The 56,736-nt window shown below is 58.1% G+C and carries 58 protein-coding genes and 1 pseudogene (1 of these 59 only partly in view); 4 read left to right on the plus strand and 55 right to left on the minus strand.

Annotated elements, in window-relative coordinates:
• Positions 1 to 129: 129 nt before the first annotated feature.
• From B5E67_RS08415 to B5E67_RS08445, 7 genes are all read right to left on the minus strand, one after another.
• Positions 130 to 669, minus strand: a complete 540-nt coding sequence (locus B5E67_RS08415; protein ID WP_087384653.1) for a hypothetical protein — start codon at positions 667 to 669, stop codon at positions 130 to 132.
• A 12-nt stretch (positions 670 to 681) separates the two neighbouring features.
• Positions 682 to 906: an Imm17 family immunity protein gene (locus B5E67_RS08420; RefSeq protein WP_087349001.1), complete on the minus strand. Its 225-nt coding sequence runs from the start codon at positions 904 to 906 to the stop codon at positions 682 to 684.
• An 18-nt stretch (positions 907 to 924) separates the two neighbouring features.
• On the minus strand, positions 925 to 1,767 hold the full coding sequence (locus B5E67_RS08425) for a DUF2262 domain-containing protein (RefSeq protein ID WP_087384655.1): 843 nt from the start codon (positions 1,765 to 1,767) through the stop codon (positions 925 to 927).
• Between the two features lie 10 nt (positions 1,768 to 1,777).
• Complete coding sequence (locus B5E67_RS08430) at positions 1,778 to 3,160, minus strand: DUF6138 family protein (RefSeq protein ID WP_087384656.1); 1,383 nt, start codon at positions 3,158 to 3,160, stop codon at positions 1,778 to 1,780.
• 14 nt (positions 3,161 to 3,174) lie between these two features.
• Positions 3,175 to 4,290: a hypothetical protein gene (locus tag B5E67_RS08435; protein WP_087384658.1), complete on the minus strand. Its 1,116-nt coding sequence runs from the start codon at positions 4,288 to 4,290 to the stop codon at positions 3,175 to 3,177.
• Between the two features lie 349 nt (positions 4,291 to 4,639).
• A complete protein-coding gene (locus B5E67_RS08440; protein WP_143405405.1) occupies positions 4,640 to 5,107 on the minus strand; it encodes a hypothetical protein in 468 nt (155 codons plus the stop codon).
• 149 nt (positions 5,108 to 5,256) lie between these two features.
• Complete coding sequence (locus B5E67_RS08445) at positions 5,257 to 5,673, minus strand: hypothetical protein (RefSeq protein WP_242956890.1); 417 nt, start codon at positions 5,671 to 5,673, stop codon at positions 5,257 to 5,259.
• Positions 5,674 to 5,885: 212 nt separating this feature from the next.
• Between B5E67_RS08445 and B5E67_RS08450 the strand changes: the two genes are divergently transcribed.
• Positions 5,886 to 6,209 (plus strand): helix-turn-helix transcriptional regulator, encoded by a 324-nt coding sequence (locus tag B5E67_RS08450; RefSeq protein ID WP_087384663.1) that lies wholly within the window; start codon positions 5,886 to 5,888, stop codon positions 6,207 to 6,209.
• Between the two features lie 133 nt (positions 6,210 to 6,342).
• Here B5E67_RS08450 and B5E67_RS08455 read toward each other — a convergent pair whose 3' ends face one another.
• From B5E67_RS08455 to B5E67_RS08495, 9 genes are all read right to left on the minus strand, one after another.
• On the minus strand, positions 6,343 to 6,597 hold the full coding sequence (locus tag B5E67_RS08455; protein WP_087384665.1) for a helix-turn-helix domain-containing protein: 255 nt from the start codon (positions 6,595 to 6,597) through the stop codon (positions 6,343 to 6,345).
• 13 nt (positions 6,598 to 6,610) lie between these two features.
• Positions 6,611 to 8,425: a type IV secretory system conjugative DNA transfer family protein gene (locus B5E67_RS08460; RefSeq protein ID WP_087384666.1), complete on the minus strand. Its 1,815-nt coding sequence runs from the start codon at positions 8,423 to 8,425 to the stop codon at positions 6,611 to 6,613.
• 10 nt (positions 8,426 to 8,435) lie between these two features.
• Positions 8,436 to 9,869, minus strand: a complete 1,434-nt coding sequence (locus B5E67_RS08465) for a toprim domain-containing protein (protein ID WP_087384668.1) — start codon at positions 9,867 to 9,869, stop codon at positions 8,436 to 8,438.
• Between the two features lie 208 nt (positions 9,870 to 10,077).
• Positions 10,078 to 12,006: a MobP3 family relaxase gene (mobP3, locus tag B5E67_RS08470; protein WP_087384670.1), complete on the minus strand. Its 1,929-nt coding sequence runs from the start codon at positions 12,004 to 12,006 to the stop codon at positions 10,078 to 10,080.
• Between the two features lie 14 nt (positions 12,007 to 12,020).
• Positions 12,021 to 12,437, minus strand: a complete 417-nt coding sequence (locus tag B5E67_RS08475) for a hypothetical protein (protein WP_087384672.1) — start codon at positions 12,435 to 12,437, stop codon at positions 12,021 to 12,023.
• 527 nt (positions 12,438 to 12,964) lie between these two features.
• Positions 12,965 to 14,404, minus strand: coding sequence for a hypothetical protein (locus tag B5E67_RS08480; RefSeq protein WP_087384674.1), 1,440 nt, complete (start codon positions 14,402 to 14,404; stop codon positions 12,965 to 12,967).
• A complete protein-coding gene (locus B5E67_RS08485) occupies positions 14,404 to 14,655 on the minus strand; it encodes a DUF6103 family protein (protein WP_087384676.1) in 252 nt (83 codons plus the stop codon). The genes B5E67_RS08480 and B5E67_RS08485 overlap by 1 nt, the downstream gene beginning before the upstream one ends.
• A gap of 4 nt (positions 14,656 to 14,659) precedes the next feature.
• A complete protein-coding gene (locus B5E67_RS08490; protein WP_087384678.1) occupies positions 14,660 to 15,742 on the minus strand; it encodes a M23 family metallopeptidase in 1,083 nt (360 codons plus the stop codon).
• The gene (locus B5E67_RS08495; protein WP_087384680.1) at positions 15,739 to 17,133 is read right to left on the minus strand and encodes an ankyrin repeat domain-containing protein; all 1,395 of its coding nucleotides are present in this window, start codon (positions 17,131 to 17,133) and stop codon (positions 15,739 to 15,741) included. The genes B5E67_RS08490 and B5E67_RS08495 overlap by 4 nt, the downstream gene beginning before the upstream one ends.
• Positions 17,134 to 17,288: 155 nt before the next feature.
• Between B5E67_RS08495 and B5E67_RS08500 the strand changes: the two genes are divergently transcribed.
• A complete protein-coding gene (locus B5E67_RS08500; protein ID WP_087384682.1) occupies positions 17,289 to 17,486 on the plus strand; it encodes a hypothetical protein in 198 nt (65 codons plus the stop codon).
• A 74-nt stretch (positions 17,487 to 17,560) separates the two neighbouring features.
• Here the strand turns inward: B5E67_RS08500 and B5E67_RS08505 are convergent, their stop codons facing one another.
• The 4 genes from B5E67_RS08505 to B5E67_RS08520 form a co-directional block, all read right to left on the minus strand.
• Positions 17,561 to 19,408 carry a DUF87 domain-containing protein gene (locus tag B5E67_RS08505; RefSeq protein ID WP_087384683.1) on the minus strand — a complete coding sequence of 616 codons (1,848 nt, stop codon included), beginning with the start codon at positions 19,406 to 19,408 and terminating at the stop codon, positions 17,561 to 17,563.
• Positions 19,401 to 19,988, minus strand: coding sequence for a hypothetical protein (locus B5E67_RS08510; RefSeq protein WP_087384685.1), 588 nt, complete (start codon positions 19,986 to 19,988; stop codon positions 19,401 to 19,403). The genes B5E67_RS08505 and B5E67_RS08510 overlap by 8 nt, the downstream gene beginning before the upstream one ends.
• Positions 19,981 to 20,247 (minus strand): hypothetical protein, encoded by a 267-nt coding sequence (locus tag B5E67_RS08515; protein ID WP_087289497.1) that lies wholly within the window; start codon positions 20,245 to 20,247, stop codon positions 19,981 to 19,983. Before B5E67_RS08515 ends, B5E67_RS08510 begins: the two co-directional genes overlap by 8 nt.
• Positions 20,248 to 20,313: 66 nt before the next feature.
• The gene (locus tag B5E67_RS08520) at positions 20,314 to 20,667 is read right to left on the minus strand and encodes a hypothetical protein (RefSeq protein WP_087384686.1); all 354 of its coding nucleotides are present in this window, start codon (positions 20,665 to 20,667) and stop codon (positions 20,314 to 20,316) included.
• 189 nt (positions 20,668 to 20,856) lie between these two features.
• Here B5E67_RS08520 and B5E67_RS08525 point away from each other — a divergent pair, with 189 nt between their 5' ends.
• A complete protein-coding gene (locus B5E67_RS08525) occupies positions 20,857 to 21,414 on the plus strand; it encodes a DNA-3-methyladenine glycosylase I (RefSeq protein ID WP_087384688.1) in 558 nt (185 codons plus the stop codon).
• On the opposite strand, the gene B5E67_RS15920 is transcribed toward B5E67_RS08525, so the two are convergent.
• The 32 genes and pseudogenes from B5E67_RS15920 to B5E67_RS08690 form a co-directional block, all read right to left on the minus strand.
• Complete coding sequence (locus B5E67_RS15920; RefSeq protein WP_242956892.1) at positions 21,402 to 22,799, minus strand: DNA cytosine methyltransferase; 1,398 nt, start codon at positions 22,797 to 22,799, stop codon at positions 21,402 to 21,404. The genes B5E67_RS08525 and B5E67_RS15920 overlap by 13 nt on opposite strands.
• A gap of 62 nt (positions 22,800 to 22,861) precedes the next feature.
• A pseudogene (locus tag B5E67_RS08535) lies at positions 22,862 to 23,500 on the minus strand (DNA cytosine methyltransferase); the annotation flags it as partial.
• Positions 23,501 to 23,523: 23 nt separating this feature from the next.
• Positions 23,524 to 24,429 carry a conjugal transfer protein TrbL family protein gene (locus B5E67_RS08540; protein WP_087384690.1) on the minus strand — a complete coding sequence of 302 codons (906 nt, stop codon included), beginning with the start codon at positions 24,427 to 24,429 and terminating at the stop codon, positions 23,524 to 23,526.
• A gap of 6 nt (positions 24,430 to 24,435) precedes the next feature.
• A complete protein-coding gene (locus B5E67_RS08545) occupies positions 24,436 to 24,864 on the minus strand; it encodes a hypothetical protein (protein WP_087384692.1) in 429 nt (142 codons plus the stop codon).
• An 11-nt stretch (positions 24,865 to 24,875) separates the two neighbouring features.
• Positions 24,876 to 25,211 (minus strand): DUF3852 domain-containing protein, encoded by a 336-nt coding sequence (locus tag B5E67_RS08550; protein ID WP_087384694.1) that lies wholly within the window; start codon positions 25,209 to 25,211, stop codon positions 24,876 to 24,878.
• Positions 25,212 to 25,289: 78 nt separating this feature from the next.
• Complete coding sequence (locus B5E67_RS08555) at positions 25,290 to 30,878, minus strand: SpaA isopeptide-forming pilin-related protein (protein ID WP_087384696.1); 5,589 nt, start codon at positions 30,876 to 30,878, stop codon at positions 25,290 to 25,292.
• Positions 30,879 to 31,149: 271 nt separating this feature from the next.
• Entirely contained in the window at positions 31,150 to 31,839 is a 690-nt protein-coding gene (locus B5E67_RS08560) for a CAP domain-containing protein (protein ID WP_087384698.1), read from the minus strand.
• Positions 31,840 to 32,012: 173 nt separating this feature from the next.
• Positions 32,013 to 32,324, minus strand: a complete 312-nt coding sequence (locus B5E67_RS08570) for a type II toxin-antitoxin system RelE/ParE family toxin (protein WP_087384702.1) — start codon at positions 32,322 to 32,324, stop codon at positions 32,013 to 32,015.
• Positions 32,305 to 32,583 (minus strand): type II toxin-antitoxin system Phd/YefM family antitoxin, encoded by a 279-nt coding sequence (locus B5E67_RS08575; protein WP_087384704.1) that lies wholly within the window; start codon positions 32,581 to 32,583, stop codon positions 32,305 to 32,307. Before B5E67_RS08575 ends, B5E67_RS08570 begins: the two co-directional genes overlap by 20 nt.
• A 78-nt stretch (positions 32,584 to 32,661) precedes the next feature.
• The gene (locus B5E67_RS08580; RefSeq protein WP_087384706.1) at positions 32,662 to 33,471 is read right to left on the minus strand and encodes a class D sortase; all 810 of its coding nucleotides are present in this window, start codon (positions 33,469 to 33,471) and stop codon (positions 32,662 to 32,664) included.
• Positions 33,468 to 34,391 carry a cell wall anchor protein gene (locus B5E67_RS08585; RefSeq protein WP_087384708.1) on the minus strand — a complete coding sequence of 308 codons (924 nt, stop codon included), beginning with the start codon at positions 34,389 to 34,391 and terminating at the stop codon, positions 33,468 to 33,470. The genes B5E67_RS08580 and B5E67_RS08585 overlap by 4 nt, the downstream gene beginning before the upstream one ends.
• Positions 34,392 to 34,410: 19 nt before the next feature.
• The gene (locus B5E67_RS08590) at positions 34,411 to 34,779 is read right to left on the minus strand and encodes a SpoVG family protein (RefSeq protein ID WP_087384710.1); all 369 of its coding nucleotides are present in this window, start codon (positions 34,777 to 34,779) and stop codon (positions 34,411 to 34,413) included.
• Positions 34,776 to 35,423: a hypothetical protein gene (locus B5E67_RS08595; protein WP_087384712.1), complete on the minus strand. Its 648-nt coding sequence runs from the start codon at positions 35,421 to 35,423 to the stop codon at positions 34,776 to 34,778. The genes B5E67_RS08590 and B5E67_RS08595 overlap by 4 nt, the downstream gene beginning before the upstream one ends.
• Before the next feature lie 14 nt (positions 35,424 to 35,437).
• Entirely contained in the window at positions 35,438 to 36,175 is a 738-nt protein-coding gene (locus B5E67_RS08600) for a DUF3849 domain-containing protein (protein ID WP_225123464.1), read from the minus strand.
• Positions 36,168 to 36,710 (minus strand): hypothetical protein, encoded by a 543-nt coding sequence (locus B5E67_RS08605; protein ID WP_143405406.1) that lies wholly within the window; start codon positions 36,708 to 36,710, stop codon positions 36,168 to 36,170. Before B5E67_RS08605 ends, B5E67_RS08600 begins: the two co-directional genes overlap by 8 nt.
• Positions 36,691 to 37,533, minus strand: coding sequence for a DNA adenine methylase (locus tag B5E67_RS08610; RefSeq protein WP_087384715.1), 843 nt, complete (start codon positions 37,531 to 37,533; stop codon positions 36,691 to 36,693). Before B5E67_RS08610 ends, B5E67_RS08605 begins: the two co-directional genes overlap by 20 nt.
• A gap of 8 nt (positions 37,534 to 37,541) precedes the next feature.
• Positions 37,542 to 37,874, minus strand: coding sequence for a hypothetical protein (locus B5E67_RS08615; RefSeq protein ID WP_087384717.1), 333 nt, complete (start codon positions 37,872 to 37,874; stop codon positions 37,542 to 37,544).
• A gap of 110 nt (positions 37,875 to 37,984) precedes the next feature.
• On the minus strand, positions 37,985 to 38,269 hold the full coding sequence (locus tag B5E67_RS08620) for a hypothetical protein (RefSeq protein ID WP_087384719.1): 285 nt from the start codon (positions 38,267 to 38,269) through the stop codon (positions 37,985 to 37,987).
• A gap of 79 nt (positions 38,270 to 38,348) precedes the next feature.
• On the minus strand, positions 38,349 to 39,389 hold the full coding sequence (locus B5E67_RS08625; protein ID WP_225123463.1) for a hypothetical protein: 1,041 nt from the start codon (positions 39,387 to 39,389) through the stop codon (positions 38,349 to 38,351).
• Positions 39,383 to 39,991 carry a hypothetical protein gene (locus B5E67_RS08630; RefSeq protein WP_204246540.1) on the minus strand — a complete coding sequence of 203 codons (609 nt, stop codon included), beginning with the start codon at positions 39,989 to 39,991 and terminating at the stop codon, positions 39,383 to 39,385. Before B5E67_RS08630 ends, B5E67_RS08625 begins: the two co-directional genes overlap by 7 nt.
• A 2-nt stretch (positions 39,992 to 39,993) precedes the next feature.
• Positions 39,994 to 41,241: a hypothetical protein gene (locus tag B5E67_RS08635; RefSeq protein ID WP_180956686.1), complete on the minus strand. Its 1,248-nt coding sequence runs from the start codon at positions 41,239 to 41,241 to the stop codon at positions 39,994 to 39,996.
• Positions 41,234 to 42,223: a DUF4314 domain-containing protein gene (locus B5E67_RS08640; RefSeq protein ID WP_087384721.1), complete on the minus strand. Its 990-nt coding sequence runs from the start codon at positions 42,221 to 42,223 to the stop codon at positions 41,234 to 41,236. Before B5E67_RS08640 ends, B5E67_RS08635 begins: the two co-directional genes overlap by 8 nt.
• A gap of 1 nt (position 42,224) precedes the next feature.
• A complete protein-coding gene (locus tag B5E67_RS08645; RefSeq protein WP_087384723.1) occupies positions 42,225 to 43,265 on the minus strand; it encodes a hypothetical protein in 1,041 nt (346 codons plus the stop codon).
• Between the two features lie 82 nt (positions 43,266 to 43,347).
• Complete coding sequence (locus B5E67_RS08650) at positions 43,348 to 44,085, minus strand: hypothetical protein (protein ID WP_087384725.1); 738 nt, start codon at positions 44,083 to 44,085, stop codon at positions 43,348 to 43,350.
• Positions 44,085 to 45,296 (minus strand): hypothetical protein, encoded by a 1,212-nt coding sequence (locus tag B5E67_RS08655; protein WP_087384727.1) that lies wholly within the window; start codon positions 45,294 to 45,296, stop codon positions 44,085 to 44,087. The genes B5E67_RS08650 and B5E67_RS08655 overlap by 1 nt, the downstream gene beginning before the upstream one ends.
• Positions 45,271 to 45,552 (minus strand): hypothetical protein, encoded by a 282-nt coding sequence (locus B5E67_RS08660; protein ID WP_140394184.1) that lies wholly within the window; start codon positions 45,550 to 45,552, stop codon positions 45,271 to 45,273. Before B5E67_RS08660 ends, B5E67_RS08655 begins: the two co-directional genes overlap by 26 nt.
• A 103-nt stretch (positions 45,553 to 45,655) precedes the next feature.
• Positions 45,656 to 46,318, minus strand: coding sequence for a hypothetical protein (locus B5E67_RS08665; RefSeq protein WP_087384728.1), 663 nt, complete (start codon positions 46,316 to 46,318; stop codon positions 45,656 to 45,658).
• A 72-nt stretch (positions 46,319 to 46,390) separates the two neighbouring features.
• Positions 46,391 to 46,951, minus strand: coding sequence for a hypothetical protein (locus tag B5E67_RS08670; protein ID WP_087384730.1), 561 nt, complete (start codon positions 46,949 to 46,951; stop codon positions 46,391 to 46,393).
• Between the two features lie 683 nt (positions 46,952 to 47,634).
• A complete protein-coding gene (locus B5E67_RS08675) occupies positions 47,635 to 48,330 on the minus strand; it encodes a VanZ family protein (RefSeq protein WP_087384731.1) in 696 nt (231 codons plus the stop codon).
• Between the two features lie 102 nt (positions 48,331 to 48,432).
• Positions 48,433 to 49,887 carry a polysaccharide biosynthesis tyrosine autokinase gene (locus B5E67_RS08680; RefSeq protein WP_087384733.1) on the minus strand — a complete coding sequence of 485 codons (1,455 nt, stop codon included), beginning with the start codon at positions 49,885 to 49,887 and terminating at the stop codon, positions 48,433 to 48,435.
• A 15-nt stretch (positions 49,888 to 49,902) separates the two neighbouring features.
• A complete protein-coding gene (locus B5E67_RS08685) occupies positions 49,903 to 52,116 on the minus strand; it encodes a SpaA isopeptide-forming pilin-related protein (protein WP_087384734.1) in 2,214 nt (737 codons plus the stop codon).
• Positions 52,113 to 53,672: an EAL domain-containing protein gene (locus tag B5E67_RS08690; RefSeq protein ID WP_087384736.1), complete on the minus strand. Its 1,560-nt coding sequence runs from the start codon at positions 53,670 to 53,672 to the stop codon at positions 52,113 to 52,115. Before B5E67_RS08690 ends, B5E67_RS08685 begins: the two co-directional genes overlap by 4 nt.
• A 504-nt stretch (positions 53,673 to 54,176) precedes the next feature.
• Here B5E67_RS08690 and B5E67_RS08695 point away from each other — a divergent pair.
• Entirely contained in the window at positions 54,177 to 55,877 is a 1,701-nt protein-coding gene (locus B5E67_RS08695) for an ABC transporter ATP-binding protein (protein ID WP_158098862.1), read from the plus strand.
• A gap of 86 nt (positions 55,878 to 55,963) precedes the next feature.
• Here B5E67_RS08695 and B5E67_RS08700 read toward each other — a convergent pair whose 3' ends face one another.
• The 3 genes in view from B5E67_RS08700 to B5E67_RS08710 are tightly spaced (at most 18 nt apart) and all read right to left on the minus strand, a layout consistent with a single transcriptional unit that may run on beyond the window.
• Entirely contained in the window at positions 55,964 to 56,371 is a 408-nt protein-coding gene (locus tag B5E67_RS08700; protein ID WP_087384779.1) for an arsenate reductase ArsC, read from the minus strand.
• A 5-nt stretch (positions 56,372 to 56,376) separates the two neighbouring features.
• Positions 56,377 to 56,700, minus strand: a complete 324-nt coding sequence (locus B5E67_RS08705; protein WP_087384739.1) for a thioredoxin family protein — start codon at positions 56,698 to 56,700, stop codon at positions 56,377 to 56,379.
• A gap of 18 nt (positions 56,701 to 56,718) precedes the next feature.
• Positions 56,719 to 56,736: the 3' portion of a permease gene (locus B5E67_RS08710; protein WP_087384741.1), read on the minus strand. The gene runs 984 nt beyond the window's last position; only the last 18 of its 1,002 coding nucleotides appear in the window; the start codon falls outside the window, past its right edge; the stop codon is at positions 56,719 to 56,721.

Consider the following 56,736-nt stretch of genomic DNA (forward strand, 5'->3'; position numbering starts at 1 on the left):
CCCGATCCAGGTAGTGCATCTCTTGGTGGAAAAACCAGTTGAGCTTTTCCATCAGCCGATAGAGGCGGATCTGTTCTTCTTGGGTCATGGGACACCTCCTCGGATTAGCAAAGGATAGAGTAGCTGTACTTACGCCAGCTCTGCGTCCAAAATCTGGACTTGTTTTCCTTCCTCGTTCACATAGTAAAGGGCGATATAGTCGATGCCGTCCCGCTTGACCTGTTCCCAAGGCATACGCTCGCCGCTGATCAGTTCCACAGTATCCGCCTCATCCGGTTCGAAGTCTTCTATTTCGTCCTCGTAGTCCACGCTGTACCCCAGCTCCAGCACTAACTTGGAGGCGGGGATCTCATACCGCTTGAGGGGACGGTGTTCCAGCTCGGATGGATCATGTTCATCGCAGAACATATTGTCGTAGCCATGCCGCCCGCCGTCGAAGATGACGAACTCCTCGCCACTCTCCGGGTCACGAGCTGTCACAAGTTCGGGAGCGAAATAACTGGGGACAATATATAGCTGTGGTTCTGCGTTTAAGGTCAACAGGTCACCGTAGTACCAAACCTCCAGCAGTTCATTGCCAGTGGTAGAACACAATGTCACGGTGGGCAGGCGTTTCTGTGCCCACTCCTTCACATGGCCGGTGAGCCAGGTAGGATATTTTTCGCTCATCGTTCGTCCTCCTTACAGCACCCAGGACATGATGCTGGTCACAATCAGCACGATTCCCAGTAGGAAGAAGATCACCCGCCTGGAGCCGCGGCCATAGCGGTGAGAGTCCGGCTTACCGGTGGGGTCGCACATCCAGTTCCAATTCAGAATTGAGCCAGCCACGGACACAATGCCCATGATTAAAGTTACCCACTCCCAGTGTGCCTGTAAAAAAGCTGTGATCTGCTCACCGTTCATTTAAGTTTCCTCCTCTCCTTATCCCTGTATATCAGCGTCAACGGGGCCTTTTTTCAGCGTTCCAACCACAGTGATCACATGGCCCCAGAACATATCGTCGTCCTCGTACCAGGCGGTAAAACGGCCGCCGGGAGATACTGTAAACTCGGTGAGGAGGATGCGCCGGGCAAACTCATCCTCGGTGATGGGGTCTTTCTCCGGGTCACGGTCGGTCTGGTCATTGTCCGCCAGCCACTCGTTGGCCTGAGCGGTGAGCTTTTGGGCAGCCATCGCTCGAAGGGACTTGTCCCAGACTTCCTGATCTGCCACCAGTTTCTTCATCACATTGGTGACACGGGTCCAGGACGCTTTCTTTTCAATCTCCACATCCAACGAGATCCGGACTTCTTTTCCCATCCATTTACAGGTCCCCTCGAATATGCTCATCTCACGATCCAGCGTGAGGGTTCCCAGCACTTCGTCCTCCAGAAGAATGGGCTTTGTGTATTCCGCCCAAATCTCCTCCAGTGCCGGACAGGGTACACCTTCCTCCAGTACCTCCGTGACATACCACTGAGGTTCGTAGAGGGCATCACCTTTCCAGCCGCGGGCTTTGATCCGGTAGATCTGGCCCTTGGTAAACCGCTTGGAATAGTCGCCGGCATCCCGCTCCTTGTCCGTCAGCGGCCAGCTCAGGTAGCATCGACCGGAGATGACCTCTCCGGTCTGGACATCCGCCATGGCGAGGGCATGGGTATGCGCCGCCCAGAAGGTATCCAGAAAGGTTTTGTCCGCGCTGATACCGTCCTGGATCAGTACCAGCTTTTCCTCATCTTCCGGGGCGTACAGGGCAATAAAGTCCTTGACCGTTCTCTTTTTCATGGTGTTCTCCTTACGCAAATACTTGCTGGTATTTCTCTTTCAGTTCCTTCGGTGCGGCCTTGAGGACCTTGCCGCCGCCGTTTTCGGAGGCTTGCCCCCAGATGGCCCAGAGCACCTCCTGCCACAGGTAGTCCCTGGCCCGCAGGTCATGCGCTCCTTCTTCGGGCAGATAGTCCTCCAGATGCCCCTTGATCTCCAGTAGCGCATCCAGGCTCTCCTCATTGGCGATCAGAGTGCGGAACTCCTTTGCGGGCTTCAGATTTTGCATGGACTGGACACCGTGGACCAGCACCGGCAGGGACTGAGCAGTAAACCCGTACTTCTTAAAAAAGGCGTGAATAAACTTTTCCTGTAAAGAGGAGTGCTCGTCATCACAGCGATCCAGGTAATCGCACACCAGCCGCCACCACTTCGGCCCTTCCAGTCCCAGGGCGAACACGGCAAAGGTGCCAGGCATAGCGCAGGACTCATCAGAGAGGTTGTTGTACCACTCGTCCTCCTGCATGGCCAGCCGAGCATAATTCTCCATTCGGACATGGAGTCGGGGGTACCGCACTGCACAGGCAAAGAGCTGATGGACGCCCTTCTTTGGCAGCCCTGGGATGGGCAGGTAGATCTTCTCCGGTCCGCGAAACTCGATGGAGTAGCTGCGGGGGAACTCCGGCTGCTCCAGCACCTCCACCAGGTAGCTCAGCGCCTCATCACAGCACCCCTCGGTGCAGTCCCTCGCGGTGATACGGATGGTGGCGAAAGCGTCGTTGGCCGAGGCGGTCAGGTGCTTTGTTTTCCGCTTTTGGATATTAGGTGGCAATTTGCCGCTGCCATTGGTTTTCAGTTCCTTTACCATGTCAGGACGAATCTGGGAAACCAGGCCGAGGATGTGTTCGGTGGTGAGGGATTCAAAACTCTGCCCGTACACGGTATGGCAGATCGCCACATAGCAGGCAAAGCGCAGCAGACCTTCGTCCATATCCTCCGCTCGCAATTCCGGCAGTACTGTGCAGGGTGGAAAGACGGTAAACCCATCATCCCGCTCTCCCACAAGGAAGTAGCGTTCCTGCACCTGCTTTTCTATGTACTTCTCCAATGTATAGCGGATTTCTTCCCAGCCCACCAACCGCCGCAGGGCATCGCAGAATATAACAGCTTCCTCATAGGGAAATCCCTTCAAAGGCAGTTTGGACAGATACCGATCCAACAGCTGGCTGGGAAGAAAGGGTGTTCCATTATGATTTCGCACCACAGTCGGGTAGGCGGAGTGATTTTCACGGGCGGTGCTGCTGAGCACATCCAGAATGCAAAGATCCGCCTCCGCCAGCACCTCTGGAGAAGTGTCCGGCTTGTGGATCAGATAGTAGCGGTCATGTACGCCGTCACGCTTTGGCAAACTCATGGCAAGGTCTCCTCTCAGGTCTGCTGGTGCTGCATGGATACGATCTGGCAGTCCGGACAGAACTCCACATAGAGCGTGCCCTCCGCACAATCAAACACCGTATCCCACTGGATCTGAGCCAGATACTTCATGGGTTTGCCGCAGTGGGGGCAGGTGGTATATTCCGCGTCCTGCACCCAGTTGGCAAAGCCGCCGATGGTGTTCACATCCTGGCAGGCCGCTCCGTAAAACAGGGGCACCGGCGCTTTGCCCAGCACAAAGGGATTTTCGGTGAGGGCCTTGTAGTCCTCGGGACTGACATAGCAATCCGTCTTCTCCGCCCCGTCAAAGAGTTCGGAGGTGAAGATCTCCACGCCGCCATCCAGGGTGAACCGGTTGAAGGCGGGGCCTTTGAGGAATCCCACGCAGCTGGGGCAGCAGGCGGCGGTCAGGATGCCGTCCAGCCCCAGGAAACGGAGCCGCTCATCCCGTCCGTCCAGCACCAGCATGTCCACCATACGCCCGCCGCAGTGGGGGCATGTGTCCTCCCGTGCCCGGCCAATGCGGACGGGAGATTTCTCGCCGGCGGTTCCTTTGACCATTGGATAGCAGCTGTCAAAGTTGAGCTGTATCCGACGGTCCTCCTTGTCAAAAGTCCAGCCTCCGATCTGTGCATAGCTGGATGGGTCCACATAGAGACCCTTGCGCCAGGGCCGGGGATTTCGCTCCAGCTCCAGCAGCGTCTCCATTGCCTTGTCATCTCCCTGCATAGCAAGGCAACTCATCAGGTTGGAGGCCGCGCTGGAATACTCCGCGGACAACAGCGCATGAATCAGGCCATCCCGCACATCGGCGGGAGCGTGATAATAAATCTCACAGGGCCAGAACACCTCTGCGGCCAGTGCCGCCCGCTGGATCTCCGGGGTGATGGCATCATGGTAACCCAGCAGCTGCCAGAAGTCGGTGAACTCCGGGTCCTCCATCTCCGCCAGCCGCTGGATGTTCTGAATCAGGTTTCTCTGCTTCTCTATGATTTGTTCCGGGGTCCAAGCAAGAGCAGCCTTCCGCTCCTGTTCAGATTTGCATTTCCAGCACAATCCCTCATAGCCTAAAGGTGTCCCACAGCCGGGGCAGGTGTATTTCAGACTCATGATTTCACACTCCTCCAGAAGATAGAAAAACGCCCCGCGTCACCCTGTCACATAGACGGATGGGGGCGCAGGACGCGAAAGGACGCAAGGAATTACCACATCCTTTTACGGATGTAGATTTTTCTGCAATCATTGCTTTTTCTCTCCATTTTAACTGGGCAGCAATGGACCACCCATATTGGCTGTGCATCGTAGACCTCTTTCCATGCAAAACATTTTATTGGTTTTGCTGTTAAAGTTTATTATATCATACTCCTGAGCAGATGTGGAGAGTCCAAAACTGATTTTGTTATGGTTCAGACCATGTTCGAATGAAATCTTTCCTCAATTCGGGAAGAGCTTTAGTCGGTCAACTCTCAAACAGATGGCCTATATTTGTCACCACAAGATGGCCCTGATCCTCATCGTGGGCCATGGTCACAGTATAAATACGAATGGGATACTCCGCACTATCCTCCACAGGATAGACCTGGATCGCATCTAAGTCATATAGGTCCAGCAACACATAGCCCTGAGTAGCTACTTTCGTCAGCTTGGCCCGGCAGTCCCGGCAATAGTAAAAGGGTTCTATCTCTCCGCCTGCCTTCTCTGGGAGATAGGCAACGCACCGCTGGATCTCCTCCATCCGATCAATGAACAGGGGCAGGCCGCTCCCGCCGAAAGTCATCACATTATAGTCCATATCCTGGTCCGGGGCCAGTTCACCGGAATATCGGTGACAGGGCTCGTAAATCTCCAGCTCTGTCAATTCTCCGGTAGAGAGTTCCAGCAAACAGGGCGCATGAAAGCGGGGTCCTTGTAGATTGTCACAGGCCACACACTCCTCCGGCTCCGGGGCAATCAGGATATTCTCCCAAAAGGCTGTTTCTGTTTGCCTGCACCTAATCCAGCCGAGTCCTATCCCGGCAAGAAAAAGGAAAACGCCTCCGATGCATAAAAGAACGTTCTGGAGCCATTTGCTTTTTCTCATATCGGATACCACCCCGCAAGATTTGTCACGTGAATCAGGCCGTGTTTTTGCCGCCGCAGGGCCGCCTCCAGCACTTCTCGGGAGCCGCTGGACGGATGGCTGACATAGGCAATCAGGTAGGAGCTGTGTTCGAGCATATATCGGTTTGCCCGGACAATGGCCGCCCGCTTGGGTACGGTCTCCATGCCCGGCGGATAAAAGGTGCCGTCAAAGCCCTCTGGGACAGGAATGAACTGGTCGTGTGGATGATAGGGCAGGAGCAGGGTCAACGTGATCTCCGGGTGACGCTTTTTCGCCTCCCTGACCGCACTGGCAGCCAGACGGTCAAAGCCGCCGTAGTGTCCCACCACAAATTCAGTGACACCGTGCTCAGTGATATGGCGCTCTACCTCTTGGGCCAGCACTGGCAACATCCTTTCTCCGCACTCCCGGTGTCCGATGAAAAAGCAGGCTGACACAAAGCCTCACCCCATTCTGCGAGTTAATAGTCCTAAAATTCATTCGGCCCCATTTTTAATGATTATATCATCAATCTATTGATTTATAAAGAGAAAACTAATGGTAAGAATACGAACTCTGCCCGTCCGCTAATATTAAAATATTAACTGACGAGAGGAGTGGTCGAATGGAGGAGTCACAGCGGTACGAAACTTTTCTGCGTAGCCGGATCACGGAACTGCGGGTGCGGAAGGATGTATCGGAGCACCGCATGAGCCTTGATCTGGGCAAGAGCGGCTCTTACATCCGCAGCATCACAAACGGGATGAGTCTCCCATCCTTGCGGGAACTGTTCAACATCATCAGCTATTTTGACCTGACTCCCACAGAGTTTTTCGCTGGAGCGGATGCTGAGAATTCCTTGCGGGCTCAACTTCATGAGGAAATTACGAGACTAAGTGAAGAGGATCTGGAGAAAGTATCTACCTTCATCGACTGGATCAAGAAATAGATTTGTAAAATTTGTTTCTTTCTCTGTCTTAGAAAAATCTTAGAGTGGGCACTTCTGGTTGGCTCACCATGAACCAGACCCCAGTTCACTAAATTGGCAGACTCTCCCCCTGGCGGGGGAGGGCCTGTTTTTGTCAGGAGAGCCGGTAGAGATTCGAGGTACGCCCGCCGTTCTCCCGCCATCTGCTCTCTTTGGTCAGCAGACCGGCCTGACACAGCTCGTCCAGCGCCCGCTTGACAGTGGAGCTTGAGAGGCCCAGCTCCTTTGCTATGGTCTTGATGGCCGGCCAGCACTTGTCGTCCTTGTCGGCCCGGTCTTTCAGGTACATATAGACCGATCTGGCCCGGTGGCTCAGGTCGGAGGAGTAGATGTTACGGAAATTTGTCACAGATATCACCCCCTCAGCGCCGGATCCTGGGCCTGCGCCCATCTTTGGGCGAGTCATCCGCCTGCACGACTTGGACCTCGCCGCCTGATGCTGGCGGCTCCGCCTGGGGGATCTCTCCATCCTCAACGGCAGGCGCGTAGTGCTTGCGGAGGATCGCTGCCTCCAATTCCTGCTTGCTGGCGTAGGCCACCGGCCGCTGGGCGCGCTCGGGTACCTCGTAGGACTTGTCGAACTTGATGCCCCAATCCAGGAACAGGCGAAGCCGCACCTGCATAGGATGGACGCCGGTCTTGGCCACGATAAAGCTGCCCTTTGGCATGGACTTCAGCTCGTCGGGAGTCATGAGGGGCCGCTCGATCATCTGCAGGCTCTGGGATGGGTCGTTCTTTCCCCGGCTGATGGAGCCGCTCATCACCGTGCGGCTCCCCAAGGCTTTAGACAGTTCCACCGCCGTCTGGCTGGCTGGGGCAAATCCTCCGGAAATCAGCACCTGGCAGTTGTCCACAATGACCTCCGAACCCTCCCTGCCGTAGTTCTTCTGGAGCTGGCCCGTGATGCTCTGCACGATAGGCACCAGCATCAGGCCGCGGGAGCGGGAGGCGGAGAACATCAGCTCCAGGGACTGGATGGGCGGGCAGGTACCCAGCTCGTCCGCGAAAAAAACCACTCGGTTTTTCAGCCGCCCACCGTTCTCATCCGCCACGGTGAGAATCTCCCGGTACAAGTTTTGGAGGATCAGGCTGACCATGAAATACTTGGTCTGGTCCTCTTCCGGAAGTACGATGAAAATGGCGGACTTCTTATTGCAGAAGGTCTCCGCGTCGATAGCGGTGTCGAAACACAGGATCTGCTCCATCTCGCTGTCCAGGAACGCGTTCAGCCGGGACAGCACTGTGGAGATCACCGACATCATGGCCTGCTCTGAGGTATTCAAAGCGGCGCCGGCGAACCACTTGGCTTTATGGTCTGGCGGAAGTTTCGTCAGCAGGAGCTGAAACTGGTTCTTGCCCTTCACGCCGCTGGGTGCCAGGAGCTCCTGCACCAGCTTGAAGACCGAGACGATGTGGCGCTCCTCGATAGGCTTGCCTTCCGAATCCTCGGTGGGCAGGTATTCCGCCACCAGCAGGAGCATGGAGGTCAGCAGGCCCTCGGCCGCGTCGTAGAAGTAGGCGTTCTGCCCGTATTGGGAGCTGTCCCCGGTGGTGTTGATCAGGGTCTTGGAGAGGATCTTGGCATACTTCTCCGCCTTGGCCTTGGCCGGCAGATTTTTGGGGTCAGCCTTGTAGATGTCCATGTACTTGTTGATCAGGTGGAGCAGATTATTGCCGTCCGAGCGGGTAGGGTTGCGCAGATCCAGCACGGCGATTTGAAAGCCGTAGCACTCCTTGGCGATCCCCGCGTAATTGCGAAACAGGTCGCCCTTGGTGTCCGTGCAGAGGAAGGACATCCCAGTGGCCAGAGCGTATTCGATATTGGGATAAAGAAAATAGGCCGTCTTGCCCGCGCCGCTGGCGGCGGTGACCAGGGCGTGGATATCGTCTGTGTCCACGATGGCGATGACATGGTCCTTGCGCCCCTCACACCCCAAGACCAGCCCCTGCTTTTTGGGGAGGCGCTCACCTTTTCGCCACTCCTCCGGTCGGAAGGGGACGTGAGCATAGGTCTGCTGGATCTCTTTCTTGGTGGCCCAGCGTGCGGTTCCATGCTGGCCGTCTCCTACAGTCTTGGACTTGATGTTGTTCAGGGAGCCTTGTCCGGAAAAGTGGGTCACCGCGGCAAGGAGAAGAAGGGCGCCTCCTGCCAGTGCCAGCAGGAGGATCGTCTGCATATCCACGCACTCACCCCATCTCCATTCCCAGCGCCTGTTTCTGCTTTTCCATCGCTTTCAGTTCATCCGCATCATTCTTAACAGAGACCTTGGCGCAGGAGAGGGCCAGTTCCAGCCACGCACTGGCGATCTCCCGTTTCTCCGCCTCACCGCGCACGCCCGGAGCACCGCTCTTAGCCAGCGCGGTTTGGAGCTGGGCAGAGATCTCCTCCGTCCGGTTCCGGATGGCCATCCGATTCTGATGGGGCAGGATGTGGCTTTGCAGATACTGACTTCCCTGGGTGGGCGTCAGGGCAGTCCCCAGCTGGCGGCATTCCCGCAGGGTCACCAGCAGAGACAGGGCGGCCATCTCCTCCATGCAGTCCATGGCCGTTTCCAGTTTCTTTTCTTTCAGGCATTTGCGGTAACATTGAAACAGGTGCGGCACCTGCTGCATCGCCCCGTCCGGCTTCAAATCCATGCATTTCACCGCGATGCGGGCGCAGACAAGCTCCGCCGCCTGGAGTTGAGGATGCTGCTCCGCGGGCTGGGCAGGCAGGCCGTGGAGGGCCTTCAGATCCTCGTCCCAGTCCTTGTATTCCGGCCGCTGCACGGAGACCCGCGTGTGTCCGTGCTCCCGCAGGAGATCCGTGAGACGGCCCGTGGCCTCGATCCCCGCGGCATCGTGATCCAGGCAGAGCACGACTCTCTGGATCCTGGGATCTTTCTCCAGCATCCAGAGCATGGCCTGCTCCGAAGTGCCGCAGAGGGCTACATAGCTGTGTTCCCGCCAAGCCTCCGGATAGAGGGTCAGGAAGGCCAGCAGGTCAATGGGTGCCTCGAACACATAGAGTCGGCCGCTGTTTCCGAACCAGTGAAAACTGCACCGGGGATCGCCGCCCTCCACATTCCTGCGGAAGCTGTTTCCCTGGGTGTAGAGGCCCCGCTTATGGGCGTGGCGGGCAGCGCCGTATTCGTCACTCCCAACGAATACGGCGTTGTGATATTCCTTCGTCCCATCCCTGGACTTCTCACAGCTTTCGTAGATCATTCCGCGTTTTGTGAAGACGTCAAGGACGTCCCGGTCAATGAACCTCTGCTGGAGCAGGTAGGCATAGAGCCACCGCATAGTCGGGCTGGCCGGTGGGAGGGAGAACTCCTTCGGTTTCTCCGGCTCAGACGGCTCCACCTGGGGATATGCGATCCCCTCGCCGTCCAGCAGGCGCTTCACCGCCTCCTGGTAAGTCAAGCCGTAATACGTTTGGACAAAGGAAATCGCGTGGCCTCCCTCTTTCGACTCATGATCGTACCACTCGTTGCCCCGCACGGTGATGCTGTGGTCTGAGGCCATGCGCTTGTCCTGGCCAGAGGGGATGAGTTTCTCTCCCTGACGGCGCAGGAACTCCACCAGATTCACATTGTTGGCTCGGAGCTTTTGCTCCTCCGTAAAAGGGATATAGGGCATTTCACACCTCCTGGTAAAAAGCCGGGGGGCCGCGTCCTGCGGCCCCCGAATGAGAGATCATCTTCGACGCTGCCGGGTCTTCCGGTGATAGGGGACCTGCCGCACGGTGGCGCATCTCCGCCACGATTCAAGGCGGCGTGCAGACCGGCCCGCTTTGCTGGGAGCTGTAGCTGTGCTGTTATATTTTTTCTTCACATTAAAACCTCCGTTACATCGTGATGGTCGGTTCTTCATGATCGTCGGGCTTATGCCCCATAGCGATCTTCTTTTCCCGGATCTTCCGCCAGAGCTTTTTGTCCACGGTCAGCCTCAAACCTCTGGGGTGGGAAGGCTGGCTCTGCTCCCGGAAGATGCCGGCCAGGTGGTGGAGCAGCCGGGCGGCTGACTGCACAACGGGAAAAAGATCCCGGTGATCCATACGCTCCACAAAATACTGGGCGTACTGATCTCCCTGCTCCGCTGCTTTCTGGAACCACTGCCAGGCGGCCTTCCGATCCTCTGGAACATCCTTTCCCAGCAGGAAGAGCTTTCCAAGGGCATACTGGGCATATCGGCTTCCCTGCTCCGCGGACGCGGTCAGCCAGCGGACGGCCCCGTCTGCATCCTTGGGAACCTCATCTCCCTGGAGGAGCAATTTCCCAAGGCGATATTGAGCGTGCTGATCTCCACCCAGGGCCGCACGTTCCAGCCATCGGACAGCGGCGGCGGGATCGTGGGGCAGTGTTGTCCCCGAGAGATACAACCTTCCCAACGTAAAAGCGGCGGAGCAACTTCCATGCTCCGCCGCCTTGGTCAGCAGCTCCACCGCCTGGGCCGTCTGTTCCGGCGGTGCTTTCGAATCTTCGAGGATGGCCCTCGCACGCCGGTATATCTGCTCCCATGAGTTGTGCGGTTCTCCGCTGTCATTAGAACGTTCATCCCAAACGGACTCTGGCCCCGGCTGGGGGCCGTCTGCTCCTTTCTGTTCTGGTAGTGTGTCCTCTGCCTGATCCTCCGGATGGAACACTTGCCGCAGTTCTCCCAGCCGTATCGCCTCCTGAATGACCATGTTTTTGATCCGCTTGAATTCCTTCTGCCGGGAGAGGGGCAGGCGTTCCGGCAGATCGTTTTTGTAGGTGCGCAGCACCTCCTCCCGCATCTCATACCACAGGTCGTAGGCTTTGGCCACACGGGGATCCCTGGCCAGCTCGTCCACGATCTCGTCCACCACGGCCTTCAGCGGCGCTTTCAGATAGCCGTATTGCTTTTTCCCGGAGAGGAACTGCAGGCGATCCGCCAGATGGGTCATAAGCTCCTCGATACGTGGATTGTCAACCGTTCCCTCCTCCATGCGGAGGAGCAGCTCCCGCATCACCTCTTGGGCGTCCCGGTTCAGCGTATCCCGCCGCTGGGTCTGCTGCTGATAAAGTTCGGTCAGGTCGTTCTGGAAGATTTCTTTGGCCAGACCGGACTTGATGTCCGCGATCCCCTGCTTGGTGAGGTAGCCGGACGTTCCATCCGCGCTGTAGCAGACCATATGGACGTGAGGATGGTGGGACTCGTCGTGGAAGGCGGCATACCAGCGGAACTGATCCCAGGGGATCTTCATGGCCTGGGCAATCTCCATGGCGTATCCGGTGAGCAGGCTTTTCCACCGCTCCGCGTCGTCGTAGCCCAGCCGGGAGGCGTCCTCCCGGCGAAGAGAAATGATTGGGAGCCACACATTGCCGGGGTGGTGTGCGATCTCCTCCGCCACCTTGGACAGGGGCGGTGCCTCATCCGAGCCGGTGAAAAGGGCATGGGAGCCCGTGCGCTGGGCGCGGGGACGGCTGGCGATGTAACTGATGTAGTTTTCTTTTTTCGCCGCCGCATCGTAGTTGTCCTCCAGCGCCCGTGTGATGAAGTCTGCGGCGTTGCCCCGAGTGGGTGCGGCGGCGTAGTCCTCGTACTCGAAGGTTCCACGGCTGAGAGGAAAATCCCGGAGGAGCTGCTCCACCATCTGCTGCTGTTTTTTTGTAGCGGGCAGTTGGGCTTTGTCAGCGGCGATTCGCTGAGCGCCCTCCCGAGTCGCCATGTATCGGACATAGTTGCTCAGATGGGCGGCAACTTTTTTCGAGCCGCCCCGAATGTAGGGACACTTGAAAATCAGGCGGGGCAAGGATCATCGCCTCCCTATGGGGTTTCTCGGCCGCCCTTCTGATACTCCCAGGCGTCCTCGAAGGAGATCCTGCCTCGGGTCTCCTTGACCTCGCGGACGCACCTCCCCCGGAGTTCCCGGAGATCCTCGTCCGTGAGCTCCATGCCTGCCGCCAGGATATTCATCATCATATCCATCTCCACCGCCAGTTTGAACAGCAGGCGGCAGATCCGATCCTCACTGGCTTTCACGGTAGCGCGGATAGCGGAGAGCAGTACAGGCGGCAGGGCGGAGAAGGTATCCTGGGCGGTCAGGTGCTCGCAGTAGAACTGGAGCGCCTTTTCCACGAATTCATTTTGACTTCTGCAATTGGAGAGGGGCATAGCCGCGGTGATCTTCTGTTCCGTCTCCGGTGAGATCCGGGTGTGGATTCGTGTCTTTTCTTCTGTCATAGTCAAACCTCCAAAAATCTCGATTTCAGGGTAAAGGAGCCACATCTGAGCCAGCCAAAACGCCGGAACAACGGTGGATTCCGGCTGGATTGGAGCCGGAACAGGAGCCTTCTCCCCAAAAGAGGAGCCACGTCGTATTTTGAAAACGTGCTGAAAAGTGGTGGCCTTTGCTTGAAAACCGTATCCCCGGCCCGCATTGCGGGACGGTGTGAAAGGCGGTGGAGCCACCGCTTTATCCCGCACTTTTTTCGTCCCCCCGGTTCACGTCGTTGTAGGCTCCATATCTCCCACTTCGCCGCAGGCGGCAAAGCTCGTTCCTTCCGCCGCACCGTCTCTCCACCCCTGAGCACTTCGCTGGGTCAGAGGGCGGTTTTGCGAAACAGCGGGCGCACGGCCTCAACACGCCTCTGCAGAGGGCGGGGAGGGGGACGGATGCCACCCCGCCATCAAAAGGGCGACACGGGGCGGCACAGGGGCAACAACGGGGAGAAACGCAGGAGCCGCCCATCGAGGGCGACTCCCACCAGCTACATCTGAGGCCCCTGTTCCATGGACGACTCCTCTGAGCACAGCTCCTGTCGGTAGTTATCCAGGGACATCCCGGCCTGCGATTGGCAGTAGCCCTCCATCTTCTCCCGGAGCTGTTCCCGATCCGAGGCGGTCAAGGGATAGGAAAACTCGAACTCGTTCCCGTCACCGCAGACAAGCACGACGGTCAGTGACTGCTCCGGCCCGCCCGTCTCCAGGTCATAGTTGGCGTAGACGTTGAGCCAGTCGCCATTGGAATCTGAGGTCACATTGGTCCCAAACACTGCGTCCGGGTCGAAGGTGACCGGCAGGTAGAAGGACAGCGTTCCGTCGTACTCGGAGATGTCGCCTTCGAAGGAGACCTGCCGCAGATCCAACCGCTGGCTCCCGCCATCCAGCTTGGGCGGCGTCCCGGCCTCCTGCCGATACCGTTCCGCATAGAGATCGTTCAGCGTTTTCCTGTACTGTTTCTGGCAATGTTCCTCCAGCTCGGTCCTCAAAAGTTCCCGCTCCGACGGAGAAAGAACGTAGGTGAAAGACTTCTCCCATGCGCCGTCTTTTCGGTGCAGCGTGAGATCCAAGTGATCCCGCACCTCCTGCCGGGCCACGTCGTAGCTGACGTAGATGTCGAGCCAGCTGCCGGTCTTGGCGCATTTTACCTCTGGACCGAACACCTCCATCTGCACCATGTCGCTGGAGCAGTCCACCTGAAAATCCAGCAGCCGCCCCATACGGTTGGCTGGCTCTGTGAACAGAAGGTCTCCCGGCTGGAGGTCCCGCAGAGCCTTCAGAGGGACGCCGAGATCCCGGTCAGTCAGCTCTTTTCCCTCCAGCCGGGACACAAATTTCCGCCAACGCTCCTCCTGAGAGCTGTGCTCCTTGCGGAACGCTTGGTAGGCAGCGGCGCTCACATCCTGGAACCGATAGCTTTTCCAGCCGTCCAGAATGTGAACGGCTGAGAACACTTTTTTGTCAAAGTCCAGCTCGAATACGCCGGCGACACGCCCTGTGTTCTCCAGCCGTTCCTGTGTCAGCTCATTAAACCGCTCCAGAGAAATGTCATAACCTCCATAGATTTTTCGGGCAAAGGCGTCGGTGCCACCATCTCCCTCCTGCAGGCACTTACGCAGGAGCCGGGCCACATCCAGAAACTCTTTCGGATATTCGGTTGCCAGACAGCGGCTTTTCCCTCCATCCCATAGGCGGAATACAGAGAAAACTTTCCGTGCCTCGGCCTCTCGCAGCTCCTCCTGCCGCTCCTGTTTGATGCAGGACTCGATCTCCCGAACTTGGTCTGCTGGCACCATCTCCCGGTACAAATCTACCAGGTAGTCCTGCAGATACTTTTCGATGTTGGTGCCCTGCTCCTCCAGAGCCGCTTCCAGTGCATCCCAGCGGCGTTCGTCCAGCCACACCTCGGCAGAGTAGGAATTGCCCATCACTCCACCTCCTCTGCCTGAATCGGCTCAGTCGTGCGGGCGGGTTTGCCAGACTTGGGACGGGCTGGCTCCTCGGAACTCTCCCGGCTTTCGATGTACTCCCTGGTCTGGGAAGGCACATATTTTTTATAGAGCCGCGCCATAAAATCATCCAACTCCGCCTCCAGAGAGGTGCCGCTCTTGCCCATGTAGAACTGGATCGCTCTGAGTTTTTCCTGTTCAACAGCTACTGAGATCGTTGCTTTTTTCATTTTGTCATCCTCCTGACGTTGGTAAATAATATCTTGGATTTGTCCGCTCCCCGTTGACACGCACCTCGAAGTGGAGGTGGGGACCTGTGGATCGTCCGGTGGAGCCAGACAGAGAAATGATGTCTCCGGCCTCTACCGTCTGGCCCACCTGGGCCAGCAGTTGGGAGTTGTGGCCATACAAGGTGGAGAGGCCATTCCCGTGATCGATCATCACATAGTAGCCGTAGCTGCTATTGTACTGGGACACAGTGACGGTGCCGGGCAGTGCGGCCCGGATGGGCGTGCCCGTAGGCACAGCCAGATCCATGCCGGTGTGTCCCCGGGTCTCGCCAGTAAACGGGTCACTGCGGTATCCAAACTCCGAGGTCACTACCGACTCCCAGCCAGCTCCGATAGGAGAACAGAACCCGTCCACCCCAATAAACGGCACGTCCGCTCCTGGAAACCAGCCGCCGCTGGATCCGCCGGGGGAGCCGTAGACGATTAGGTTGTAGATGTTGTCAGCGTTTGCCTGGTGGCTTGGAGTGACCTCGACTCCCATGGCATCGCGGATTCTCTCGTAGACTTGTGACAGGTCCTCTATCAGATGCGGGATCTGATAGGTTTCCTCGACTTCCACCTCGTTGCCCTCTTGGTCTGTGTCAATGACCGTCCGAATCCCCTCGGTGTAGGTCACAAAGCAGTCCACAAAAGATTGCAGTCCCACCTCGTCCGGCTGCTGGGCGCCGAAATACAGAACATAAAAAATGGCCTTGACCCGATTTGCGTCAAGGCTATTGTCATCTTCCAGCTGGGCGTTGATCTCATCCACCATGCTGTCCAGCGTGCTGAAACTCTCCCGCATCTCCAGCACATACTGCCGGTACTCCGGGGTGACTTCACTGGAGATGATCCCGCCGTGGAAGCACAGCTCCACGGTGGAAACATTCTGCTGGGAGGTGGCGGAGAAGATAGAACAAATCAGGGCGATGATCACGATAATGGGAGACAGAATGGCCACCAGCACCCAGCCGATCTTCTTCCGAGTGCTCTCGTCTGTCAGAGCAAGAATGGCCGCTTTGATCGCGGCCACGGCAGCGGTGCTCATAGGTGCATGTCCCCCATGGAGGGGCCGTCTTGCTGGGGGCCGCTTTGCTGTTTCTCCCAGTATGAGGTCAGTTCCTCCATGGCCTCCATGTATCCCTCGCTTCTGCGCTGTTTCACAGCCCATATCTGATACCGCTCCAGGTCGATTCCTCGATCCAGCAGGAGCTTTCCAATATCGACCGCTCCGTTATTGAGGCAGGCATAGAGGGCGGTGTAGTTGTCCGGGGCCACCGGCATTCCATGCTCCAGGAGCCGCTCTGCCATCCAATTCTGGTGCTGTCCCGTAAGGGTGTGGAGGACGTCTGCCGCGTAGTCTCCCGGCTGGATGCCCTTGTCCACCAGTGTCACCGCGGTTTGAAAGTCCAGGCTGGCCGCGGCCTGGCGGAGCAGGATCGGGGGCGCGGCGGCGATCTGCCCGGGAGAACATTGGTCGATCAGGTCTTTGGCGACACTCTTTCGGTCGTTAGCATAGGCGTGCAATATGACTTCGCCGGTAAGCGACGGGTATGGCTCAGAGAGGTGGCTTTCCGCCTCCTCTACCATCGTCCGCACGCGCCAGCTGTCCCCCGTCTCCACCGCCCGCTTGCAAGCGGTCAGGTACGCCTCCGGGGAAAACTGCTCCATTGCCGACAGAAGCGCCCGGACCATGTTTCCCCCTGTTCTTCCGGGGCGCCCCGCCGCCTCGATCAGCAGGTCGTCCGCCCGGTCCGGTACTCTGGGATAGAGCGAAGAGAACGCCTCAAATTCTCCGTCGCGGATCGCCAGCACCGCTTTGTCATAGTCGCTGAGGCGGAGGGGGCGCTGGCCCACCTCGTCCATATAGGCGGTGATGCTCCCGGTCATGCGGCGCAGGAGCTGCTCCGTCTGAGACATGGCCTGCTCCTGCCGCTCCCGCTGTTCCACCAGCGCGTTGATAAAGGTACGCTGCTCAGCGGGATTTAAGTGCAGGATCATGTCCTCCGGCTCCGGCTGTTCGCCCCAACGAAGGTACCGGGCGTAGGTCCCCCTGTCCCCATGGAATGCCTTGGTGATGGCGGAGGCAATGAGGTACATCCGGTCCAGGTCGGAACCGCTTTCGCCCAAGGTCTTCCCAGTGGCAAAGCTCTTGATCACGGGATCGCCGTCCTGGTACCATTTCAAGTAGAGGTCCGTGTAGATCCCCTCGCTGCCGCCGTAATCGGTGGTGCAGAAGATATCCGCGTCTTTGGGGATCTCCCGGCCGTTTTCCCACTCACGATTCAGGAGGAAATATTCATCCGGCAGGTACCCCATGTTCTCCAGCCGATACTTCAGCTCCTCGAAAACCTCCTGCGCGGTGCGCTGGCCGGCATACACCTTCCTCCGAGGATCGTCCGGGGAGGGCTCCCAGCGTTCTAATTCGATTGGTTTCATTTCGCGCTCCTTTCGTTTCCTGTATCCATCCGCGCTCCCGAAGGTGCTGTGCAGCCGAAGAAGAGTGCGGATAACAATTCGACAAAAGCCGATTGACAAGCTATAATCTGTCATTTATCATAGTTACATCATAATTTTGAAAGGATGTGCCCTGAATGGCTGCTCGTACCGCCGAAGAACGCATCGCGCTGATCGATGCGAAGATCGCAAAAAAGAAGGAGGAGATCAAGGCTTTGGAAGCGCAAAAGCAGAAGATCCTCCATCCCGTCACCATGCGCTCCGTCATGGAAAAAGCAAAAGCAGCCGGCCTCACCGCGGAAGAGATCGCGGAGAAGCTGGGGCTTGAGATGTGATCCTACATCAGATAGACAGGGCCGATGCCAGGTGTGGCATCGGCCTTTTTCTCATAGCTGGTGTCTGCTGCCTGTTACCGTCCTCCTGCCGTTCCGAACAGTTTTTCCTTATAAGGCGGGGCGTGAACCTCCAGCAGATACCGCTCATTGCCGCACTTGTAGAGGCATACGCCCCGCTGAGGATACCGAATCAGCTCGAACTCCGAAGGCTCCAGCTGAAGGTTGTCCATATAAAACCGCTTATCCACACTGCCGGCGTTGAACAGGAACTGATGGGTGGGGATGGCGAAGAGGGGGCGAGTCAGCTCCCGGATGCCCGGCTGGTCGAAGTCCTCCAGATTCTGCGATGCCAGGATCAGGGCAGACTCCTTCTTCCGCACTCGTTTCAGGCTGTTGCGGATATACTCCACGGCGGTGAGATTGCTCAGCCAGATGTACAGCTCGTCCAGCGTGGCCACGGTGTTCCCCTCGGTGAGCAGCTTGTCGCTGAAGAAAGAGAGCACGTTAAACAGCATGGCGTTCTTCACACTGCTGTTGGCCTGGAGCAGCCCCTTCACGCCGAAGACCAGGAAACGGAAGCTGGTGATATTTGTCGGCCCGTTGAAGAACTTGCTCTCCGCCCCCCGGCACATGGAGTGGAGGCCCAGCAGGATCTCCCGCAGCAGTTCTTTGGGGTATAGCGGGTTTTCCTCCCGGTCGTAGTGCTGGTATGCGTCCTCGATGACATCATAGAGGTCGGAGAGGATGGGATAGTCCGTTGGTGTCAGGGTGGAGAAGTCTGTGTGGTCGTTCAGCCCAAAGCTCCGGTACAGCCGCTCCAGCATCAGCTCGATGGTGTCGATGTGCCGGTCCGCGAAATCCTTGTAGGAGCGGAAAAAGTCTTTCAGGAAGGAGATGTGCTGGCTCAGGCGGGTCTTCTGGCGGAAGGCAAGGGGGGCGTCCGGCTCCGGTTCCCCCTCGCCGCCCACATCCCACACCTTGGGCTCCAGGGGATTGATGCGGTACTGGCCGCTCATCAGGTCGATGAAGCATCCGCCCAGGTGGGAGCAGAGATCAATGAGCTCATGCTCCGGGTCCAGGCAGATGGCGGACTTCCCGGCCTCCAGGATGCTGCACAGCAGGAGTTTCAGGAGATAGCTCTTGCCTTGGCCGGAGTTGCCCAGGATGAGGGCGCTGGCGGTGGTCTTGTCCTCTGCCCGCCGGTCCAGATCCACGATGATGTTGGAGCCGTAGCGGTCCCGCCCAATGTAGAATCCGTGGGGATCGGTCTTGCCGGAGTAGTTGAAGGGGTATAGATTGGCCACCGAGCTGGCGGGCATGACACGCTCATACTGGCTCCTGAAAGTGTTGCGGCCCATGGGGTTGGATGAGAGGAATCCGTCCTGTTGGCGCAGCAGGAGCTGGTCTGTCCCCAGCTTGCTCCGCACCAGCTCCGCCGTCACCTCCTCCCGGAGCCGCCGCAGGCTCTCCGGGTCGCGGGCCGCCAGGTCGATGTACACCGCGCAGTGGATCAGAGGCTCCCGGTTCTTCCGCATGGCGGCGATGAGCTCCGCCACATCCTGGAGGTTGCCCTCGGCGGTGACGGCCGCTTTCATGCTGTTGGTGCTGCTCCGGGCCATGCGGTTCTTGTTCTCCGCGTTGTGGAGGATGCCATTTTCCTCGGCGGCGGTCACCTGCCTGGTATAGATGCTCAGGGTGACGCCGCTTTTCTCCCCCAGATGGCGGAGCAGGGCCAGCTCCTCCGTGGTGGCGGGATAGCTGCGCAGGGCCAGGGTGCAGTGATACAGGGAGCCACAGATATAGTGATCCGTGTTGAACTTCACGGCAGCGGGGGCGATAAGGTCCAGGAAATCCTTGGGCCGGGTCTCCTGAACCTGCGGCTCTGTTTTGTTTTTCTTTTTCTTCTGTATTTTCTTAGGCATTTTCCATCACCCACCTCTCTCCGTCGCAGTTCTCAAACCATTCCGTGGTCACGTCCTGCTGATAATATACCGCCAGCAGGCGCTTGACGTCCTGCTCCGAGGCAAGACGTGCATGGAATCCCAGATCCCGCAGGGCCTGCTCCATCTGCCGCAGGCGGCTGATGTCCTCGCCGGACTCCTGCTGATCCAGGCGATAGACCAGGGCAAACTCCCGGGCCGAGGCGGTGGCGGCCTGGATCTCGTCCAGGTGGGCGGCGTCCTGCCGCAGGAGTTCCCGGATGGCCGGGAGCTCCTCTGTCTCCAGCCGCTGGCGGTACCAGTCCTTGTTGCGCTGGAAGGACTCACGGGAGTCCAGGGCCAGCAGGCGGACCTCCTGGGTGCCGCACAGGAGATCCGTCAGATTTTTGACCCGGCTGCGGATTCCCTCGCCGGACAGGACGGACAGATTATCCGGTTTGATCATAAAAAAGACCAGCTCCCCGCCGGCGGTTTTGGCGCCGTGGTCGGTGAGCTGGCGGATCCCCATGAGCTGCCGAGAGGTTTGCCTCTGCCGCAGTTCCTTCTTCTGTTGTCTATTCAATGGTTTCCCCCCATTCGTAATACTGTTGTTTCAAAATCAAAAAGCATACAGCATAGCGGAGGAAGTCCAGGATACTGGAGCCCTCCAGCCGGATGCTCAGAAAGGCATAGAGGACGGTGACCACCAAGGGGAGCAGGATGCCCGTCTGGGCAATGGCCAAGACAGAGAACAGAAATCCCACTCCGATGATGGCCACGTCCCGCAGCTCCCACAGCCACAGGGTGGCCTTCGCTTTTAGGTTATCTGGGTAGATAAACATGGATGACCTCATTTCTATCTGAAAAAGCATACGCCGCCGGAGGACCGGCGGCGCGTCTTTGTGCTATTATTCCGTTTGATCCGTCTCCTGCGGTTCCGGTTCAGAGCCGGACGCCTCATCTGCGTCTCGCTCCTCCGCCAAGGCACTCTGGATACAGCCCAGGAAGAATTCCTTTTGTTTGAAGTTGTTCCGCTGGAGATAGGCTTTGAACTCCTCGAACAGCTCCGCCGGCACCTGGAAGGCGATTGTTTTCATATTATGATTCATGTTTTGATTTCCCTCTTTCATTTGAAAAAATTCTGTGATGAGCTGGGTCATGTACTCGCTCAGGGTCTGGCCGGACGCCTCCTGCTCCTGTCGGACACGGCTGTGCAGGCTGATGGGTATTTGCGCACAGAGGTTTCGTTTTTCTTCCGCCATGGTGACTCCCCCTTTCTGGATGGCAAGGCAAGTATATCGAAAGCTCTATGGAATAGCTATTCACAGAAAGCAACAAAGAAATTGTGTAAACGCAAGCGTAATGGACAAGCCCCACCGCAAAACTCTTGGTGGCCATCCGCCGGCAGGTCAGGTATAATCAGGGTATCATTTTAAGGGGAGGCGGAGGATATGGTGCGGTGCCGCTGGGCAGATCCGAATTCAGAGATCTATCTTGCTTACCACGACAGAGAGTGGGGCCGTCCGGAGCATGATGACCGAAAACTCTTTGAGATGCTGACCCTGGAAGGGTTCCAGGCGGGCCTCTCCTGGCTCACTATTTTGAAAAAACGGGAGGCGTTTCGTACCGCCTTTGACAGCTTTGAACCGGCAGTGGTGGCCGGATACGGCCCGGAGAAGGTGGAGGTGCTGATGGCCGACGCCGGGATCGTCCGCAACCGGGCCAAGATCCAGGCCGCCATCCAAAACGCCGGGGTGTTCCTTGCCATCCAGAAGGAGTTTGGCTCCTTTGACCGCTATCTCTGGGGCTTTACGGATGGGAAAGTCATTTTGAATACGGATGATGTTTTTCACACCAGCACCGATCTGTCCGACAAAATCTCCAAGGATCTGAAACGCCGGGGGATGAAGTTCGTGGGAACGACCATCATTTATTCTTTTCTGCAGGCGGTGGGCGTGGTGAATGACCATGAGTTGGCCTGTTTCTGTCATCCCAGTCACGCAGAGTAGCCTGCGGCAATGATGACGCCCCGCATGATGAATTCCACACACGGAATGGCCACGCTGTTGCCTAAAGCCCGATACCGGGCGGAGTCCGAGGCGCCGGGGAGATCCGTCCACCCATCCGGAAACCCCTGGAGCCGCTCGCACTCCAGCGGAGTGAGGCGGCGGATCAGCTGAGGCGGTCCTGTTCCTGCGGCCTGATGGATCAGGTCTGTCGCGTCCTTGTACTGGCGCGCACTCTCTGTGGATGCCACATCACTGGGGGAAAACTTGTCTGCACGCTGCCGGGAAAATACCGCATGGTGATCCGTGGCGATCAGGGTATAGGCAATGTTCTCCTGGTATCCGATGCCGTTGCCGCCGTTTTGGGGCTGGCGGTCAATGGCATTGCCGGTGATGCAGAACGTCTCCGCTGGATCCTGTTCCACTAAGGGCAGGTTATTCCCGCCGGTACCGGCACGGGCAGACAGTGTTGGCACCACAGGGTGCGGCCCGGTGTACCGGGCGTCGATACCGTGGTTTTCGTAGACAAGGGGCTGATTGTTGCCACCCTCCCCAAAGCTGGCGGATATAGTCTGGGCACAGTCCACAGGTCCACAAAAGCGGGTATCCTGGCCGTGGTTGTCAAAGACAAGCGGCTGGTGTCCGTGCTCCTGAGCCCGCAGGGTGCCGGTTACATCCTCGGAGCAATCCATAACGCTTCCGCCCTGGTCGTTGAGGCAGAGGATGGAGGGCATACAGTTGCCGCTGGCGCTGCCCTTCAGCGTTGGGGCTATCTGCTCTGAATAAGCGATGCTGCCGGCGCTTGCCCCTGCCCCTGCGGAAAACCCAGCTACAAAGGTCTGCTGTTTCATCCCTGGCTGGGCGCTGAGGGCTCCCGCCACATCATGGAGGTCGCGCACCTCGTCTCTTTGATTTGCGGCAAAAGCAACAGCGAGTTCTCCAGGGGTAAATTCCAGTTTCTTAACCTGTCTGGCTAATCCCGCCTGTGCCGTCAGCGCCGTTTCCAATTGTGGCGGCAGCTCTTTGCCGCGCTCCTTCGCCCGGCGCAGGATCCCCAGGCAGGCTGTCTGTGACAGGTAATATTTTTGTGCCGGAGTCGGCTCCAGAATATCAGAGAGGGATGTGCGGACCGGCTCACGAGGCGCGGGGCCGGTATTGAGGAACAGCTCCCCCTCCTGATAGGGGGAGCGAAGTTCCCAATAGTGACTGCCGAACAGATCCACATGGCCGCAAGACAGGTCTAAAACCAAATACGGGATTGCTGCCAGCTCTGACGCCGGTTTTGCCGGCGCCTTTCTCTTGAGAGACGGTACAGCCGGGACACGCTCCTCTTGATCAGCCAGTCCGGGCAAAGTCAACTGGTCCTCCGATCCAAGGTGATACTTCACGCCAAGATCATCTCCTCCTTTTCCGGCGTTCTCTCTGTCCCATTCGAGCTATTTAAGAGGTCGAACAGGATCTTTGGCGCGGTCGTTCCCGCAAAATCAGCGATCAGATAAATGCGCTTACGCCGCTGTGCGACGCCCCAGAATTGGGCGTCCAGACAGCGCCAAGCCAGTGAGAAGGTGCCCTCCACCCGGATCTCTCCCGCGTCATGCCATGGATAAGGAAATGGCCTGGGGATCGTCGTGCTTCCGTCATAGACCCGCAGGATCTCCTCCAGTACGATGCGGAAATCCTCACCTTTGGGTGATCCGCTGCTGAAAGCACCAGGCACGTTCTCCCATGCCATATACCGGGGGCGGATCTGTACTCCGGTGCGGCCGCGTTCCCGCTCTGCCGTGCGCATCTCCTTGATGATGCGGATCTGCTCCATAAAAAGGCCGGAGCGGGCGCCGGATAATCCGGCCCTCGCTCCGGCGACAGAAAGGTCTTGACATGGGCTGCCTCCGCAGATGATATCCACAGGGAACAGCAATTTCCCGCTCAGCTTGGTGATATCCCCCTTGTAGGCCATGCTGGGGAACCGGCGTTTGGTGACCTCCATGGGAAACGGCTCGATCTCGCTGGCCCAAATCGTTTTGATGCCGTATCTGGCCGCTCCCAGCGGGAACCCACCGATACCATCAAACAGGCTGCCCATGGTCATCGCCGCCGCAAGCTCCACATTGCTCATTTTGATGCCACCGCCTGCACGATTGTCCTGGTGGTGTTGACGGCGGCCTGAGCGGTATAGACTGCGCTCATGATATTGGCCCTGGTGGTAGTGTCCAGACCGAAGGTACCTGCGATTCGGGGCACCTCATTGGCGGAGAGCATGAGGCCCAGACCCAGCAGGGCGTGGTCTTTGAACACCATAAGGCCCGCCACCAAAATTGTGGATTGCAGGAAGGCGGTCAGGCACAGGCCGATGACCTGCTTGATCCACTGGATAAAGCCATCTGTGTAGCCTCTGGGGATGCTGAACATGTACAGGCTCCCCACGGCGATCTGAATGAGCAGGATGCCGCCCCGCTTGAGATTGGAGAAGAACACCTTGATCACCGCATAGGCCATGAGGATGACGCAGAAGATGATCATGATGGGACTGGTAATGACGCCCAATCCGAAGCCCCCCGCGGCGCCTGTCATCTCTGTAACACTCTCCACTCCGTTGAGATCCTCGATGATTTGCTGTCCCACTGTTCCAATACTGGTCCCAAAGCCAGTGAGCCCGGAGGCAAAGGTCCCCTGCAGGGTCACCGACAGGGAGTAAAGCCGCACCGGGACGGTGGTAAACAGGCATACCGACAGAAACCCTTTCAGAATGTTCAGGGCGGTGTCCTTGATATTGGCCCGGCCGGTGGTATAATCGATCCCACATTCAAAAACACATACCACAAGGCTCACGCCAAACAGGGCCCATCCCAATTGGGAGAAGAACAGGACGATGGCCTGTACCCAGTCCAGGTCGAACAGCTCCACGCCCATGTTGCCCATCTCGGCAAAGAAGTTTCCCAGAAAGCCCACCACCTGGCCATAGAACCAGTCGATGAGATTGTCCATAACAGTGGACGCCACAAAATCCAGAATAAAGATAAGACCTCACCTCATTTCCGGTCCCATCGCTGTTTCTGGTACTTCAAGAAAATTGGGATCCCCGTTTTGAAATGCTTGCAGGGCGGAACGGGATTCCAGTGCCTCCTCCGGCGCGGCGTCACAGCCGTTTTCCACGGTATATGCCTCGATCTTTTCAAGTGACCAGCCCTGAGCTAAAAGACGCGCCGCGCCGCGCAGCTCAAAGAAATTGAATGTGAAATGCTCTCCATAGTCGAAGAGCGCCTTTGCGATCTCGGCGCCATGGTCCCGTTTCACCAAGGCCAGTTCCACATAAAATGCGTCGTAGAGCGATCCGGCACATTCCTCCGCTTCCCGTTCCAATTCCTCAGCGTAGGAGACCGTGCGATCCAAGGCCATTTTCGATGCTCCGGGCAGCAATTCTCGGATCCGAGTTTCAAATTCTTCTCTCTGCATGGCATCCTCCCTTAAATCCCGATGATGCCCCAGATGTAGTTGGGGGCCAGCAGGACGAAGACCAGGCAGACAAACAAAATAACGGGCCCTGCCCATTCGAACTGGCCGTGCTTGCGGTAATCAAAGTACGCCATGGCAAGTTTAGCGAAGAAGGCGATAGCCAGCACCATGCTCAAAGCGGGAAAGACCACATTGTCCACCACGGTCTTGATCTGGCTGGAGGCGTCCGTCCAGGTCTGTTCCACCGCGCCGGCTACATCCCCGCCCGCAGCAAAAGCAGGTACGCAGAGGCACAGGGCCAAGGCGAGAACAACGAAAAACATCTGAAAAATACGTTTGCGTTTCATGATCGTTTTCCTCCTATAAAAAAGAATGGAGGGCCGTCCCGTGAGACGGCCCTCTGGATCGGATCCTATAGGTGTGGCTTAATAGCCGGTGCGGGGCAGGGGCTCCGCGGGCTTGTAGACCTTGGTCACCCAGCGGGAGGTAGCCATGATCCACTGACCGTTGTAGACGCCGCCCACGTCCGCCTGGTTGACGAACTGGGTGCCTCCAGTGAGCCAGGAGACCACATTGCAGTACACCTGCGGCGCCTCTACCTGCCGGAAGTTGGCGGGAACCACCCCGAACACCACCATAAACTCGGTGATGACCTCATTGGAGGCCAGTCCCAGGGCGGCGGGAGAGGCGTCCAGCACATAGTTCTGCTGGGTGCTCAGGTTGTCGTACATGGTCCGGTAGTTGGGATTCAGATTGGTCTTATAGACCACCTTGTAGTTTCCGGGAACGTTATAGGTGCCGGTGACGAGCTTGTCCAGCCGCACCGCCTGGGTAGGCAGGGTGTCGCGCCAGTAGAAGGAGGTCAGACTGGTGGTTGAGTTGTTGCCGATGCCGCTGAAATCATAGCGAATCTGCTGTCCCGGCATGACTTCTACATAGCCGGTCTTCTTGATGGAGACGTTGGTGTAGAGGCTCTTGTTGGTCATGGCAGCCTTGACGATCTGTCCGGCGTACTCGATCTCCACCTCGATGGGCGTCTGGTCCAGGCCATAGAAGTCCGCCGCCTTGGATTCCACAATTTTGTAGCGGCCCAGAGGCAGAGGCCGGGAGGAGGCGACGCCGTTCTTGTCCGTTTTGATGGTGTCTACCAGGTTGCCGGTCCGGACGTTGTAGATCTCAAACTCGGTGTTGGGAATGGGAGTTCCGGCAGGCCAGCCGTTCATGGAGTTGTAGTCCGCGCTGGTTTTGGTGATCTGAATCTGGCCGGTGATGGCAGTGTTCTCCCAGGTGATCTCCGTGGTGGTGCCATCGGTGACATAGACAGTCTTGAGCTGCTCATCCACGATGTAGCCCTCATTCTCCAGCTCCCGCAGGTAGTAGCGGCCAGAGCAGGGCAGGTCGTCGATGTAGACATAGCCTCGGTCATCCGAGGTGTACTGCCCGATGGGGTTCTTATTGCTGTCATAGAGCAGGAAGGTCACATCGCAGATTCCCTCACGAGAAACTGTGTCGATTTTGTGGATCAAGATGCCGCTGAATGCCTTGTTGGTCACCGTCAGAGAGACAGTCTTGCCGCCCTCTACCTCAAAATAGTGGGGCGTGGGATCCACCTGGAAACCCTCTGCCGCCTCGGTCTCCACGGCGTAGTAGGCACCATCCTCCAGAGAGACAAAGACGCGGCCATCCTCGCCAGTGGTTACGGTGTCGATGAGTTCATCGTCCACCTTGCGGATCTCGAAGGTGGTGTTGGGGATGCGCTCTGTCCGGTCCGCCTCGTTGACCTTGATGATCTCGACGCCGCCGATGGGGTCGTTATACACGGTCAGCGTCTGGGTATCCTCCGGATTGACCTCTACCGTCTGGATTCGGGTGTCCTCATCAATGGTGTAGCCAGGGATTGTCTTGGTCTCCTTGACCACGATGGTGCCGGTGACGCCGGAAATCATGATCTCACCATTTTCATTGGTCTTGTAGAGGCCCTTGCTGGACAGGTGGCCGTTGGCGTCGTCTACATAGCCGCCCTCGGCGTAGGTCAGTTCAAACTCCACACCGGCAAGCGGCTCATGGGTCACAGAGTCCAGTTTCCGGATCACAAGGGTTCCCTTTGCCTCATTATAAAAGCGCAAAGTCTGTACCTCGCCCGCCTTGATCTCAATGGACTTGGGGGCGGTGTCCAGGACGTAGCCCTCCAGGGCCTTGACCTCTCGGGCGGTGACAGTAGTGCCCGGTTCCAGATCCGTGATGACGATGCGGCCATTCTCGTCAGTGATGTACTCGCCGTTGCTGGGGCCCACCACCGCACCGCTGGAATCGGTCACCAGGAAAGTCACACCCTCCAAGGGCGTGGTGGTGCCCTCGATATACTTTTCAATGATCAGGGTGGTGCTGGGGGTGTTGTAGAAGGTCAACGTCTGCGTGTCGTTGGGGTTGACCTGGACTGTCTGGGTCTGGGTAGCGGGGTCAATGGAATATCCGGGGATGGTGGCTGTTTCAGTGACCACCAAGGTACCTACCACTCCATCGATCTGGATCATGCCGTCCTTGTCGGTCTTATAGAGGCCGTTGCTGGAGATGTAGCCGTTTTCGTCGGGTACATACTCGCCGGTGCTGGTGGTCACTTTGAAGGTGACCCCCTCCAGGGGTTCTCCCGTCAGAGAATCCCGCTTGTCGATGATGAGGGACCCCGCCTTGGAATTGGTGATGACCACCGTCTGGGTATCCCCATTGGGCCCGATGACCACATTGGTGGACGCCTGATCCATGACATATCCGGACGGGCTCCGGATCTCCGAAATGACGTATGCTCCCGGAGCCAGGTTGGTGATATGGATCTCACCATTGCTGTCGGTGATAAACACCCCGTTCTGGGTGAGCGTACTGTCGCCAATGACGCCGTCCAGTCCCACCTCGCAGCCTGCCGCCGTAGTCACCCGGAACTGGGCGCCGGCAAGGGGCTGGCCCGTGGCGCTGTCCCGCTTCTGGATGATGAGCTCGCCCTTGGGCTGGTTCTTAAAGGTCAGGCTGACGGTGCGGCCCTCTTTGATCTGCACCGTCTGGCTCTGGGTATCGATGATGTAGCCCGGCGGTGCGGAGACCTCCGTGACGATCACGGATTTGCCGGGAGCCAGGCCCTCGATCCTGATTTCGCCGTTTTCATCGGTCCTAAAAATGCCGTTGCTGTCGCCGATAAGGGTCCCGTCCGCGTAGGTGATTTTGAACTCCGCGTCGGGAAGGGTCACACTGGGGTTGGTGGCGCAGACCTTACGGATGAGCAGAATGCCGTCCGGCATATTTTCAAAGCGGACGGTGATGACACTCTGCTCCCCGCTGTCGGCCAGATAGACGGTCTCGGAGCTCTGGATGATGCTGTACCCGTCCGCCGGGTCTACCTCCTCCACGATATAGGTGCCTGGCTCCAGGCCCGTCCAGATGGCGGTGCCGTTCGTTCCGGTCACCTTCTGCCCGATGACGGTGCCGCCGGTGCCCGAGGTGCCGCCCAGGTAGCGCAGCTGGAACGTGGCCCCGGCCAGGGCTTCTCCGGTGACGGAATCATATTTCTCAACAATGATCGCGTTTAAGGGGACGTTCTCGAAACGCACCGTCTTACTCTCGCCGCCGTGGAGGATGACCGTCTGGCGGGTGGGCTCCTTGAGCTGGAAGCCTGGGGCGGGCTCCACCTCCTCGATGGTGAACTCACCGGGGTACAGGCGCTGACCCTGCTCGTGGAGGCGGATCTCGCCGCTGGCGTCGGTGACGATCTCACCGAAGTCGTAGGACTCCGGTGCGTCGGCTGCCTCGCCGGTGGAGGTGTAGGTCACATGGAAACGCGCCCCCTCCACGGGAGCGCCGGCAACGGAATCCACCTTGTAGATGGTCAGCTCCGGGGCTTTGTGGTTTTCAAAGACCAGCTTTTTCTCATCCCCCGCGTTCAGGGAGATGTTCTGCTCCCGATCCGCGTCCTTGTCCGGCAGGTAGTAGGGGGCCGGGACGGACAGTTCCGTGACCCGGAAGGTGCCAGGAGCCACCCGCAGGGTGACGGTGCCGTCCTGCCCAGTGGTCACGGTGTTCAGATAGTCACTGTCCACCCCTTCGATCCGGAACACGGTGCCGGGGATGGGGGTGGTGGAGTCCGCCGCGTCCACCTTGGCAATCGTCAGTTCCGGCTGCTTGAGGTTGTCGAAGATGAGCTGCCGGTCATCGCCGGGGCCCAGCCAGATGGTCTGGGTCGGCTCCGCCGCCACCACCCACGGATCCGGAACCGAGATCTCCGTCACCTCATAGCTGTCAACAGGCAGGCCAGTGAGGGTGGCTGTCCCGTCCGGCCCGGTGGTCACGTCCGTGTGGTAGCCGTGGTGGATGCCTTTGATCTCGAACACCGCGCCGGGGACTACCTCGCCTGTCTGTCCATCCCGCTTGAGGATGGTGAGGTTGGGGAGCTTGTGGTTTACGGCTGTGACGGAGATCGTGCCGCCGCCATCAATGTCCGCCTGATCCACATGGACGACCACCGGCTCCGTCAGCCGGGCGAAAGGCTCCGGGACAGAGACCTCTACGAAGGCATACAGGCCCTCGGTGATGCCGGTAACGGTGATGATGCCGGAGGCGTCCGTGGCCTCCGAGCCGACGATTTGGCCGTCCTTCAGGATATTGAAGACGGCCCCCTCGATGGGCTCGTCCGACTCATCCACCTTCCGCAGTTCGATCTTGACCTTGGCGTCGTTTTCAAAGACCAGATCCACATCGCTCTTGCCGTCCCAGTAGAACTCCTGGCGGACCTTGTTGGGATCGCTGCTGATGGTATATCCCGTGGGCGGGGTCAGTTCTGTCGCCACGAACGATCCAATGGGCATGGTGTCCCAGGGGACGTCCTCCAGGTAGCCCCCTTCGCCGGTGGTGTAGGTGCCGGTGAAGCTGTTGTCTACGCCCTCGATCTTGATGACGGCGCCGGCCAGACCCTTGGTGGGGTCGTCCGCGTCCACCTTGCGGATACTGCCCTCGCTGGTGATCTCAGGGGTATCCGTGAATGTGACCGTGACTGTTTTGCCATTTTCATTGGGCAGGACCACATACTGGGGGCCGGGGTTGTCGATCTGGTACCCCTCCGGGGCCTCCAGTTCCGTGATGGAATAGGTGTTTGCGTCCAAGGGGGAGAGGGTATAGGTCCCGTCCGCCCCGGTCACGACCTCCTTGGAATAGGTTCCATTGGCGTTCTGGATGAGGAACCGGGCGCCGGACAGCCCCTTGCTGGGGTTGGTGGCGTCCACCTTCCTCACGGTCAGCTCATACTGTTCATGGGTGACGGTGAGATCGCCGATGATGATCCCCTGGACGTCATAGGCCGGATGCTGTGTGGAACCAGGGCCGGCGTAGGTGTACTCATAGACATCGCAGTCGCCCCAGACGCCCTGTTCCCCTAAGTCCAGGATATATTGCGCCCGATCACGGAAGGACCAGCCCTCCAGCTCATCGTCGATGCTGGTGTAATTGGTGTGCTGCAGGTTGTTGTAGATGTATAACAGCTCCTCGGCGCAGGCGACCAGAGGATCTGAGAAGAGATTCTCCTGATAGCGCCAGATCACGGCCTGCACCCAGGCGTTCATCATCCAGGTGTAGTCAGAGCCCCAGACCTCGTCCACGCCCAGGGCGTGGGCCTGATCTGTGAAAATGCCGCGGCTGTGGGCGTAATAATAGGCCATCATGGTCTTGACGGTAGGGTCGCTGATGGGCTGGGGGTTATTCCACTCATGTCCCTCCAACGACCAGCCCATGCCGCCCCCGTGGTCGGCACAGAAACCTGTGACAGTGTCGCCGTTGTAGTCAAACTTCATCTGGTGGAGCCAGCAGGTGTCGAGGGCCGCGGATTCGTAGTGGACGCCGTTATGGGTGCAGTCCTCCATGACGATGGTATCCGGACTGGCGGCCAGGGCCGCGGTGGGGAGCAGGCCCAGGATACACACCAGCACCAGCAGCATGGACATGATCCGGGTTCGCAGAGAATGCGTCTGTTTCCTCATGTTCTTTTCCTTTCCTCGGAAAAGGAAAGGCCGAAGGGACAGGGCATTCCAGCAGAAAGCAAACAGGCCGTGGACGCTGCATCCCTACGGCCTGTTCCATTACCGATATTCAAAGTTTTATCGGCTTCTCCCCCATCTGCTATGGGAGAGCGGTTCTTGCTCCGGATAGGAGCGGCTTAATTCATGGGCTTCATCTCCGTTTCTTCAGAATTTTGGGCCAAAAAAGAGCGGCCCCTCCTGCTTGGGAGGGGCCGTGCCGCTGGATCAGCGGTCATCCGTAGGGGTTGTTTGTGGTGGGGTCACCCAGGAGCAGATAACAGTAGGTGACGCCCTGCTCCACCGTGACGCCCACGCCGAGGCTGTCCGTATCGGGGGCGAGCATGGCTTGCAGGTGTCCGGGGGAGTCCACCCAGTTCTCCACCGCCCGCCGGGAGATCTCCGGGAGAGCGGCGCCGGTGAATACAGTGATGTTGGAGCGGAATCCATAGGGGTATCCGGCGTCCGCCACCGCCTCGCACTCCTCACGGTTGTGGTGCCAGGTGTATTTCTTCCCAGAGAGCTCCTGGGCGGCGGTCATCAGCCGCTGGTCAACAGCCAGCTCCGGGAGTCCGTGTTCACGCCGCACCTGATTGACCAGCGCGGCGATGTCCTGGCGCGTCTGCTCCAGGCCGGATGCCTGTTCCGAGGCGTGGCCGGTGTAGGGTGCGCCGCTCTCGATCCGCACCGCGTCGTCCCAATAGACGTTGAAGTCCAGAGCCTCGCCCACATCTGCCAGTTTCACATAGTTATTGCCGTTGATGAGGTATGCCTCCAACTGGATCTGTTCCCCATCCAGATAGAACTGGTGGGTGCTGCGGACCGCCGTCAAAACCTCCTCCGCCGCATGTGCAGCAGGACCGGCCAGGGCCATCCCCAGCACGATACATGTGGATGCCAGCAGGATATTTTTCTTTCTGCTCATGACTTCGCTCCTCCTTTGCAGTATTGTGGCCGATTTCTTTAAGCTCACAATACCGAAAAATCGAGCGAAAGTCGAGAGAAAGATTACTGGCAAAACGGAGAAAAGCACGGAGCGATTGTCAGATGTAGAAAAGAGGGGCTGCTCCTATAAAGGAACAGCCCTCTTGCAGAAAATCACTTGAATAAGCTTGGGTAATCCGTTTTTCCGTTCACAACACGATAGATATAGACCGTATCGCCAATAACCCGGTAAACTGCAATATAGGTTTTTGTCAGCACCAATTTGCGGTATTCCTGTTTGGCCAGCACCGGATCTGGGTGAAGCGGTCCGGCATAAGGATGCTCACCAAGTATCCCGATATGCTCCATGATCTCATCGATGGCTTTTTCGGCGGATACAGGACCGACCTCGCGCAGATAGAAATCCGAGATCCGGTCAATATCCAGCCATGACGCCTGGAGAAATTCAATTTTCGCTTTGGGCATGGCGGAACTTCTCCTTTACCATCGCATTGACTTGATCCATGGTATACGTCGGAGCGCCGGAGAGACGGGAAAACTCGGCCTCCAGAATACTGGCCCGGTGTGCCAACATCTTCTCACGTTCCTCAAATGCCTCTATACTGAGAACGACCAGATCCGCCTCACCTTTATTCGTAATAAAAACGGGTTCTCCAGAAGCATGGGCCAGCTCCGAAATTTTGGGATACTCATTTCGCAGCGCGGTAGAAGCCTTGATCTGCACAGCAACAGCACCTCCTTACTATTCTATCAATACTATATCATAAGTATGATAGAAACGCAAGGTTATTATGCCGCGTATTTATTGGGCCACTGCTTTGACGCACCAGCGGTAGTCTCTCTGGTTCATCACACAGGTGTAGAGGGTGATCATGTTTTCCGTGGTGGCGGCGAGGCCGCTTCGGTCGGTCTCCAAGACTTTAGAAACGGACACCACCTCATAGGTGCGGGTCCCCAGCTTGGTGGTCAGCGTGATCTCGTCCCCCAGTTCCAGGGTATGGATCTTCCCAAAGTGGTTGTTGGTGCCCCTGTTGTGCGCCGCCACCGCAATATTTCCGCGCCAAATAGAGGTTTCCTCGAAGTGACCGGCACCCTTGGCCAGGGTTTTGCTGTCCGTGCCCTCATAGACCTTCACAGTCAAACCGATGGCCGGGATCTTCAGCGTTCCCAAGTGACCGCCAGAGTAATAGAGATCGCTTGTCACTTCGGTGTAGCCGGTGGAGGGAGCCGATGTTTCCGGGGCAGCAGGGGTATTCACAGTGGGGATCGTACTTCCAGGGACAAAGACCGGGGCGGAGGTGCCGTTGACCGCCGCGCCGGTGGCGGGCATGGATCCGGGCGCCAGGTTGGGGGTGAGGGGCGTCCCGGTGTTCAGGGTATCGGCGCTGGCGGTACCGAATCCAGGCGGGATCAGGGCGGCGTTTTTACTGATGTCCTCATTCTTCCTTGCCCCTCCATCTGCGGTGATGACCGGCTCAAAGGAGGTGGGGGTGCCGTAGTCCGGATCGCCCGGCGCGTCGATGGAATACTCCAGCGGCCCCGCCGCGCTTGCCGGAACCGACAGGGCGGCGGTCAGGCACATCAGGCAGAGAAACGCACACAATTTTTTCATTCGCTTTCCTCCTCGCTCTCATGCTTCCGTTTATAGAGCAGGCATCCGCCAATGACGCCGCCTGCGGCGAATACCACACCCAGCGGCACCAGGATATAGGCCCAGTTAAACTGGACTGGACTGCTGTCCGAATCAGGCAGCGGCGCCAGCGGCTCAATGGCTGTGCCCTCGAAGATGGCCACATAGCGGGTCTTGTTCAGGGCGATCCGGCTGACGGTGCCGCTGTAATCGGCGGTGACCGTGTAGCCGGTCACATAGCTGCTGGTGGCACTGCCGGTGTAGGTGGCGACTGCCGTAAAGCGGTCTCCCATGGCGTAGCCGTCTGTATTGGCGGTGTTGTCCGTCTGCCAGCTGATGTTCTGGAGGGTCAGGGTGCGGCCATTGTCCTCGATGGTCTTGGGGATGTTGGCGGTATCCTGGCTGGCCAGATTGGGGTAGCTCCGGGTGGCGGACACCTCTCTGGTAGAACTCCCGTATCCGGCCACCTCCACCTGGACGGTGTCCAGCTGGAGGGTCAGTACGCCGGAGAGCCCATCCTCGGTGATGAACTCCTTCTCCTGGGGGAGCAGGGCCAGCACGGACTCCATGTCCTTGCTCTTGCTCTCCAGAGAGACGGTCTCTGTGTGCTGGCGGCTCTCGTTCTCCGGCAGTTCCTGCTTGAGCAGGTCAATGAGGGTATAGCGAAACCCGTCCTGCTCAAAATCTGACCGGGGAATGCCGGCGGGATCCTCCTCCGGCCCCAGGTCGTAATACTTGCGGATCTCTGTGCCATCCTCGCTCCGGGACACGGAGGTGGGGTAGCAAACCTCCGGGGGCGCAGATGACTGGGAAATCACAACCGACTCCGCGGCAAAGGCGGAGGGGGACAGTGCCATGGTCAGGCACAGGACCGCGGCACAGAGTGCGAGTTTTCGTTTCATTTCAGCTCTCTCCTTCCTGTTACATGGACATGCCGCCCATTTCGGGCCCGTCCTGCTCCGGACCCCCGTTCTGGCGCTGGCTGAACCCCTGATCCAGCTCCATCCAGTAGGCGTCCAGCACAGCCTGATCGAAGGACTGCTTGAATTCCGGGGTACAGGGGAAACAGATGTCCCGATATTCGCCTTTGACCTGGCGGCTTGGCATGGAGACGAAGGGACCGTTTCTGCCCTCCTTCACCTGGACCCCGCGGATGGCGAAGCACCCGTTCAGGTTGACCGAGGCGTCTGCCAGGATGGGGCCCTTGACGCTGGGACGGTAGATCTTCACATTGATCTGCATGGGCAGCTGCTCAAAATTGGGGTTCTGATGGTTGATAGTCTGTTTCATCGCTCACTTCTCCCTTTCTCTTTTTTCAGCCGTTCCAGGGTGTGGAGGGCTATCCGGTCATACTCCCAGGGTTCTACCTCCAGGGAGAGGTAGGCGCCCTGCTCGTTGATCCCATCGGCTCGATATTTCAACACCAAGGGCATCGGCTCGGTTTTGCGATTCAGAATGCCGGGAGATACCCAGCCTGTCCCGGCCACATAGACCTGGCGGATGGCGGACTGGGCCTCGCCGGACAGATTCAGCCATAAAAATTTCCCCTGAAGGTCCTGCGGCAGACCATCCGGGGAGGGAATGGGTTCGATTACATTGCCTTTGATGCGATAGCGCAGGCCCATGGCCGTGATACAGGCGCCAGTGGCGCTGGCGGCCTCCGGTTCCTGTGCCCAGAGGGGGAAACAGCTGTAGTCCGAGGCCAGCACATCTTCTCCTTCCTGATCGTCCGGGAACAGGGGAAGGCACTTTACCAGCTCCAGGACATGGATTCCGTCTGTGAGTCCCAGCACTCTGATCCCGGCAGCAGGCAGGGATTGGTAGCGGGCCAGAGCCTCCTCCAGTGTGGAAAACTGCTCCACGCTCCGGCCCTTTCGCAGAGACCGCTTGGGGGGCAGGCGCAGATCGTCAATGGTGTAATAGGAAATGTTCATGTCTATCAATCACCTCATTCCATGGTCATCCCACCCATCGCGGGGGAGTCGTTGTTCTGTTCCTGCCCTTTCAGCTCCATCAGCTTTTCCTTTGCCCACTCCGGAAGGAATTCGTCCTTCAGCGCGCCGATAAAGTCTGTTCGGTTCCAGCGGGTCATCTCTCCATCCCCCAGGCAGGTGCAGCGGATGGAACGGCCAATGGCTTTGGGGCTGCATCCAAAGCCATCGTGGGCGTACCAGAGCTGAGCTTGGGGTGTCCAGTAGGTTTCCTTCAGGGTATCCGAAGAGAGCACCAGCACCTTTCCCTCGTAGTTCAGATCTTCAAAGGAGTTTGGTTCACACTGGCTGGGTCCAAAGAGTCCAAGCGCCCGATATGCCGTGCGGTATTGGTCCACCACTCCATCCAGTACAGCGGAGCGGGTTGGCACCACAAAGCTGAGATTGTGGAGTTTATCTGGTGGGATATAGATTTGACTGGCCCATGCTTTATTCTCGGAACTGTACTGGCCACCCCATTCCAATTGCTGAACCGTGTTGGCCAGCACCCAGGCTGTCCGCTTATAGCCGAACTCTTGGATAACTTCGGTCAGGCATTTCTTGTCCAGATGGTCGCCGTCGTAGTGCTGTCGTACGGCTTTCTGAATGGCATCCTTGCAGTCAATGTTCTCCAGATAACTGGCCCTCCACAGAGACTGTTCTCCCCGTCGGCAGGCCTCCTCCGCGGAATATGGGTAGAGATACGTCTCACGCATGATTTTTCTCCTGACGCATCTGCCGCCGGAGGGCATCCAGGTCCACATTGCCCTCCTGGAGCATAGCGCGGAAGCCTTCGTCGAACTCCTGCAGCGGGTCTTCCTCTCTGTGCTCGCTGGGGTCATCATCTTCTGCCTTGGATACGATCACCCGGTCGTCCTCCGCAACGGCCTCCAGGCTGTCCGCCTCATCCAGTCCGGCCAGTTCCAGTAGACAGGTGGGGATGGTCAGGCCGGGATCGTCCATTTCATCTTCCTCCTCAAGGGTGTCCTCACACTCGGGAAATTCCGCCCCTTCCTGGCTGAATACCGCCAGCTGGAGGAGCAGAGATGCGGCAGTGGAGGTGAGGAACTGGAGAAGGTGCAGGCATTCCAGGGTACTCAATGCATTCCGTGCCGCCAGGACATATCCGCCGCCTGTGTGGAGGATCAGCTCCTCCGCGTCCGCAAGGCCGGAGAGCTGGAGGGCAGCGCGGGGGATCGTCAGGGTCTTGTTCTCAGGATTGTGGTAGAGCTTAAAATACATAGGTTTCATCAAATTCTCCCTTCTGAAAGTCAAACAGATTGATTTGTGTTGTGGCATGAGCGCGCTCCGCCATGTCATAGTTGGCGATGAGCAGCTCGGAAAATTGGCAGTTAGGGTCGTATCGCTGTCGGATGTTGTTCAGCCGGGTCACCGGCTCGATCTGGATGCCGGGGGCATCGTACAGCCCCCGGATGAAGGCATCGTCGTTGTAGGACAGCAGGAACTTGCCTTCCATGGACAGCAGGGCATCCCGCAGGCGGATGTGGTCCCGTTCCGTGAAGCCGTCCTCACCGATGTTCTGGTAATACCCCTCTGTGGCGTGGTAGGGTGGGTCGCAGTAGAAGAAGGTCACTGGGCGGTCATAGTGCCGGATCAGTGTTTGGAAGTCTTGGTTTTCCACCACCACATCCGCCAGCCGTCGGTGGGCCTGCTCAATGAGCGGGAAGTTGCTCCACATATCGTGAGGCTGGCTGGCAAAGCTGGTGAGAGCGGCGGCGTAGCTCTGGCGGATGACCTGGTAAAACCAGGCCGCCCGCTGAATATCCGTGGTGCGCTTACGGTGCAGAGCCAGCCGCGCCCGCTCGAAGTCCTCCCTGGAATTGAGGACATATTTCAGGGCGTTGATCAGCAGATCCGGCTTGTCCCGCACACAGCGGTACAGGTTGGCGAGGAGGCCGTTGTAGTCGTTGTAGACCTCGAAGTCGTTGCCGGGGGCTTTATGAAACAGCACCCAGCCGCCGCCTCCGAACACCTCCACATACCGCTCATAGAACAGGGGAAATCGCTTCACTACTTCCTCCCGCAGAGCTTTCTTCCCGCCCACCCAGCTCATAAAACTGTTCAGGGGGGATCACCTCCGTCCAGCGGGAGGCAGGTCTGCTCCGTGTCGAACCGTTCCAGGGAGCGGTTCAGCCCGCGGATAGCGGCGGCGATGCCACTGATCCGCCGGGTCAGATGGGCGATGGTGGCCCGAACCTCCTGTTCTGTGGCGGCGTAGAAGTAACCGCTCCCGCTGCTGGCGATGGGTACGCCGTCCCGCCGCAGCTGATTGACCAGATGGCGCACCTCGATGCCCTTGATGCCGAAGGTCAGCTCCAGTTCCCGGCTGGTGGCGGCGTTGAACTCTCCCAGATGATACTGCTCCAGATATTCCGCCAGCCGTTCTTTTTCCATAGTCGCTCCTTTCCGGGACCTGATTTCCCGAAAAAGGGCGCAAAAAAAGAAGGGGCCGTCCCCATTCGGAAAACGGCCCCTGCATGATTTCAGATACTGTTCTGCTTATTTTATTTGATCACCCCCAGACCCCGCAGCAGTTGGACACAGTCCTTTGCCCCTTGGATGTAGAGGCAGCGGCGCTGTTTCTGCGCCACGCGATTGAGCTGCGTGATGTAATCCAGCATCAGCGTCCGCTGGGTTTCCTCCAGCCGGAGGTCACGGCGGATCTCGTCGCTGATATCGGACATTCTTTCTTCTGCCAGTCCATCCGGCTCGACGCGGTCCAACTCCCGCAGAGCCTGCTCGATGAGCTGGTCCAGGGTATCTTCGGCGATTTGTTTGCGTTCGTCCATCGGCTGTGCCTCCTTTGCCGCAAACACTACCACACTCCGGGCGGAATAGCCATACCAATATCCAACAAAATTGCGGCGGTTACATGGACATGGAGGGGCTGTTGGATTGCTTCGGCTGGCTGTACTCATAGGAGATCTCGCCGCCGTTCCACGCGACATATCCGTGGTCTGTGGCGGACAGCCCGTGCTGGTTCATATACTCCTCGGCGTAGGCTCTGCAGTCAAAGCACTCCGCCAGCAGGCCGGACTTTGGGATGACGCCGTCCCGGACAGCCAGTTCCCGGCCATACTCCGCCAAGTCTAAACCACGGGGGACGAAGGCATACTGCCGGAGGTTCTGGGCATAATCCAGAGCCTGATCCAGCCGGTGGCAGTCCTCCAGTTCCAGCACCGCCTGCCACTTGTCCAGCCAGTGGGGTTCTCCCTGGCCCCGCTCCGCCCAGGCATAGCCGAAGTCGATAGCGTGGCGCACCAGCTCACCTGCGGAGGCATACTGGTCGGGGATCTCCTCCAGCTGGGGCAGGCAGCAGTCCGCCTCCAGCACGATGCATTCGCTGAGCGTTTCCGCGTGGAGTTCGTCCAGCCCCAGCAGCAGTTCGTCCGGGTGGGCGGCGTCCATGTGGTCCCCGGTATCGGGGAAACCCACCCATACACCCTCCATGTTTTCCCGACTGGCCAGCCTGACCCGGATGGCATAGTCCCCGACCGCCGGCTGAAGGAGCTGAGATGTTTCCGGCATGGGGATCATGAGGGAGGATTTCCGTACATAGTGACCCTGGCAAAAGATCCCTTTGTCCCGTTCCCGGTAGGCCGTGCCTACCTGTTCCGCGTTGAGGAAGGGAATAGCCTCCGGTGAGGGGCGCTCCAGGTGTTCCAGGACGAACCGGCCCAGGGCCTCGTCGTCCCCGGCTCCGTAGTACAGATCAAAGCAGGGAAGCTGGTTCGCCAGTTCCATCACACGGTCAGCTTGCGTCGGGCGCTCCAGTTCCAGCGCGCCGGTGAACAGGAGCCTCTCTTTTTCTGTCATATTGGCAAACCGCAACTCCAGCCAATCATGCTCCGATTTGGTCATTTCCATGCCGTCCAGCAGATCGAACAGCCTGTCCTGATGATTTAACACAGATGCATCCCTCCCTTTGCTTCCTCTGTTTGCCCGGCCGCGCTCTCTGTTTGAATCGCCTGTTCAAGAACGCGAAATGGACTCCATCTGCCGCAGCAGGGGCAGGCGACGGTCCCATTGTCAGAGGCATCGATCTGTTCCTGAGTGACTACGCCGGGTTTTTGACAGCACTCGTTGACCACGGTCACCAGATGGGCCGTTTGCAAGATCTCCGGCCGGTACTGGCGGTTGAAGGGGACAAAGTCTACCCAGCGGGGATGATCGAAGATGCGGTCAACATGGAGCTGCAGTGCCTTTTTCCGGATCTCACCGGCGGATTCCTTGAGAAAGTTCCGCTCTGAACACCACTGGGTCAAATATCCCAGCAGCTCCTGTTCGCCCTTTCCTCGGATCAGCTTCTCCGCCGCCTGGTACCAGACGGACTCCTCGATCTCCCCGATGCGGGTTTTGACGCCGGACCAGGAGCTGTACTTCTTATCGCGGCCGGAGCCGGTGCTGACGCTCTGGAAGGTTCCGTATTTCCACCGGAGATCCTCAAATTCCAGTTTGGAGAAGTCGATCCCCCGCAGATCACGGATGCGTCGACTCTCGAAATCCAGCATGCTCACATCCCTCCCATCTGGGGACTGTCCATCGCCTGGGGCTCCCGCTGGAAGACCGGTAGCTGGCCGTTGTCCTTCCGGCGGAACAGGCCATAGTCGGTGATGGCCGCGTGGTTCTCCTCCAGCATCTGTCGTCCAACCATAGCGGCCTGGGGTGTCTGGAACAGTTCCTCCGGCAGATCCGGGTACTTCTCCCGCAAGACCACCTCCGCATAATCCCAGGTCGCGGCCACATCCGGTCGGAGGTCGTAATCGTCCAGACCGTGCATGAGCTGGATGGCGTCCTGCAGGCTGGGGCACCCGGCCACAGACAGCAGAGCCTTGTACTTGACCCAGTCCGCCTCATGCCAGCTCTGCTTTTTCTGCGCCAGGTTTGCTGCGAATTCGCTTGCCATGCCGATGCCGCCCTCCTGTTCGATGGCATCATCGACCGCATCTCGCAGAGAGGGGATCTCACAGTCGATACAGCGGAAGGCGCACTCGTCCAGCGAGGCCGCGTCTACCTCTCCCACTGCCCGCCAGATGTCGGCGTCTGAAGCGGGGAGGTTCAGGATAGTGGTCTTATCGTTATCATAGCTGGGATCGTCAAAAAATCCCTTGCGTACCTCCAGCACCACCGGGGCGCTGGGGCGGGCAAAGCAGAACATCTCGCCCTTCCGATATACCTCTTTGAAGTCACTGCCAGGCTCCGCGTAACCCCGGCTGGTGAACACACCGCTGTGCTCCTCCTGGTGCTGTTCCCCCAGCAGTTCCAGCAACCTCTCCCGAAAGCTGCTGTCCTCCTCCATGGTATCCACCAGGGCCATGGCCTCCTCCGAGAGCATCTCCCCCTCATACAAAAGCGCCCCAAGTTCCTGCGTGTCGGAGACTTGGGGCGCCAGAAGGCAGATATCCGCATTGAAGGTCAGGTTGATGAGGCGGGAGAGGGGAAAGGGAGCAGTGTGGTTTTCCTTCTCGATCTGGAGCAGGCCGTCCAGCCCCATCCGGTCATCCTCACCCAGCATGGTCAGCCGGAGGGCCAGCAGGTTCAACTCCAGCAGATCCACATTCCGACCGATCATATCCGCTGTGATACCGGGATAGCGGATCCTGGTCAGCTCATTGCGGCAAGTTTTGACGTCCTGGACACGGGCCTTCTGGAGCGCGTCACAAAGCTCCGCCTGGGTACACGGCATCGTCAGCACTGCGGAGGTCTTATAGCTTTCGGGCCCGCCGCTGCTGATCTCCACCTCGAAGATCTTCTTATCCAAGGGTCATCCCTCCCTCTGTCTGTTCCTCTCTCTGAATTTCATAATTGGCAGGATCCGCCCCAGGAACATCCCAGCCTGCCATGCTTCCGATCTCCATGGCCTGCCGCTGGGCGGGGGTGACGCCACGCCGCTCATTCAGCTCGTCTGCCAGCTCCACGTTGCGCTCCTTGTCTCCGGTATCCCACTGGGAGGGATAGTAGCCGGACTCGCCCCGCCGGATGCAAATGAGCTGGCCGGTGGTCTGTAGGGTGGAGAAACACTCCGCCGGCAAGCCATCCGCAAACTTGGGGGCGAACCGCTCCTGCTCTGTTTGGATGCTCCAGTTGTCCCACTGCCACAGGTGAACATAGAGTTCGCCGCCATCAATCTCGATTTCTCTCTGCTCAAAGCCCTCGCCCCAGCCGTCGGATGCCTGGCCGGTGAGGTAGTCCTTTAGGGAGGAAAGTTCCTCCGGGGAGAGTTCCCCAACTACCCGGCATTCCGCCACGCCCCAGAGTTGGCCGTTGCGTTCCTCTGCGTTGAACTCCGCGGACCGCACTTTGACATTCAGGCTGTCCTGTTTATCGTACCAGCGCATAACGCCCCGTTCTTTCTCCTCCGGCATCCGGTTTCTGACCAGGGCGCCCCGGATATGGTCCTCGTAGTCCAGCAGCGTCCGGCCATCCCACTCCTCGCCCTCCTCGGACGTATCGCCCCACTCGTCCCGCGGGTAAAAGTCGGCGGTCAGGGGCAAATACAACTTGAGAAGAGTTGGCTCCGGCGGCTGGACGGAAAATCGATCCTCCCCGATGGCCACCCCCAACTCCCGACCGTTGTCCCATTTCACGTGGAAGGTGCCCAGATCATCGATATGATCCAACGTCCCCATGGAACCTTCCGGGAGGGGATGGGGATCGTCCGCCATTTCAATCAATCGAATCCGGCTGCCCTTGGGATACTGCTCCCGCATGAACTCCAGCCACTCTCTCGGTACTTCTCGCACTTCACATTCCTCCCATCGTTATGTCCTCTTGGGGCGCTGTCTGTTTCAGCTCCTGCCGGATAGTCTCCGCTGCATCGGAAATGGCCGGGTCATCCCGGAAACTCTCCAGCCTGCGGTAGTCCTCAAAGAACTGCTGTTCTCCATCACAAAATCGAACCAAATCCACCGTGGCGATCTCGTCCTTGGTGACGCCCAGCCTTTTCTCAGGCCGGTCGCTGTCTTGGTAGAGCTGTATCGCCCCATCCAGTGTCAAAGCCCTGTGGATCTGCTCCTTCGAAGTGTTGCAGTCAGTCATCACGAACCAGGAATAGGTGTGAGGCTTGCTGGGGTCCGCAGCATCCCGCAGGGCCTGCTTTCCGGCCTCAGTGAGACCATAGTTGCAGACCCGGCGGGGGTTCTCCTCGCCGGCGAAGTCCAGCAGGATGTCGTCCACCGCCTTTTTCACCTCTGGAGCGACTGTCAGGGTCTCATAGCAAAATCCGGTGGTGTCCCGATAGGGCAGTTCCTCCCGGATGGCCTGGAGGTACTGCCCGGCATCGGTGAATTCCTGTTTCTCGCCGCTGGCATAGCTCACTCGGCCCACCAGCTTGTCCTGCCTGGCCATCTCTTGCTGGCGCAGGTCGTAGACATACAGATAGCCTTGGTAATCCCCCGGCCTGGGGGTACAGCGCAAGCAAAAACGGTAATGTTCTGTCTCCGAAATAAATCCGTAGACGCGGTCGTTTTCTGCAATTTCACCTCCGTTGTGCCAGCAATAGGTGTTCATGGCTGCCAAGTTCTTCAGCGGCCCGTCCTGCCGCATGGCATCCACAAATTTCTGCAGGGCCTCCTTGAACTCCGGGGTGTTGAATCGGTCTTCGTTGTGGGGCCACCAGGTGTGGTGGAATCCCTTCCCGCCGGAGCCGAAGTCCATACGGAGGTGGCCCACTGTGCCCAGTGCCTCGTCCCGCTCATCGTTGGAATAGAAAAGGCCCGCCTCCTCAACGGAAGCGGGCCGCAGGTCAAAGGGGGGCGTCTGTTGGAAACTACTTTGTTTTTTCACTTCGATCACCTCGTTTCTGTTTTTTGAACACAACCAATACCACAACTTGTGATGAAAGTCTACTACAAATCGTGGAGAAAATTCAGGTCATCCGCATCCCTATCTCTGGCTCCGGTGACTCCATGATCTGCTCCAGGTATTTGGGGTCTACCACAACTTCTGACTCATTTCTACCGTTGAAAAAGGCAAGAATGTGTTCTTTCTGGATCTGAGCCTCATAGACGGTGCCCTCCTCACCAAAGCGGTAGGCAAACCACTCTGCCGTATCCCGGTCCAACGTCCAGGACAGTGCTTTGATGTTTTTGGCATTGTAGGAGGTAACACCACGATAGACAGTCACAGGATCCTCCAGCGACTGATAAACTGCGTACTCCTCCTCGTCCATCAGAAGTTCCGGCGGGACAGAATGGAATAGAGTCAGCAGTTCTCTTTTGCTCACATTGCGGTCTTGGTTTGGGCACTCCTCCAAGATCCACGCATGAGCCAGCAATTGGCCCAGATCCTCCTGTGAAAGGACTGGGGCGGTAAATTTGAGAAAGGTCAGATAATAGGGCTTGTTAAGAAGGAAAAATACCTGACAAGCGTTTTCAGCACTGTCGATCTGTTTGCCCACCATCTCCTTCCATTTGGCATAGTCTTCTTTGTTGTTGAGCAAGTCGACCACAGTGATATTGCCATCCTCATTTTGAGTAGCGGTAACCCCGGTACTTGTAAACGGATGGCTGACGATAGCCGGCGAAAATGAGGTTGGCGCGATTGGCATATCGAGGAGTACATGGGCGATCATCTTCACCTTGGGAAGATCGGTTTCCTTCCACATTAAGAAAAATCCCCCAACTGAAAATCTTGTGTATTCTGTTCTGCTGTTATCCTCCGTATGACAATTGCCTCAATTTCAGGTTTATTTCCCAAATAGGCCACATAGCCGCGATCCCCCAATACTCCGCCTTCCTTCTTGATGTAATGCTCTCCAAATTTCTGATAGTCAATATATGAATCCAACTCAGATTTAACTTCAAAATGTCCAGAGACTTGAATCAAATGTTGCCCATATTCTTCTGCGTTGCTTATGCCGGGGATTACAGTAAAATCATAGATATTCTCTGCAATCCATAATATTTCCTCTGGGGTATCAGGCCAGATAGTATCGAAAACGGTATGAAATTTGTCCAAAGTTTGTGCATCAAACAATTGAAGGCACTTAGACAATGCATTTAATGTCTTCAAATGTTCCGTTAGAGGATATTCGCCTTCAAAAACACTCCTGACCGCTGGGCTGATATCATCATCGGTAGCAATCAGCGTCGCAGTAAATTTTTCCGGCTGTGTTGCACCCAAACGGCATAGTGTCCGAGTGATTTCACTTTCAGCACATGGGAAATATAGTGTTTCTTGTTCATTCATTTGATTGTTTAATGAAAGTAATACAGATGCCATACTGTTCTTATAGTAGAAATCCGGAAAATGTCGGCCATCATAAACTTGTTCTAACATCGTACCGTTGTCGTACACTACACCGTAGGGAGTAATTTGGCCGGAGGTGTCGTTGAGAATCAGATCCAGTGCTGTCTTGCGTGCATCTAACCGCTCCAGCTCTTCCATGGAGGCGCAGCCACCATGTAGGTTCATGTAGTGATCCCGGCCAATCTGCTCCAAGTCGGAAAAGTCCGTGATGACCGTGGCCTGCTGACAACAAAAGGTCAAATTGATGAGGTCGGTCATATCGGAGAGTCCCATTTTCACCACCATCCCCTGGAACTGTGCCAGCTCCCCGTCAGAAAAACTGTCCAACCGCTTGACGAGGTAATCCAACTCGTCCACATTGATTCTGTGTCCCTCCAGGCATTTCAGACTGGGAACGCAGCCTTCGATCTCCTCCACCATACAATCCTTTGCCCGCGGGTCTCCGATATCCAGCGCCTCCAGCATCTTGATCGTGTCGTTGTATTGATCCTGCGGGATGGGGAAGGGGATAGTGACCAAGCCATATTCCAAGTGATCAGCGTTATACAAAGCCGCTTTGATCCTCATGCTCCAACTCCTTTTCGTTCAGTTTTTTTACTCTGGTGCGCATACAGTCATCCTCGCCGCCCCAACAGAGGAAACCGTGGGCGGGATAGGGGCAGCCCTCGCAGCGGGAGAACTGCCGGCACACTGGTTTTTGTTCCGGCTCCGGGGCATAGCCGGGCGCATAGTTGATGTGGAGCAGCCACTTCTTCACACTACTCCACTTAGGAGGTGGTTGATTGACCACCCCGACATAACTGTTCAGTTTTTTGGGATCCACACGGAGCACCTCACTTGCTTTTTCTGCTCTGAAAACAAAAAAGCGGGGGCCGTATTCTGTCCGATGGCAGATGATACGGCCCCCGCCTTGTTCAGCGTAGGATCTATAAATTCATTTGCGGTTCCTGGCTCTGGGCCTGCTCCAACCGGCTCTGCAGATCCGGGACGGTGTACTCGATTTTTGTTCTGGCCTCCTGAATGGCTTTTTGCTGCTTGTAGTCCAGCTCCGGGCCTTCATAGAACCAATGCTCCGCGGCGCGGTACAATTCTGTGAGTTCCTCCGGGGTAAATAACTGCGCTCTGGGGATCAGGCCGGAGCGGACAGCAAAGTCCTGCTTGGCGCTCTGGAAGTCATCTTCATAGTAGTGACCGTGGCTGACTCCAGTTCGGTCATAGTCCCAGATCCAGGTTACAAATTGATACCCCTGGCCATTTTCTCGTTCCTGGCCTGCCAGCACCGCGCCGCCGAAGTCCGCCAGCAGGCGGAAGTCCTCATGCAGGCCAGAGGCATGGAGCAGGGGGGCGTTTTGCATCGTTTCCACATAACTGTATACCTCGTCCGCATCCATGGCCACCTGATGGTACAATTCACTGGCCTCCTCGTTTTTGCTTCCCGCAGGCAGCAGGAACACATCGTTGGCCGGTGAAACGAAGAGGACAGGCTGGCCGTGGAGGAACACCTCCAGCCGCTTGTCCTCGTAATTTGCTGATTCAATTTCCTTTTTTCTCAAGCATCTTGAAAGTTCTTCAAAAAATTTGTTGGCCATTTCTTGTCTCCTTCCACAGATATGAACAGTCATAAAAAGCGGCAGGTTTCTTATGACCTGCCGCTGTAGACACTACCCATCCAGATCCTCCATGATGCGCCTCATGGTATAAGAGAGGCGGTACGGAGAAGCCAGTATATAATCAGTCATAAATTGTATGAGCCACCGCTTCGCAACCTTTCTTCCGTCGGGACAGGATACATATTGAAGTTTTCCTTTGCTGATCCACTGACCTACCGTCTGCATATTGTAGCCGGTTATTTTGGAAATCTGAGTTATTGTAAGGGCATCAGGCTCACTGCGCCATTTTAAACACAGATGTTTTTTTAGCTCAGAACGTGGCAGATGCGCCACCGGGTTCTCCCGCTTTTTTCGATATTTGTTACTTGTAAAGATCCCAACCGGGATTGCAACCTTTTGTGGCTCGTTCTCTAATGTGATCAGATAATTCACTACATCTGCCGTGTAAATTTGGAATCTCCGTGTCTTTTTCCCTGAGTCCCTGCATGGGATGATTCCATTTTCTAAAAGCCATGTCGCCTTCCGCTTGCTGATATGGCAAATCCGGTATAACTGGTCTTTGCTGATGACTGCAGGGTATTCCAGCAGTAAGGCCGAGTAATCTGTACTCATTCTTGCTCTCCTTATTCTGTCATGGATTTCATTTGCCCCAGTTGTCAACAGCAGGCTCTTTCTTCTGGGAATTTGTCCTACTCGAGAGGCGGAACCCATAGTTACTTAAACGACTATTCACTCCGCCGTCATCTACGGCTTTTCTAACACTTTGCTTGAAAAACGGCTTTTTTACTGCCATTGTGGGAGAACGGCTTGATGTATTCAGTTAGTGGAAACCCTTGATAACTCTGACTTTTTGCTGTCCTAAATCGTCCTAATATCTCCCAGCGACTCTTTGTTCATATAATTCGAAATCGTGTGGGCTGTTTCTCTGCCTGACCTCACAACCCATTGATTTTACTGGATTTTTTTGAGTTCCTTTGCTGGAGTGCCTTGTGTTATCTACGGCTTTTCTAACGCATCCGGAGGTTTACGATCAGGTGGATCTGCAGGAGTGTGTGCGAGTGGATTTGGGAACTGGAGTTACTCAAAAACTTTCTACGGATTTTATCCGAGTGGTTCCCCAAACATCTCGAAATCAAGTTGTCCGCAAGGGCACGTGGGTTCGAATCCCACCGTCTCCGCCAGAAAAAGAAGGGCATGGCAAATGCCCTTCTTTTTTGTTTGTGCCATAAAAAGAGCGGCGGGAGGATTGGCCTCCCGCCGCTTTGTGCGTGGATGGAAAGATGGTGCCGGGGGCCTCAGTGCCTGCGGGCCGGCCGGCGCGGAATCAGCAGATTGCACAGCAGAACGCCCACCGCCGCGCCCAGGGCGTTGCTGATGATGTCGTCCAGGTCGCAGGTGCCCAGCTTGGCGGTGAGCTGGACGGTCTCAATGGCGACCGACAGCACCAGGCCCAGCAGAAAGCCGATCTCCACCCGGCGCATCCGGCGGGGGCCCAGGAGGGCCAGCAGGATGCCGGTGGGCAGAAACAGCAGCATATTGAGGATGGAGTGGTTCAAGATGGAGAAGTTGCCGGTGCTGACCGCCAGGATCAGATTTTGAAAGGGGACCATCCGGACTTCACGGCTGTACATGTCGCTGAGACGGGAACCCAGTGTGATATAAAGGACCATCGCCAGATTGGCGAAAAGAAACAGCAGCGGCTGGCGGCTGATCTCGGCCCGGTCCCGCCAGAGCAGCCGAACCAGATACACCGCCAGGCCCAGGACGTAACAGACCAGGATCCAGTACAGAACCATCACATCGTCGCCGAAGTACTGGTACAGCAGGCCGGAAAAAACCATTGCGCACAGGTACAGAAAGAGGAAGGCGGCCGTCAGGGCCGGCAGCATCCGGCGGCTGGACAGATTGTGCCGCACGGCGGCAAAGGTGGCCAGATACCCGAGCAAATAGAGGATGGCCCAGAGGAAAAACAGGTTGAAGTCAAATGCCATAGAAAACTCCTGGTCTGAGATGGGTGAATCACCAAGCAGGCCTGCCCCGTGAAGACAAGAGGCAGGCCTGTGACGGTAAAGGATGGGATATCCCGGCCGGCGTCAGTGCCGGCTGGAGGATTTGCCGGAGGAGCTGCCCCGGCCGCGGCGGGAGGCAGAACCTTCGCTCTCGTAATTGTAGTTGTTGTTGTTCAGTTTGTCGCCCAGGGTCTTGACCCGGTTGACAATGCAGCCCAGCGGGTTGATGCCGGACTTATCCAGCCGCTCCAGAGAATCCCGGATGGTGTTCATGTTGGAATAGTCGAACCGGATGACGAACAGGGCCGACTTGGCGATGCGGTTGAGGCTCAGGGTCTCGGCCACACGGCCCACCGGCGCGGAGTCCATCAGGACGTAGTCGTAGTTCTGGGACAGGTCCTTGATGAGGGTCAGCAGCGCATCGCTCAGGGGGATTTCCTTGGGCTCCAGAATGGAGGGCAGCAGGTCCAGATAGCCGGTCAGGTGGGTGATGACGTCCTCCGGCGAAGCGTCTCCGCGGTAGAGGGCGTTCAGGCTGTGGGCGTAGTCCACTTTGTCCAGGAACAGCCCGCCCAGGCTGGGATTGCGGACATCCAGGTCGATCAGCAGCACCTTGTGTTCCAGGTCGGACAGCTGAACCGCCAGGTTGGCGGCGACGTGGGTCTTGCCCTCATCCTGCTCGGCAGAGGTGATGTAAATGCACTGGTGCTCCCCCACGCCCAGACGGTTGTGCAGGATATGGGCCGCCGAGACAAAGCTCTCCCGGACTTCGGCCCCCATGGGGTCGTCGTCCTCCACCAGCAGGGACTTTTTGCGGCGGAAATACTCCACGTTTTCGGGGATTTCGCCCAGAACCTCCAGCCCCAGCGTGTTTTCGATGTCCTTGGTGTTGACCACGGTGGGCAGGAGCAGGAACTTCAAGAAGCTGAAGCCGATGCCGACGGCCAGGCCCAGCAAAGACATATACAGCCACATGGAGGCGTTGACATTGCCGCCGATGCGGTAGGTGGCCTTGGGCTCGTTGATGACCGACACGCTGCCGATTTTGAGGGTTTCGATGAGGATTTCGGGGGCCACCTCGTTGATGGCGTTGAGGATCTCCACCCCCTCCTCGGCGCTGCGCCAGGTGAGGTCCATCTCGATGATCTGGGTCTCTTTGTACCGGGTGAGGAGCAGGTTCTTGTAAATATCGGTTTCCGCAATGCCCACCAGCTCGATGTTCTGGATGGCGGCCTTGAGGGTGCGGTCGCTCTTGAGAACATAGATCACCGCGTCCACCATGTCCTCGGCCAACTGGATGTCGGAGGAGTCGGGGTTGCTGGTGTTGGTGGTGAAGTTGCCGCCCGCGTCCTGGGTGGTGACGGCGATGGAGGAGGTGATGCTGTAGCCTTTGGCCATTTCGCCTCGCATATAGGAGGCAATGGACAGCACCACGCCGATGGCCAGACCGGCAATGGTGGTGGCCGCAATCAGCCCGCGGTTTTTGATCAGAGCGTGCAGAAAATCGCTCAGCCGTATGGTGATATATTCATCGTTCATGGCATCTCCCCCTCTTTATTTTGGATCCCGCTTCCACCAGGAGCGGCGCGGTTTGGCGTGACTGCCGCCTCTGGGACGGCGGGTTTCGGTCCGGGCTGCGGGTGTGGATTCGGATGCGGTCGCCGGCCCGGCGGCTGCGGTTTCAGACGCCGTTTCCGTTTGGACCGGTGCGGCTTCGGGAACCGGCTCCGTCTGGGCAGACTCAGCTTCAGGAGCCGTTTCTGCCTGGGCAGGCTCGGTCGCCGGTTCAGAGGGCCCGGCCTCGGGCGCGGTGTCCGGTTCAGCCGGTGGGACCTCGGGTGCGGTGTCCGTCCCGGCCGCGGCCTCTGCCTTCGCCGATGCGGTCACGAGCTGGCTTTCCGGCTGGGCAGGTTCATCCTCCGGCTTGTCGGCCGATTCGGGCACAGGTGCAGCCGTTGTCTCAGCCGAAGGGGCCCCGGGTGCGGTGTCCGGCTCAGCGGACGGGGTTTCCGGTTCTGCGTCGGGAGTGGTGTCGGGCTGAGGTTCGCTACCGCTGGCCTCCGGGGCGGTTTCGGCGGCCGCCTGGGCGGCGCCGGCCCGGGATGCCGCGGCGATCAGCTCCACCGAGGGCGGCGGCAGGTCGCTGGGACCACGGCGCTGTCTCCGGCGGATCAGGAAAGCGGCCAGGCCCAGAACCAGGGCCGCCACCAGACCCAGAATGCCCACGCCCACCGTGGTCCAGACCGGAACGTTGATGATCTGGATTTCGGCGGTGTCCTGAATCTCAATGGCCTGGCGCTTTTCGGTCTTGCCGTTCAGCACCAGATAATAGATGCCGGGCTCCAGGCCCTCCAGGCTGCGGGCCAGGGCGGTGGAATCCCACACGCCCACCAGCTGATCCTGGGAGTCATAAAGGGCTACGTTGAAGTCCGAAACATGGCTGCGCAGCACCCGGTCCACCACGCTGATCTCGGCCCGGATGAGCCGGTTGGTGATGACATAGCTCTTCTGCGCTTCTTCCTCCACCCGTCCGTCGGCCGACACGCTGAACACAAAGTCGGCGTCGCTGAACTGGTAGTTGTCTGCGCTTTCCAGCTGGCGCAGGCGGTAGGTGGTGTTCTTTTCCAGGTCGGTCAGAATCAGCTGGCCGTTTTCGTCGGTGGAAACCATGGTGGTGCCCACGCCGCCCTGGGTCAGACGGAAGGTGATGTCGCCCAGCCCTTCGCTGGGGTACAGTTCATCCGACACCTGGACGGTGACGGTGGTCTTTTCGCAGGTGATCTTGTGGATGGGGGCCAGAAGGCCGTCCTCCTTTTTCTCCACCGTGAAATTCCGCTCTTCCAGGTCGGAGGCGTAGTACCGGGGCGCGCTGGTCTGGACCAGAGTGTATTCGCCCAGATACAGCTCGATGCTCTCGCCGTAGCCGTTTTCGTTGCACTCGATCCGGTCCACCGTCTGGCCGGCGCTGTAGCGCAGGGTGCCGTCCTTGGTGATGATGTCCTCGGCGGCGATGACGTCATAGACGCCGCCGTCCACCGGCTGGTTGGTGTCGGTGTCGGTCATCTGGATGCGGATGACGTTCTTGGAGGGCATCAGGGGGACCACCACCACCAGGGGTTCGTCCCAGTCCCGGTCCTCGTTGGCCCAGAACTCAATATTGCCGGCCGAATCATAGCCCTCCGGCTCGGTCAGCTCGTGGAGATAATAGTGGCCCTGCAGGATTTTTTCGGGCAGGTAGAACACACCCTCGGTGGTAGTCTCGTACTTGCGGTACTCGATCCGGCGGGGGTAATAGGTATTGAGGAACTGCATGGCGCCGTCGGTGGTGTACAGCTCGAACTGGATGCCGGCCTCCTTGATGGTGGCATCGGTCTCAGCGTCGGTGACCATGACGTAGACGGCGGTCTTGCCGTATCCGCTGGCCAGGCCTGCGCCGCCGCCGGCCACCGGGAACTCGTAGTCGTCCTCGCCGTCTCCCTGGTCGCCGCCGCCACCGCCGCCCCAGCCGCCGCCGTCATCGTCGTCCGGCTCATCGTAGCCGCCCTCTTCGTCACCGCCCCAGCCGCCGTCTTCGTAGCTGGCGGCCTGGCTGGAGGAAGAACCGGGGTACAGGTCGATGTAGTCCTCCTCGGGAATCTGGATGATATACAGCAGCAACAGCATAATCACCAGCAGAAGGATGAGCAGCAGCGCCGACATCATATCTGCGGTGGATTGCCAGTAATTGAGCGGCTCGCCGCTGTTTTTTGACTTGTTATGTCTCTTCATCGCTTGATCAGCTCTTCAAATTCCTGCAGCGACATGGGCTTATACAGATAGTAGCCCTGGCCCGAAGTGCATCCGGCCCGGCGCAGGATGGTCATTTGTTCGGAGTTTTCGATGCCGGAGGCAATCACCGGCAGGCGGAACTTTTTGGCCTGTTCCAGGGCGGCCTGCAGCTTCTCGGTACCGCGGTGCTGGTCGTCGGAAAAATACCGCAGATCCAGCTTGAGGGCGTCGGTCTTGGCCTCCTTGAGGGCCAGCATGCCCATGAAATCGTCCTGACAGCCGTCGATCACCAGGCGGAAGCCGGCCTGCTGCAGCACGTCGCCGGTGTCCCGGGCGGCCCCTTCGCACTGGAGGTAGGCGCTCTCGGCGATTTCCAGCTCCAGATACCGGGGCGGGATTTTGTATTTGTGGATCAGGGTCTTAAAGAACTGGATCAGGTCAATGGCCATCAGGTCGGTCTTGGAGATGTTGATGGCCAGGGGAACCGGCCGTATGCCGGAATCAATCCAGTGGCGGATGGTCTTGCAGACCTCCTCCCAGATGTATTGGTCCAGCTTGGTGATGTAGCCGTTGCTCTCCACCACCGAGATGAAGTCGTTCAGAGGCACCAGGCCGAAATCGCCGTGTTTCCACCGCATCAGAGCTTCGCCGCCGATGATGGCCCGGGTGTTCAGGTCGCAGATGGGCTGGACGTAGAAGATGAACTCCCCATTTTTCATGCCCTCCTGGATTTCGGGCATCAGGCGCTGTTCGTTGCCGGGGTTCAGGGCGGCGGCTGTGGGCGCCGCCGCCGGCATGTAGCCGTGATTCTTGGGCAGCCGCTCCAGCCGCTCCAGAATCTGCTGCATTTCCTTGTTGCGGCGCAGCCGGGTCTGTTCGGCCGCGCTGGGCATGATGTACATATGGAAGCTCTCGGTGAACAGGCCCAGCTCCCGCACCAGCAGGTTCCACAGCAGCTTGTGGCAGAGGTTGAACAATATCGAGAAGATAACGCCCACGATGGAAGTGTAGAAGGCCACGTCAATGCCCTGCAGCACCGTCTCGATGCTGCTGATGGTGGCGTCCACCGAGCTGAAGCTGATGCTGCTGATGCCCATAATCAGGCCCAGGAAGGTGCCCAGCAGGCCCAGGGCCGTCATGGTGCCGGGGATCTGGTTCACCACGTTCTGCCAGCTGCGCAGGGCCAGGGCCTCCTCGTTGATGACGTCCTCAATGTCGCTGGGGACCTGATCTTCCTTCTGCTGCTCGTTGATTTTGCTGCGGTAGAGGGCGAACAGGTCGTCCAGGGTCTTCTGGTGGAAGAAATATTCCAGCTGCTGCAGCGCCACCCAGGGGGTGTCGGTGCTGATCTCGGACAAATGGACGATGTTGCCCCGTGCGGTCCGCAGTCCGTCGGCATAGAGCATCAAGGGCACCATGCCGGCGCTGAACCCCAGCAGCAGAATCAGACACATGAGACTGATGATCAGCAGGGACAGAATGTCGGGCGTGAAAGCGACGGCCAGCGCACCGGCAATGACCAAAAGCACGCCGACCAGGGCGATCAGTTTTTTCATTCGGGATCGGCTCCTTCCTGCAAAAATACATGGAATAAAGGATAAACAGCCCGGATGGGGTCCAGGGCTGCAGAGTGCAAAAAACAGGGGCAATTATCTGGTTAAAATATACAAAAAATGCCGGAGGACAAAGAATTTAACGCTTTTATTATATCATTTTTACCTGCGTGTGTAAAGTTTCGTCACCGGCATTTTTATGCTTGACAGTCCTGGGGTTTTATGCTATTTATTAGGTACAAAAAGGGATGAAGCAGTGTAAAAAATGATGCGTTTTTCGTCAAATTTGCGGACAGACGGCGCAGGGATCTTCCGGCGCGGAAGCGATCTCTGGTTATGCATGGATTTGCAGGGATAAAATGGGTCTTTTCGCCCTATAAAGCGGGGCGCAGGACCCGCAGTCCGGCGGAAAAGGGCCGGCATGGCGCCGGGAACGAAGAAGCACAGGAGGCAGTCAACATGTTTGACCGCCTCTTTTTTACACAGGCGGGGCGAGGAGGAACCAGGGTGAACAAGAAAAAACACGGCAAATATTCAACCCGCCAGCAGCTGCAATGGGTATGGCAGCGGGTCGGGCGGTATAAATACGGCGTTTTCCTGACGGCGGTGCTGCGGATGTGGAGCGCGGCCAATGTGGTGGTGGTTCCGCTGGTGTTCCGGGTTCTGGTGGACGCCGCCGTGGCCGGCCAGAAGCGGGGGTTTGTAATCGGATTCGTCCTGTATGCCGGACTGTTCGGCCTCCAGACCGCCATCTGGAGCGTGTTGTTCCACCTGAACCAGCGGGTCAGCTTCCAGATGGAGGCCAGCATCAAGGGCCGGCTGTACGAGGGATTGCTCCGCACCGAGTATTCCTCCCTGAAAGAATATGCCATTGGCGAGCTGAACAGCCATTTGAACAGCGACGTCAAGCTGATTGTGTCGGGCCTGCTGACCATTGTGCCGGGCGTTTTGTCCATTGTGGTCCGGGCCGGCGGCGCCGCGCTGGTTCTCTATTGGTGGGAGCCCGCCTTTCTGGTGGTGTACGCCCTGGTGCTGGCCGGGGTGGGCGTGGCCATGGCGGTGCTTCGCCGCCCCATGAAAACCATGCAGCGGGCGGTGCGGCGGGAGTCGGACGGGGTGCAGGCGGTGCAGCAGGACACCCTCAGCAACACCCTGATGGTCCAGACCTTTCTGGCCTACGACAGCGCCACCACCGCCTGGAAAGACCGGCTGGACAGCCTGCGCCAGGCGGTCTACCGCCAGAACCGCTTCTCCAATGTGCTCCACACCGGGTACGGGGTGCTGAGCGACCTGGGGTATCTGGGCTGTCTGCTGTGGTTTGGCGCGGGGGTGCTGGATGGACGGGTGTCCTACGGCACCCTGTCGGCGGCGCTGCAGCTGGTGAGCCAGGTGCAGAACCCCTTCGGCGATATGACGCAGCAGCTGTCCTCTTGGTTTTCCTTCCAGACCTCGGCCGAACGTCTGATGGATCTGGACGCCCTGCCCAAGGAATCCCTGCGCCCCGACGCTCCCCCGCCGGATATGCAGACCATCGAGATCCGGGGCCTGTCCTTTGGCTACGACGGAGACCCCACCCTCGACGATGTGTCGCTGGATATCCACCAGGGGGACTGCATCGGCTTTGTGGGGGTGTCGGGGGCCGGCAAGAGTACCCTGCTGAAAATCCTCCTCTCCCTCTATTCGGTCCAGGCCGGCCAGGTGACGGTGCGGGACAAGGAGGGCGGCGCGGTGCCCCTCTCCCCTGCCACCCGCCAGCTGTTCGCCTATGTGCCCCAGGGCCACAGCGTCATTGCGGGAACCATCGAGCAGGTGGTGTCCTTCCGCTATGACCAGACGGTCTTTTCCCCGGAGGAAAAGGCGCGCATCCAGGCGGCCTGCCGGACCGCCTGTGTGGACGATTTTGTGGATACCCTGTCCGACGGGTACGAAACCCTGATCGGAGAGGGCGGCGCCGGCGTGTCGGAAGGCCAGCTCCAGCGGCTGGCCATTGCCCGGGCCATCTACTATGGCGCGCCGGTGCTGCTGCTGGATGAGGCCACCAGCGCCCTGGACGAGGCCACCGAGCGCCGGGTGCTGGAAAACATCCGGGCCCTGAAGGACCGCACCGTCCTCACCATCACCCACAACACCCAGGCCCTGTCCATCTGCAACCGCATTGTGCGGGTCAAGGACGGGAAACTGTACGAAGAATGCCCGGCGGCCCTGTGACCCCGGCAAAAAAGCAGAAAAACGCCCCTTCCCAGCGAAGGACCGGTTTGCGGTCGGTTGGGAGGGGGCGTTTTGTGGTTGGGGGATTAGAGTCCGGCTTCCAGCTGGGCTTTCAGGTCCAGGATGCGGGCGTGAATCCGGGCGATGACCTCCCGGAATACCTCGTCGCTCTGGCCGGTGGGGTCCTCGAGACCCCAGTCCTCCCGGCGGCAGCAGGGCAGTGTCGGACACTGGACGTTGCAGCCCATGGTGATGACCACATCCACCGGGGGCAGCTCGGACAGCAGCTTGCTGCACTGGGTCTGCTCCATGTCGATGCCGTAGATCTCTTTCATCAGCCGGACGGCGTCGGGGTTGATCCGGGGCTTGGTCTCGGTGCCCGCCGAATAGCTGTTGAACACGTCGGCGGCCAGATGGCGGCCCAGGGCCTCGGCAATCTGGCTGCGGCAGGAATTGTGGACGCAGACAAAGGCGACTTTGGGCTTGGTCTCCATGGCGATCACCCTCTGGCTTTCTGGATCAGGGCCTTGATCTGGTCCCGGCTGGGAACCTGGCCGTAGGACACCACCTTCCCGTCCACCACCAGGGCCGGGGTGGACAGAACGCCATAGGCGGCGATCTGGGCGAAATCGGTGACGTGGCCCACCGGCTCGTCCATGCCCAGGTCGGCCAGAGCGGCCCGGGTGGTATCCTCCAGGGCGTGGCACCGGGCGCAGCCCGAGCCCAGCACCAGAATGCGGGCGTTGGTGTCGGCCTGAGGGGCCGAGCAGCTGCAGGAACAGCCGCAGGCGGATGCTTCTTTCTTTTTGTCAAACAGTCCCATACAAGTTTACCTCCTGTGTCAGATGAAAAGAATGGA

It is taken from the genome of Faecalibacterium sp. An122 (assembly GCF_002160895.1).
GTDB lineage: Bacteria > Bacillota > Clostridia > Oscillospirales > Ruminococcaceae > Faecalibacterium.

Coding starts and splice junctions, on each gene's coding strand:
- B5E67_RS08415 (WP_087384653.1), bottom strand. CDS start 669: ATGAGCGAAAAATATCCTACCTGGCTCACCGGCCATGTGAAGGAGTGG.
- B5E67_RS08420 (WP_087349001.1), bottom strand. CDS start 906: ATGAACGGTGAGCAGATCACAGCTTTTTTACAGGCACACTGGGAGTGG.
- B5E67_RS08425 (WP_087384655.1), bottom strand. CDS start 1,767: ATGAAAAAGAGAACGGTCAAGGACTTTATTGCCCTGTACGCCCCGGAA.
- B5E67_RS08430 (WP_087384656.1), bottom strand. CDS start 3,160: ATGAGTTTGCCAAAGCGTGACGGCGTACATGACCGCTACTATCTGATC.
- B5E67_RS08435 (WP_087384658.1), bottom strand. CDS start 4,290: ATGAGTCTGAAATACACCTGCCCCGGCTGTGGGACACCTTTAGGCTAT.
- B5E67_RS08445 (WP_242956890.1), bottom strand. CDS start 5,673: ATGTTGCCAGTGCTGGCCCAAGAGGTAGAGCGCCATATCACTGAGCAC.
- B5E67_RS08450 (WP_087384663.1), top strand. CDS start 5,886: ATGGAGGAGTCACAGCGGTACGAAACTTTTCTGCGTAGCCGGATCACG.
- B5E67_RS08460 (WP_087384666.1), bottom strand. CDS start 8,425: ATGCAGACGATCCTCCTGCTGGCACTGGCAGGAGGCGCCCTTCTTCTC.
- B5E67_RS08465 (WP_087384668.1), bottom strand. CDS start 9,869: ATGCCCTATATCCCTTTTACGGAGGAGCAAAAGCTCCGAGCCAACAAT.
- B5E67_RS08475 (WP_087384672.1), bottom strand. CDS start 12,437: ATGACAGAAGAAAAGACACGAATCCACACCCGGATCTCACCGGAGACG.
- B5E67_RS08480 (WP_087384674.1), bottom strand. CDS start 14,404: ATGGGCAATTCCTACTCTGCCGAGGTGTGGCTGGACGAACGCCGCTGG.
- B5E67_RS08485 (WP_087384676.1), bottom strand. CDS start 14,655: ATGAAAAAAGCAACGATCTCAGTAGCTGTTGAACAGGAAAAACTCAGA.
- B5E67_RS08490 (WP_087384678.1), bottom strand. CDS start 15,742: ATGAGCACCGCTGCCGTGGCCGCGATCAAAGCGGCCATTCTTGCTCTG.
- B5E67_RS08495 (WP_087384680.1), bottom strand. CDS start 17,133: ATGAAACCAATCGAATTAGAACGCTGGGAGCCCTCCCCGGACGATCCT.
- B5E67_RS08500 (WP_087384682.1), top strand. CDS start 17,289: ATGGCTGCTCGTACCGCCGAAGAACGCATCGCGCTGATCGATGCGAAG.
- B5E67_RS08505 (WP_087384683.1), bottom strand. CDS start 19,408: ATGCCTAAGAAAATACAGAAGAAAAAGAAAAACAAAACAGAGCCGCAG.
- B5E67_RS08515 (WP_087289497.1), bottom strand. CDS start 20,247: ATGTTTATCTACCCAGATAACCTAAAAGCGAAGGCCACCCTGTGGCTG.
- B5E67_RS08520 (WP_087384686.1), bottom strand. CDS start 20,667: ATGGCGGAAGAAAAACGAAACCTCTGTGCGCAAATACCCATCAGCCTG.
- B5E67_RS08525 (WP_087384688.1), top strand. CDS start 20,857: ATGGTGCGGTGCCGCTGGGCAGATCCGAATTCAGAGATCTATCTTGCT.
- B5E67_RS08545 (WP_087384692.1), bottom strand. CDS start 24,864: ATGCAGAGAGAAGAATTTGAAACTCGGATCCGAGAATTGCTGCCCGGA.
- B5E67_RS08550 (WP_087384694.1), bottom strand. CDS start 25,211: ATGAAACGCAAACGTATTTTTCAGATGTTTTTCGTTGTTCTCGCCTTG.
- B5E67_RS08555 (WP_087384696.1), bottom strand. CDS start 30,878: ATGAGGAAACAGACGCATTCTCTGCGAACCCGGATCATGTCCATGCTG.
- B5E67_RS08560 (WP_087384698.1), bottom strand. CDS start 31,839: ATGAGCAGAAAGAAAAATATCCTGCTGGCATCCACATGTATCGTGCTG.
- B5E67_RS08570 (WP_087384702.1), bottom strand. CDS start 32,324: ATGCCCAAAGCGAAAATTGAATTTCTCCAGGCGTCATGGCTGGATATT.
- B5E67_RS08580 (WP_087384706.1), bottom strand. CDS start 33,471: ATGAAAAAATTGTGTGCGTTTCTCTGCCTGATGTGCCTGACCGCCGCC.
- B5E67_RS08585 (WP_087384708.1), bottom strand. CDS start 34,391: ATGAAACGAAAACTCGCACTCTGTGCCGCGGTCCTGTGCCTGACCATG.
- B5E67_RS08590 (WP_087384710.1), bottom strand. CDS start 34,779: ATGAAACAGACTATCAACCATCAGAACCCCAATTTTGAGCAGCTGCCC.
- B5E67_RS08595 (WP_087384712.1), bottom strand. CDS start 35,423: ATGAACATTTCCTATTACACCATTGACGATCTGCGCCTGCCCCCCAAG.
- B5E67_RS08600 (WP_225123464.1), bottom strand. CDS start 36,175: ATGCGTGAGACGTATCTCTACCCATATTCCGCGGAGGAGGCCTGCCGA.
- B5E67_RS08605 (WP_143405406.1), bottom strand. CDS start 36,710: ATGAAACCTATGTATTTTAAGCTCTACCACAATCCTGAGAACAAGACC.
- B5E67_RS08610 (WP_087384715.1), bottom strand. CDS start 37,533: ATGAGCTGGGTGGGCGGGAAGAAAGCTCTGCGGGAGGAAGTAGTGAAG.
- B5E67_RS08615 (WP_087384717.1), bottom strand. CDS start 37,874: ATGGAAAAAGAACGGCTGGCGGAATATCTGGAGCAGTATCATCTGGGA.
- B5E67_RS08620 (WP_087384719.1), bottom strand. CDS start 38,269: ATGGACGAACGCAAACAAATCGCCGAAGATACCCTGGACCAGCTCATC.
- B5E67_RS08630 (WP_204246540.1), bottom strand. CDS start 39,991: ATGCTGGATTTCGAGAGTCGACGCATCCGTGATCTGCGGGGGATCGAC.
- B5E67_RS08650 (WP_087384725.1), bottom strand. CDS start 44,085: ATGTGGAAGGAAACCGATCTTCCCAAGGTGAAGATGATCGCCCATGTA.
- B5E67_RS08655 (WP_087384727.1), bottom strand. CDS start 45,296: ATGAGGATCAAAGCGGCTTTGTATAACGCTGATCACTTGGAATATGGC.
- B5E67_RS08665 (WP_087384728.1), bottom strand. CDS start 46,318: ATGGCCAACAAATTTTTTGAAGAACTTTCAAGATGCTTGAGAAAAAAG.
- B5E67_RS08670 (WP_087384730.1), bottom strand. CDS start 46,951: ATGAGTACAGATTACTCGGCCTTACTGCTGGAATACCCTGCAGTCATC.
- B5E67_RS08675 (WP_087384731.1), bottom strand. CDS start 48,330: ATGGCATTTGACTTCAACCTGTTTTTCCTCTGGGCCATCCTCTATTTG.
- B5E67_RS08680 (WP_087384733.1), bottom strand. CDS start 49,887: ATGAACGATGAATATATCACCATACGGCTGAGCGATTTTCTGCACGCT.
- B5E67_RS08685 (WP_087384734.1), bottom strand. CDS start 52,116: ATGAAGAGACATAACAAGTCAAAAAACAGCGGCGAGCCGCTCAATTAC.
- B5E67_RS08690 (WP_087384736.1), bottom strand. CDS start 53,672: ATGAAAAAACTGATCGCCCTGGTCGGCGTGCTTTTGGTCATTGCCGGT.
- B5E67_RS08700 (WP_087384779.1), bottom strand. CDS start 56,371: ATGGAGACCAAGCCCAAAGTCGCCTTTGTCTGCGTCCACAATTCCTGC.
- B5E67_RS08705 (WP_087384739.1), bottom strand. CDS start 56,700: ATGGGACTGTTTGACAAAAAGAAAGAAGCATCCGCCTGCGGCTGTTCC.